General features: G+C 57.5%; 45 protein-coding genes (1 of these 45 running past the window's edge). 20 read left to right on the top strand and 25 right to left on the bottom strand.

Annotation, left to right across the window (positions count from 1 at the left end; genetic code table 11):
- The 8 genes from rfbC to WB650_RS16050 all read left to right on the top strand — a co-directional run.
- Positions 1-534: the 3' portion of a dTDP-4-dehydrorhamnose 3,5-epimerase gene (rfbC, locus tag WB650_RS16085; RefSeq protein ID WP_422304573.1), read on the top strand. It extends 30 nt beyond the left edge of the window; 534 of the gene's 564 nt are visible here — the last part of the coding sequence; the start codon falls outside the window, past its left edge; its stop codon occupies positions 532-534.
- Positions 531-1379 (top strand): dTDP-4-dehydrorhamnose reductase, encoded by an 849-nt coding sequence (rfbD, locus tag WB650_RS16080; protein WP_422304575.1) that lies wholly within the window; start codon positions 531-533, stop codon positions 1377-1379. The genes rfbC and rfbD overlap by 4 nt, the downstream gene beginning before the upstream one ends.
- 19 nt (positions 1380-1398) lie before the next feature.
- Complete coding sequence (locus WB650_RS16075; protein ID WP_423961190.1) at positions 1399-2703, top strand: glycosyltransferase; 1305 nt, start codon at positions 1399-1401, stop codon at positions 2701-2703.
- Positions 2704-3284: 581 nt separating this feature from the next.
- The gene (locus WB650_RS16070) at positions 3285-4916 is read left to right on the top strand and encodes a hypothetical protein (RefSeq protein WP_422303082.1); all 1632 of its coding nucleotides are present in this window, start codon (positions 3285-3287) and stop codon (positions 4914-4916) included.
- Complete coding sequence (locus WB650_RS16065; RefSeq protein ID WP_422303081.1) at positions 4916-6088, top strand: glycosyltransferase family 2 protein; 1173 nt, start codon at positions 4916-4918, stop codon at positions 6086-6088. The genes WB650_RS16070 and WB650_RS16065 overlap by 1 nt, the downstream gene beginning before the upstream one ends.
- Before the next feature lie 172 nt (positions 6089-6260).
- Positions 6261-7382 (top strand): WecB/TagA/CpsF family glycosyltransferase, encoded by a 1122-nt coding sequence (locus tag WB650_RS16060; RefSeq protein ID WP_423961189.1) that lies wholly within the window; start codon positions 6261-6263, stop codon positions 7380-7382.
- 298 nt (positions 7383-7680) lie between these two features.
- A complete protein-coding gene (locus tag WB650_RS16055) occupies positions 7681-9048 on the top strand; it encodes an ANL family adenylate-forming protein (protein WP_423961187.1) in 1368 nt (455 codons plus the stop codon).
- The gene (locus tag WB650_RS16050; RefSeq protein ID WP_422303078.1) at positions 9048-9782 is read left to right on the top strand and encodes an SDR family NAD(P)-dependent oxidoreductase; all 735 of its coding nucleotides are present in this window, start codon (positions 9048-9050) and stop codon (positions 9780-9782) included. The genes WB650_RS16055 and WB650_RS16050 overlap by 1 nt, the downstream gene beginning before the upstream one ends.
- Before the next feature lie 15 nt (positions 9783-9797).
- On the opposite strand, the gene WB650_RS16045 is transcribed toward WB650_RS16050, so the two are convergent.
- Positions 9798-11594 carry a long-chain-acyl-CoA synthetase gene (locus WB650_RS16045; RefSeq protein ID WP_423961185.1) on the bottom strand — a complete coding sequence of 599 codons (1797 nt, stop codon included), beginning with the start codon at positions 11592-11594 and terminating at the stop codon, positions 9798-9800.
- A gap of 648 nt (positions 11595-12242) precedes the next feature.
- Here WB650_RS16045 and WB650_RS16040 point away from each other — a divergent pair.
- Genes WB650_RS16040 through WB650_RS16030 form a run of 3 tightly spaced genes read left to right on the top strand, consistent with a single transcriptional unit; the run spans position 12243 to position 16024 of the window.
- On the top strand, positions 12243-13511 hold the full coding sequence (locus WB650_RS16040; RefSeq protein ID WP_422302846.1) for an O-acetylhomoserine aminocarboxypropyltransferase/cysteine synthase family protein: 1269 nt from the start codon (positions 12243-12245) through the stop codon (positions 13509-13511).
- Positions 13512-13513: 2 nt separating this feature from the next.
- A complete protein-coding gene (gene metA, locus WB650_RS16035; RefSeq protein WP_422302848.1) occupies positions 13514-14518 on the top strand; it encodes a homoserine O-succinyltransferase MetA in 1005 nt (334 codons plus the stop codon).
- A 33-nt stretch (positions 14519-14551) separates the two neighbouring features.
- Positions 14552-16024 (top strand): pyridoxal phosphate-dependent decarboxylase family protein, encoded by a 1473-nt coding sequence (locus WB650_RS16030; protein ID WP_423961183.1) that lies wholly within the window; start codon positions 14552-14554, stop codon positions 16022-16024.
- Between the two features lie 14 nt (positions 16025-16038).
- Here WB650_RS16030 and WB650_RS16025 read toward each other — a convergent pair whose 3' ends face one another.
- From WB650_RS16025 to WB650_RS16015, 3 genes are all read right to left on the bottom strand, one after another.
- Complete coding sequence (locus tag WB650_RS16025; RefSeq protein WP_422302852.1) at positions 16039-17082, bottom strand: class I SAM-dependent methyltransferase; 1044 nt, start codon at positions 17080-17082, stop codon at positions 16039-16041.
- A 54-nt stretch (positions 17083-17136) separates the two neighbouring features.
- Entirely contained in the window at positions 17137-17499 is a 363-nt protein-coding gene (locus WB650_RS16020; protein ID WP_423961181.1) for a nuclear transport factor 2 family protein, read from the bottom strand.
- Between the two features lie 83 nt (positions 17500-17582).
- Entirely contained in the window at positions 17583-17846 is a 264-nt protein-coding gene (locus tag WB650_RS16015) for a phosphopantetheine-binding protein (RefSeq protein ID WP_423961179.1), read from the bottom strand.
- Positions 17847-18320: 474 nt separating this feature from the next.
- On the opposite strand from WB650_RS16015, the gene WB650_RS16010 reads away from it, so the two are divergent.
- The 4 genes from WB650_RS16010 (at position 18321) to WB650_RS15995 (ending at position 22472) form a co-directional block, all read left to right on the top strand.
- Positions 18321-19466 carry an acyl-CoA dehydrogenase family protein gene (locus WB650_RS16010; RefSeq protein WP_422303943.1) on the top strand — a complete coding sequence of 382 codons (1146 nt, stop codon included), beginning with the start codon at positions 18321-18323 and terminating at the stop codon, positions 19464-19466.
- Between the two features lie 35 nt (positions 19467-19501).
- Positions 19502-20401: an amino acid--[acyl-carrier-protein] ligase gene (locus WB650_RS16005; protein WP_423961177.1), complete on the top strand. Its 900-nt coding sequence runs from the start codon at positions 19502-19504 to the stop codon at positions 20399-20401.
- A gap of 50 nt (positions 20402-20451) precedes the next feature.
- Positions 20452-21369 carry a thioesterase domain-containing protein gene (locus WB650_RS16000; protein WP_423961175.1) on the top strand — a complete coding sequence of 306 codons (918 nt, stop codon included), beginning with the start codon at positions 20452-20454 and terminating at the stop codon, positions 21367-21369.
- 371 nt (positions 21370-21740) lie between these two features.
- Positions 21741-22472 carry a hypothetical protein gene (locus WB650_RS15995; RefSeq protein WP_422303946.1) on the top strand — a complete coding sequence of 244 codons (732 nt, stop codon included), beginning with the start codon at positions 21741-21743 and terminating at the stop codon, positions 22470-22472.
- Here WB650_RS15995 and WB650_RS15990 read toward each other — a convergent pair.
- The 3 genes from WB650_RS15990 to WB650_RS15980 all read right to left on the bottom strand — a co-directional run bounded on the left by WB650_RS15990 (position 22433) and on the right by WB650_RS15980 (position 32574).
- Positions 22433-28825 carry an SDR family NAD(P)-dependent oxidoreductase gene (locus tag WB650_RS15990; RefSeq protein ID WP_422303947.1) on the bottom strand — a complete coding sequence of 2131 codons (6393 nt, stop codon included), beginning with the start codon at positions 28823-28825 and terminating at the stop codon, positions 22433-22435. The genes WB650_RS15995 and WB650_RS15990 overlap by 40 nt on opposite strands.
- A complete protein-coding gene (locus tag WB650_RS15985; RefSeq protein WP_422303948.1) occupies positions 28822-30672 on the bottom strand; it encodes a non-ribosomal peptide synthetase in 1851 nt (616 codons plus the stop codon). The genes WB650_RS15990 and WB650_RS15985 overlap by 4 nt, the downstream gene beginning before the upstream one ends.
- A gap of 144 nt (positions 30673-30816) precedes the next feature.
- The gene (locus WB650_RS15980) at positions 30817-32574 is read right to left on the bottom strand and encodes a carbamoyltransferase (RefSeq protein ID WP_422303949.1); all 1758 of its coding nucleotides are present in this window, start codon (positions 32572-32574) and stop codon (positions 30817-30819) included.
- A 246-nt stretch (positions 32575-32820) separates the two neighbouring features.
- Between WB650_RS15980 and WB650_RS15975 the strand changes: the two genes are divergently transcribed.
- Positions 32821-34116 (top strand): hypothetical protein, encoded by a 1296-nt coding sequence (locus tag WB650_RS15975; protein ID WP_422303950.1) that lies wholly within the window; start codon positions 32821-32823, stop codon positions 34114-34116.
- Between the two features lie 346 nt (positions 34117-34462).
- On the opposite strand, the gene WB650_RS15970 is transcribed toward WB650_RS15975, so the two are convergent.
- Together WB650_RS15970 and WB650_RS15965 are read right to left on the bottom strand one after the other, a co-directional pair.
- On the bottom strand, positions 34463-37210 hold the full coding sequence (locus WB650_RS15970; protein WP_423961172.1) for a choice-of-anchor Q domain-containing protein: 2748 nt from the start codon (positions 37208-37210) through the stop codon (positions 34463-34465).
- 590 nt (positions 37211-37800) lie between these two features.
- The gene (locus tag WB650_RS15965; RefSeq protein WP_422303952.1) at positions 37801-38094 is read right to left on the bottom strand and encodes a hypothetical protein; all 294 of its coding nucleotides are present in this window, start codon (positions 38092-38094) and stop codon (positions 37801-37803) included.
- A gap of 13 nt (positions 38095-38107) precedes the next feature.
- Between WB650_RS15965 and WB650_RS15960 the strand changes: the two genes are divergently transcribed.
- A complete protein-coding gene (locus WB650_RS15960; RefSeq protein WP_422303953.1) occupies positions 38108-38992 on the top strand; it encodes a hypothetical protein in 885 nt (294 codons plus the stop codon).
- Between the two features lie 19 nt (positions 38993-39011).
- Here the strand turns inward: WB650_RS15960 and WB650_RS15955 are convergent, their stop codons facing one another.
- The 6 genes from WB650_RS15955 to WB650_RS15930 form a co-directional block, all read right to left on the bottom strand.
- Entirely contained in the window at positions 39012-39389 is a 378-nt protein-coding gene (locus WB650_RS15955; protein WP_422303954.1) for a response regulator, read from the bottom strand.
- A 215-nt stretch (positions 39390-39604) separates the two neighbouring features.
- On the bottom strand, positions 39605-40018 hold the full coding sequence (locus WB650_RS15950) for a hypothetical protein (protein WP_422303955.1): 414 nt from the start codon (positions 40016-40018) through the stop codon (positions 39605-39607).
- Positions 39999-40871 carry a cytochrome b/b6 domain-containing protein gene (locus WB650_RS15945; RefSeq protein WP_422303956.1) on the bottom strand — a complete coding sequence of 291 codons (873 nt, stop codon included), beginning with the start codon at positions 40869-40871 and terminating at the stop codon, positions 39999-40001. The genes WB650_RS15950 and WB650_RS15945 overlap by 20 nt, the downstream gene beginning before the upstream one ends.
- Positions 40868-41875: an FAD binding domain-containing protein gene (locus WB650_RS15940; RefSeq protein ID WP_422303957.1), complete on the bottom strand. Its 1008-nt coding sequence runs from the start codon at positions 41873-41875 to the stop codon at positions 40868-40870. Before WB650_RS15940 ends, WB650_RS15945 begins: the two co-directional genes overlap by 4 nt.
- Positions 41876-41887: 12 nt before the next feature.
- On the bottom strand, positions 41888-44422 hold the full coding sequence (locus WB650_RS15935; RefSeq protein WP_422303958.1) for a xanthine dehydrogenase family protein molybdopterin-binding subunit: 2535 nt from the start codon (positions 44420-44422) through the stop codon (positions 41888-41890).
- Positions 44415-45056: a (2Fe-2S)-binding protein gene (locus WB650_RS15930; RefSeq protein ID WP_423961170.1), complete on the bottom strand. Its 642-nt coding sequence runs from the start codon at positions 45054-45056 to the stop codon at positions 44415-44417. Before WB650_RS15930 ends, WB650_RS15935 begins: the two co-directional genes overlap by 8 nt.
- 322 nt (positions 45057-45378) lie before the next feature.
- On the opposite strand from WB650_RS15930, the gene WB650_RS15925 reads away from it, so the two are divergent.
- Positions 45379-47106 (top strand): N-acyl-D-amino-acid deacylase family protein, encoded by a 1728-nt coding sequence (locus WB650_RS15925; RefSeq protein WP_422305650.1) that lies wholly within the window; start codon positions 45379-45381, stop codon positions 47104-47106.
- A 73-nt stretch (positions 47107-47179) separates the two neighbouring features.
- Positions 47180-48151, top strand: coding sequence for a quinone oxidoreductase family protein (locus WB650_RS15920; RefSeq protein WP_422305652.1), 972 nt, complete (start codon positions 47180-47182; stop codon positions 48149-48151).
- Positions 48152-48163: 12 nt separating this feature from the next.
- Here the strand turns inward: WB650_RS15920 and WB650_RS15915 are convergent, their stop codons facing one another.
- The 4 genes from WB650_RS15915 to WB650_RS15900 all read right to left on the bottom strand — a co-directional run bounded on the left by WB650_RS15915 (position 48164) and on the right by WB650_RS15900 (position 51396).
- Positions 48164-48646, bottom strand: coding sequence for an FAS1-like dehydratase domain-containing protein (locus WB650_RS15915; protein WP_422305654.1), 483 nt, complete (start codon positions 48644-48646; stop codon positions 48164-48166).
- A 2-nt stretch (positions 48647-48648) separates the two neighbouring features.
- Complete coding sequence (locus tag WB650_RS15910; RefSeq protein WP_422305656.1) at positions 48649-49539, bottom strand: alpha/beta hydrolase; 891 nt, start codon at positions 49537-49539, stop codon at positions 48649-48651.
- 85 nt (positions 49540-49624) lie between these two features.
- Positions 49625-50848, bottom strand: a complete 1224-nt coding sequence (locus tag WB650_RS15905) for a CaiB/BaiF CoA transferase family protein (protein WP_422305658.1) — start codon at positions 50846-50848, stop codon at positions 49625-49627.
- A gap of 35 nt (positions 50849-50883) precedes the next feature.
- On the bottom strand, positions 50884-51396 hold the full coding sequence (locus WB650_RS15900) for a nuclear transport factor 2 family protein (protein WP_422305659.1): 513 nt from the start codon (positions 51394-51396) through the stop codon (positions 50884-50886).
- Positions 51397-51577: 181 nt separating this feature from the next.
- On the opposite strand from WB650_RS15900, the gene WB650_RS15895 reads away from it, so the two are divergent.
- Complete coding sequence (locus WB650_RS15895; RefSeq protein ID WP_423961166.1) at positions 51578-52717, top strand: FAS1-like dehydratase domain-containing protein; 1140 nt, start codon at positions 51578-51580, stop codon at positions 52715-52717.
- A gap of 21 nt (positions 52718-52738) precedes the next feature.
- On the opposite strand, the gene WB650_RS15890 is transcribed toward WB650_RS15895, so the two are convergent.
- The 6 genes from WB650_RS15890 to WB650_RS15865 form a co-directional block, all read right to left on the bottom strand.
- A complete protein-coding gene (locus WB650_RS15890; protein WP_423961164.1) occupies positions 52739-53137 on the bottom strand; it encodes a nuclear transport factor 2 family protein in 399 nt (132 codons plus the stop codon).
- Between the two features lie 61 nt (positions 53138-53198).
- Positions 53199-54197 (bottom strand): WD40/YVTN/BNR-like repeat-containing protein, encoded by a 999-nt coding sequence (locus WB650_RS15885; RefSeq protein ID WP_422302805.1) that lies wholly within the window; start codon positions 54195-54197, stop codon positions 53199-53201.
- Positions 54198-54311: 114 nt separating this feature from the next.
- Entirely contained in the window at positions 54312-55319 is a 1008-nt protein-coding gene (locus WB650_RS15880) for a D-2-hydroxyacid dehydrogenase family protein (protein WP_422302804.1), read from the bottom strand.
- Positions 55312-56352 (bottom strand): LLM class flavin-dependent oxidoreductase, encoded by a 1041-nt coding sequence (locus WB650_RS15875; protein ID WP_422302802.1) that lies wholly within the window; start codon positions 56350-56352, stop codon positions 55312-55314. The genes WB650_RS15880 and WB650_RS15875 overlap by 8 nt, the downstream gene beginning before the upstream one ends.
- Before the next feature lie 139 nt (positions 56353-56491).
- Positions 56492-56884 (bottom strand): RidA family protein, encoded by a 393-nt coding sequence (locus tag WB650_RS15870; protein ID WP_422302800.1) that lies wholly within the window; start codon positions 56882-56884, stop codon positions 56492-56494.
- A gap of 99 nt (positions 56885-56983) precedes the next feature.
- Positions 56984-57671 (bottom strand): amidohydrolase family protein (locus WB650_RS15865; RefSeq protein WP_423961161.1); only part of this gene is annotated, 688 nt, incomplete at its 5' end.

The following is a 57671-nucleotide window of genomic DNA, read 5'->3' as shown; positions in this document are numbered from 1 at the left end:
GTGATCGTCGTCGAACCTGACTTGTTCCGGGACGAGCGTGGATTTTTTCTCGAAACATTCAGCCAGGATAAGTATGCACGGGGCGGAATTATGGGTGAGTTCCTCCAGGATAACCAGTCACACTCAACACGCAACACAATTCGCGGGCTGCACGCGCAACGGCACCATTCGCAAGGGAAGCTGGTACGCGTTGTGACCGGTTCAATCGTGGACGTTGTGGTGGATATCAGGCGCGGCTCGCCCGGCTACCTGAAGTGGATTGCAGTCGAGTTGTCAGCGGCGAATTTCCGGCAGATCTATGTCCCACCAGGTTTCGCTCACGGCATCTGTATTACAAGCGAGTTCGCCGACATCGAGTACAAGTGCACTGACTACTACGATCCATCCGACGAGCTTCGCATCGCCTGGAATGACCCTTCCATTGGAGTCCGATGGCCAGTCGAAACTCCTATTCTTTCCCCCAAGGATTGTGAAGCCGGCACGATAGCCGATCAGATAGAGCTATTGCCGCTCTATTTGGAGGGACGGCCTTGAAAATTTTAATCGCGGGCGCAGCCGGACAACTTGGTTCCTGTCTAAGGAGTTCCCTTCAACGTCATCAATTGGTTCCCCTGAACCGGAACGACTTCGACATAACTCGCCTGTGCCAGGTCCAGAAAGTGTTGGCGGACGAGCGGCCTGATCTCGTGATAAACGCCGCTGCCTTCAACGACGTAGATGGTGCAGAATCCCAAATCATCAACGCTTATGCCGTAAATGCTCTGGGTCCCAGAGACCTTGCGGCCGAAACCGCGCGACTGGGGATTCCTTTGCTTCATGTGTCGACCGACTACGTCTTCGACGGGCTGACCGATCGGCCATACAATGAAAATGATCCGACAAATCCTCTGTCCGTGTACGGCGCTAGCAAACTTGCCGGAGAAGAAGTAATTCGGAGGCTTAACCCGCGGCACTTTATAATCCGTACCGCATGGCTTTACTGGGAGGGCGGCAAGGGATTTCTGCTCTCGATGTGTTCGAATGCCTGGCGACCGGAACTGCGCGTGGCGAAAGATCAGTTCGGTTCACCGACCTACGCGCCTCATCTAGCCAACGCGATTGAGAGACTGATCGAGACCGATGCCTTTGGTACGTACCATATAGCCGGCTCTGGTGGAGTCTCACGCTGGGGATTCGTGTCCGAAGCCTTCCGTCTGCTCGACTACTCGACTCACCTCCGACCCGTTTCTCATCGTGAATTCAAAACTAGAGCTCGTCGTCCGCGAAATAGCGTCCTAACCAGCATTCATGACCCACGGATAACATTGCCTCCATGGCAGGAAGGGGCCGCAGAGTTTGCGAGTCGTTTAGTGAAACAACGCGACCGGGCTGTCTCCTAGAAGACTGAAGGACAGATACTTGCAGCAGAATGGTCGAATAAAAGATACTCCTCCCTCGAACAATACTGCTATTCGCGTCGCCTATCTGGTCAGCGAATATCCAGCAGTCTCCCATACCTTCATATTACGCGAGGTCAAAAGGTTACGAAATGCCAATTTCGAGATCCGGACGGTCTCGATAAATTCGCCCGAGTGCTCCGCGACCGGCATGACGGCGGAGGAGCTGGAGGAGGCTGCGGGAACATTTTACGTCAAGAAGGAGAGAGTTCGTGGCGCTGCAGCGGCGCACCTTGCGATTCTGCTGAAGTCCCCGAAGGCCTATTTCAAGGGTCTGTGGTTCGCGCTCAGACTAGCTGGAACTGATTTGCGACAGTTGGTTTTCTCAGTTTTCTATTTTGCCGAAGCCGTTATCCTTGGACGCTGGATGGAATCGCGCGATATTCGTCACTTGCATGTTCATTTCGCAAACGCTGCCGCGACAGTCGGTCTGATCGCTAGTCGAACCTTTCCGATAGAGTTCTCTTTGACTGTTCACGGTCCGGACGAATTCTACGACGCCCCGGGTGTTCGGCTCGCAGAGAAGATCGCCGGGGCTTCTTTTGCATGCTGTATAGGACAGTTTGCACGCAGCCAATTGATGAAATTGTCGCCACATTCTGAATGGGCCAAGTTCGAAATAGGCCCGTTAGGAGTGGACCCCCAACTGTTCGCGCCGCGCCCGTTTCGATCATCACCCAGGACATTTGAGATCCTATGCGTCGGACGGCTAGTCCCCGCCAAAGGGCAGTATGTTCTGGTCGCGGCTGTGAATCGTCTGGCAAAGTCAATTCCAAACCTTCGACTTCGTCTGGTCGGCGATGGGCCCGACAGGGAAGGCCTCGCACGCGCAATTGAAGCGGCTGGCCTCACTCAGCATGTGGTTCTTGAAGGTAGCGTCAACCAGGATCATATCCGCGACCATTATCGCCAAGCCGATATCTTCGTGTTGGCAAGTTTCGCAGAAGGAATCCCGGTTGTCCTGATGGAAGCCATGGCGATGGAAATACCATGCGTCAGCACGTTTGTGGCGGGAATACCCGAGCTAATCCGGAGCGAGATCGACGGCATCCTCGTTCCGCCTTCGGATGATCGGGAGTTAGCCGGTGCGATCAAGCGACTAATCGATGATCCTCTCCTACGCCGTCGTCTCGGCGCGGCAGGCCGCCGGCGGGTGATGGAAAAATATAATCTCGATCGTAATGTGACACGCCTAGCCCAGATATTCACCGATCGGATCGAAAGACCTCGAGAGCAGAGATGCATCGATACCTCACTCTCAGCATAGGTATCTTCAGTCTCTTACTGCTCAGCTGCAGAATTGGGTCGAGTACTCTTGGTGCAGCAACCAACTCCGGACAGTCAGAGCTGGCGTCGACGTCGTCAGTGTTAGTTGTGAATCCCGACGCAACACTTAAGAACATAGCGCGGATCGGTGTGAATCTGGGCACGTGGACGACCTACGGCGCAGAACAGTACTCGTCTAACATAGTTATGAACCCCGGCTTCGAGCCGTTAATAGACCGGGCAATAGTTATTGTACAAGATAGTGATTCGTCAGGCTTTTCTGACAATGCGGCATGGTTGGCCCGAGCCGACGGCTTCTGGAATAAGGCGACGTTTCAAGTCCTGACTGGCAAATCGGCTGGTGCTGCTGGAAATATCGCTACCTCGGTTGCGAAGGGATCTGACGGACTCCCTTGGTTCACCACTTCATCATCGGCGCCCAAGCTGGCGAAAGGCGATGCGATTTCGGTCACTCAGCGGCAGACTGCCGGGGTACCCTGGAATTGGTGGCTACCCGCGACGTCTACTGACTTTGTCGAGATCAATACCACGGACCATCGGCCAAACAGTTCCGGATCTTCGGTGGCTGAGTTGAAACTGCAACAAAACCAGTCGACCGAGATTGATTTCTACTGGGATTCGGAAACAAGCAAAATTCCAGGCGGCCGGTTCCTTCCCGTAAATGGCCATTGGCAGCTATCGTTTTGGGCGCGAGGGACCTCAGGCAGCGCGTCGCTGTTCGTGATCTTTCAGCGCTTGAATGGCTCGCAGGCGTGGGTGAATCAGACGCTGACACTCACTAGCCATTGGCAACAATACACGATGAACTTTGACGCTACCGATACGGGGCCCGCGGGTCCATTAGCCCTGAAATTCGTCGCGAGCGGGCAGTCTGGCAATGCGGTGAGACTCGACGATGTTCAGCTTGGGCGCGCGAGTGATTTCCCGAGCGCATGGCGTGCTGAATTGGTAGGTGCGCTTACGACGATGCGTCCCGGCTATCTACGGGACACCCAAGGCCAGCTCGGTGACACGCTCGCAAACCGAATAGGAGACGCGTTCGCGCGTGGTCCTACACGCTATGTGCCTGATCCTAGCAACGTCTCGATGTCTTACTTGTACGGGTTGACCGACTTTCTAAGTCTTTGTCATGAGGTTGGCGCTCAGCCCTGGATTGTTCTGCCTACCACCTTATATGACTCCGAACTGACGAACTTCGGACAGTACCTGGCGCATGAGCAGAGCACCTACAACTTCAGCGAGATCGTGCTGGAGTGGGGCAACGAGAATTGGAATCCGATGTTCAGGGCGGCCTCGATTCTCCAGCCAGGCGTCATGGGTCAAGCTGCGAATCGGGCCTTTGGACTGATCCGAGAGAGCGCCGGATCCACATTGCCGCTGCATCTCGTGGTGAACGGACAGTTTGTAAATCCGTGGATGGGTTCGACCGCGCTGGCCAATGCGCCGTTGGCGAATGCAACCGACATAGCGCCCTACTTCTTCGAGATACTCAATTCGTCCGACACGACTGAGGCTGCGTTGAGCTCGCTGATGTCGATGAATGATGAGCAGCCGCCGATCGCCAAGCTGCAGCAATCGACTACGCCATCGCACAAGGACATCGACGTTTACGAAGTTAATCTGTCCACGATTTCCGGCGACGCGCCTGATAGCCAGCGCGATCCTCTGGTCGCTGGCATGGCGTCGGGCACCGCGCTCGCCAACCGGATCATTACCGCCATGAACGCGGGCGTCCGCCGCCAGAATGTCTTCGCGCTCGCGCAGTACCAGGTCAAGACGCCGGTGGGCCAGACAAAGCTGTGGGGGATCGTGCGCGATCTCGCTACCAAGCACGATTTCCGGCCGACCGGATTGGCTGTCCAGATGCTTAACCAGGCCATCGCAGGTGACTACCATTCCGTGACTGCCAAAGGCGCCAACGCCAGCACGTTGAACGCTGCCGCGTTTCTCTCTGACGGGAGATGGTCAATGGTTATAGCTTCCGCCAGCCCCACTCCTACCAGTCTTTCGATCAAGTTTCCGGCGGGCGGTACACCGCCGTCGCGAAGCCTTACGTTGTCGGCGCCGTCGATCACCTCGACCAATGAATCAGTGGACGACCAGGTTAAAATCGTCAGCGCTGAAGTTTCCCAATCGCAGATCACCGTACCTGCCTATGGATTGGTCGTCATGCTGTCATCGCCGAGTTCCTGATGTTTCATTGGCAACTCATAGTCCTGAGCTCGATCCTGGTCCTTCTGACCCTGCCGGGAACCATAGAGCTTGCGATGATTACAATTGCGGGAATGTTGCCTTCGCGCGATCCACTGCCGAATGCCATCGCTAGTACGATTGGAAGACTCGCAATCGTGATTCCTGCGCACAATGAAGCGACGTCGATTGTCCGATGCGTTCGCAGCGTTGGTGCGTGCATGCTGCCTGACTCGGTCGAGACAGAAATTGTTGTTGTCGCCGACAATTGTACTGACGCGACCGCTGATCTTGCCCGCGGCGCCAATGCGCGGGTTCTGGTGCGGTCGGATTCCGCGCGTCGAGGAAAAGGATTCGCGCTAAGGTTCGCTTTTGAGACTCTGCTCGATGAGGGATTTGATGCGGTCGTCGTTGTCGATGCTGACAGCGTCGTCGACTCGAATCTCCTGCTCGAGGTGGTCCGGCTTTTCAGAATGGGAGCGGACGGAGTGCAGGTACGATATGTTGTTCTCAACCCTGATGATTCCACCCGCACGCGACTGATGAATGTCGCGTTCATGGCGTTCAACGTGCTGCGTGCCAGAGGACGTGCTCGCATGAATTTGTCGGTGGGGATTTTTGGCAATGGCTTTGGATTGAGCCGGGCGACGCTGAAAGCGGTTCCATACGACTCACAATCGTTGGTCGAGGATCTCGAATATCACCTTCGGCTGGTACAAGCAGGAAAGAAGATCGTTTTCGTCGACCGCGCCCGCGTTCGTGCAGAGATGCCGACCGGCGGCCGCGGCGCCTCTACTCAACGGGCGCGATGGGAAGGTGGCCGGCTAAGGACCGCCCTCGAGAATCTGCCGCGATTGCTCGGCGGAGTGATTTCAGGAAAGTCGCGACTGTTGGAACCGATGCTCGAGCTGCTGCTGCTACCGCTTGCGTTTCACATTACGCTTCTCGGCGTGATTGCGCTGATGCCATTTGTCGTTGCGCGGATTTATGCGCTGCTCGCGCTGGCGCTCGTCGCCTTCCATGTCGTGGTCGGGATTCTTGTTGGGGGTGGCGATTGGCGTGATTTTTCAGCTTTGCTGAGCGCTCCTTTCTACGTCGCCTGGAAGCTCGCGACTCTGCCGAAGACCGTGCAATCGGCCCGGAGTGTGGCGCCTTGGGTCCGCACCGAGCGCTAATTGGCAAACCTCAAAGCTGCCGGGTGCGTTAGGTTTATCCGTCCGGCCCCACCGTCGGGTGCATTTGCGCATACAAAATACCTGCCACGACCTAGCGTGATATACAGCTTGATCGAGGGCGACGGCATTCTTCTCCATGCTAAATCCCACTTCTCCAGACGGTTACGCGGAAATGAACAATACATCAACCACCAAAGAGGTCAGCGAGAATCAACTCGGCGAGCGATCACCGGATCGCGCAATCCTCAATTTTCTACAAGATGGCGAGCGAAATTACTTGACGCAGATGGATCTGACTCAACTGACGCTTCCGTCTTCGACCGAAATTACTGGCGGGCTGACGATGGCTCCAGCGGCTGCCAACCCTAACTATTCAGTTCGCATCGAGAGCGATCGGCCAGCAACTTCCGTTAAGGCGCCGCTCAGGAATTCACGCGGCGAACCCGGCATCGCCAGGTCCGGGGGCGGAAATGCACGGCGGGCGCACAGACCTCTCGGCCTGGTACCGCGGCGATCGGGACCACTAACTCGATTTCTGCGAGCGCCCGCAAAAGTCGAGTTGATGGGAATTGGAATCGATCGCCTGACTGAAAAGCAAGTCATCGCCCGCGTCATCTCGACGATTCGAGATGGGTTCGGTGGCTGGATCGTAACTCCAAACGTCGATCACCTGCGAATCATCAGGCAGCGTCCTGATCTGCTGGCGATGCTAAGTCAGGCAAGCTTGATGGTCGCAGATGGAATGCCGCTGATTTGGGCAAGCCGGCTAAAGGGAACTCCTTTACCTGAGCGAGTTGCGGGTGCGGGACTGATACTTACTCTCACCACCGCGGCTGCCAAGGCTGGAGCTTCGATCTTTCTGTTGGGAGGAGAACCGGGCGACGCAGAAGCTGCCGCTACCAGGCTGAAACAACTGAACCCAGCCTTGAAAATAGCCGGGGTAGCGTGCCCGCCTCCAGGCTTCGAGAGCGACCCGCTACAGATGGCTGAAATTGCGAACGCACTGCATTCATCCAAGCCGGATATCGTTTATGCGTGTTTCGGATTTCCAAAACAGGAATTCGTGATTCATTCGCTGCGCAACCGCTTGCCGTCGGCATGGTTCCTCGGCCTGGGCGGAAGCCTGGCCATTGTTTCCGGAAGGACGCGGCGTGCTCCGCGCTGGATGCAGCGAACCGGGATCGAGTGGGCCTGGCGACTCGGACTGGAACCGCGACGTCTCTTTCAACGCTACATCATCAACGATCTGCCCTTCGCTATTCGATTACTCGTCGGCTCTGCGGTGCGGCGGTAACCCTTGTCAGTTCTCAGCACCGATAGCTCTTCCAGGATCGATAGGATGTCCGTGAGATCCAAAATAATTTCCCAGTTCGAGTCTGTCGCCAAGGAACAAAATCAAATTTTACCAACGCTGTCCGATGACCTGGTGTTGCTCGAGTCAGGTCTCGACTCCCTCTGCTTCGCTGTTATTGTAGCGCGTCTTGAAGACGAGTTGGGTTTCGATCCCTTTACCGTCTCGGAAGACCTTGAATTTCCTGTAACCTTGGGCGATTTCGTAAAGATTTACGAGCAAGGCCCGAGGTAACCGAGGTGTGCTGAGCGCTGAGAAATATCTTTCTGGCTGCTCGCTTAACGGTCCCGATGCGAGCGTGTCATTGGGAGATTTGGCTTGGGGCTCGAGCCTTGGCGATCGACTCGAGGAACTGCGCGGACGTTCAGTACTGGTAGCGACGCGGGATCAGTTGACCGCCGGACTCGCGCTGATCGAACTGGATGGCATCGCCCGCCGGCTGGTCCTATGTCCTAGCGATCTGCCGCTCGAGTTCCTTCCTTCCGTCGCGGCAACCGCCGGCGTGGATGCTATCGTAGCCGATGAAGCGACTTCCAAGCCTTGCATTCCAGGTGTGCGCTCCTCAGTAACATGCAGTCCCAAATTCACGCGCGCCGATTCCGATCGGAACGAAACCGCTAAGACGGAATGGATCCTTCTCACTTCGGGCACCACCGGCGTGCCGAAAATGGCGCTGCACACGATGGCGAGCCTCGCGGGCGCAATCAAGCGCGACAACCCGCCCGGAGATTCCGTCGTCTGGAGCACCTTCTATGACATTCGGCGTTATGGCGGCCTGCAGATTTTTCTGCGCGCGCTTCTAGGCGGCGCGTCGATGGTGCTTTCGAGCGCTGACGAAGCGACCGGGGACTTTTTGACCAGGGCGGGGCAGCATGGTGTTACAAATATCTCCGGGACTCCTTCCCATTGGCGTCGCGCGCTGATGAGTCCCTTCGCCCACAGGATTAGACCGCGCTACGTACGCCTCTCGGGGGAGATAGTGGACCAGGTGATACTCGACAGCTTGCGCGCCTTCTACCCGGACGCGAAGATCGTGCATGCCTTCGCTTCGACTGAAGCAGGAGTGGGCTTTGACGTCAGCGACGGACTCGCAGGATTTCCTGCATCTCTGCTTGGCAAGCGAGGCGCCGAGGTCGAGATGAAGGTTGAGGAGGGCTCACTTCGAATCCGATCGGCTCGGAACGCAGCTAGCTACCTGGGAAGTTCAGCGGAAACCCTAGCCAGTGATGACGGCTTTATCGACACTCATGATATGGTCGAGTTGCGCGGCGACCGCTACTACTTTATTGGCCGAAAAGATGGAATCATCAACGTCGGTGGTCTCAAGGTCCATCCCGAGGAAGTCGAGGCCGTTATCAACCGCCATCCGAGTGTGCAAATGTCGCTGGTCAGAAGACGCAACAACCCGATCACCGGCGCGCTCGTGATTGCCGATGTCGTAGTCAAGTCGGACTCTTGCCCGCGAGTTACAGAGGCCGGGACTCAACGGCTTAAGAGCGAGATTCTTGAAACCTGTCGTCGCACGTTGGCTCCATACAAGGTCCCGGCGATGGTTCGGTTGGTGTCTTCGCTCGAGGTCACAGCCTCCGGAAAGTTGGCTCGTCGCTGATGCGAACCGTCATCGTGACCGGTGGCAGTAGGGGTGTAGGTCTGGGGATAGCGCGCAATCTTGTCACGGCCGGCTACCAGGTCATTGCGGTAGCCCGGCGTGAGAGCGAACAACTCAAATGCGCGATGCGACAAAAGGAGACAAGCCAGCAAGGTTCCCTCTTCTTCAAAGCATTCGACCTTGAGGATACTCCCGCTATTCCCGGTTTCGTCAAACAGTTACGCAAAGAGTTCGGGTCGATACACGGACTCGTCAACAACGCGGGACTCGGCACCAGCGGCATCCTTGCTACCATGCACGACGCTCAAATCGAGCGGCTGGTGCGCCTCAACACGGTGTCACCGATCATTGTGACGAAGTACGTAGTACGATCTATGATGGCCGATGGCGGCGGACGGATTGTGAATGTTGCTTCGATCGTCAGTTTCACCGGCTACAGCGGCCTTTCGGTCTACAGCGCCACCAAGGCGTCGATTGTCGGATTTACTCGATCGCTTGCAAGGGAAGTTGGACCTTTGGGCATCAACGTCAATGCGGTCGCGCCCGGCTTTCTGGACACTGATATGACAGAGAATCTTAGCGGACAGAAACGCGATCAAATCAAGCGGCGCAGCGCACTTCAACGGCTTGCCGAAGTGAACGATGTCGGCAACGCCGTCGAATTTCTTCTGAGCGATAAGGCGAGGAATATTACCGGCACTGTGTTGACTGTCGATGCAGGCAACACTGCCTAGAACTGTCGCGCGTGACTACAAGCGCATCTTACCGGATTGAATCCTTTCAAAAAGAGCTGAGTCCACCTTCACAAAGCTCTGTCGGATCGGATCGTTGAAATAAATCGGGTCCGCGGTCACTTTAGGGTTATAGGATTCGCGGATAAGGTCCTGCTTTTTCAGCTTGAACGTAGCTGTCGTTTCCAGCTTGCCGAGGATGCGCAGAAACACGGGACGAGCGTATGCCGGGAGGCGTTCACCTAGATGCTGGTGGAACGCAACCAGATCGAATGTAGGACGCACGACTGCGGCTACCATCCCGGCGCGGCCTTCCGCGCCTGGAACCGTCACTCCGTAGACTACCGCTTCGATCGCGTCGGGCGACGCGCAGACTGATGCAGCAACTTCAGTGGTTGAAACATTCTCGCCCTTCCATCGAAATGTATCGCCGACCCGATCGACAAAATAGAAAAATCCGCTCGCATCAGTACTCATCAGGTCGCCGGTCCGAAACCACGCGTCTCCTTTCGCGAACACGTCACGCAGGATCTTCTTTTCAGTTGCGCTCTGATCCGCATAGCCTTCGAACCGGCCCGCCCCACTTGTCCCGTCGATCAGGCCAATGGCCTCGCCCGCTTCGTTGTGCGAACAGCGGACACAGAATCCATCTTCATTGCGTATTGGCTCTCCCAGCTCGTGATCGAACTTGACCAGTGCGATAGATAAGCGGTGCCGAAGGAACGAAGGTATCCTGCCTATCGAACCGATCCGGCCTTCGGTGTTGTAAAGCGAGAAACTGCCTTCGGTCGCCGCATAGAACTCGAGAATTTGTGGGATATTAAAGCGGCGCTGGAATTCCTCCCATACATCGGCGCCGAGCCCATTGCCGCAAGCCAATCTAAGCTGATGCTGCCATTCGCCCGGATGTGTTGGATTGTTCACGAGATAGCGGCACAGCTCGCCGATGTACTGGAAGATCGTGCACTTCGATTCGACGATGTCATCCCAGAAGCGGCTTGCAGAAAATCGCTCACGCAACACGACCGACGCGCCGTTTACCAGCGCCGCTCCTATAGCCGCGACACCTCCGACACTGTGGTACATCGGCAAGCAATTGTAGACGCGGTCGTCAGGGCGGGTATCCATCATGCCGGCAAACCAGTGGCTCCATTGCATCAGTCGGAAGTGGCTGACATTGACAGCCTTGGGCAGTCCTGTGGTCCCAGAAGTATAAATGTATAGGGCACGGTCAGCGATAGTCGCTGCCCTATACTCTGTGCCGGCGATATCTACCGTGTCAGATTGCTCGAGTTCATCGTCGATTCGCAGAAACTCATGACTGTTCTCGCCATGCACCCATCGCTGAATCTCAGGAGATGTTTTCGTCACTACACTATCGAAGGCATCGGCTAGCGTCGCACTTACGATGATATGTTTAGGAGTTACAATATTGATGGCATGCGCGAGGGAGTCACCGACAAGGTTGGTATTAAGCAACGACACTATGGCGCCGACACGCGTTATCCCGAGCCAGATAGCCACATATTCCGGACAATTGGGCATGAGGAGGCACACGACATCGCCAAACGATAAGCCTCGCCTAAGAGCCCATTGCGTATATCGGTTGGATCGATCCGCAAGAGCGCGATAGTTCAAGCTTTCACTGCGGGAAAGAAGAGCGGGCGCGTTACCAAAGCGTTCAGCCAACGAATCGATCAGCACCGGCAATGTACGCGCAGGATTCTGAGCGATGGGCGCGGTCATTTCGAGGGCGCGCACCCACGCCTTCAGTGAAGATTTGCGGCCATCCTCTTGACCGATTCCTGATTTCATCTTGCTAGTCAGATGCTTTGAGCTCTGGATTCATGATGAAATCATGTTTGCTGCGCAAATTCACGCCAACATCCAGCTCTATCGGATAACAGTTCGACGCGTTTGATAGCGTGGCCCTTAACGTAGTTTCTGCTATTTTCATGAAGCACGTGTTGATCATGTTGGGGGTTCCGGGTCGCGTACACGCTGATCCCATAGATGGCAGCCTTGTAGGTATCGCCGTAGCGCAGGAACTGCTCACCCATCCAGCCCAGAAGATTCTGAGTCGTACTGAACTGCTCGGCAGGTCCCGGCGGGATTCGCCCGCATAATGTTGTCATTCGTGGCCGCCGGCAGCTAGTCTCGGATTGGCCCCTCGTAGATGGTAGTTCCGGCGACCTCGAGGCACAGTCGTCTTGTAGCGTGGCGCGCCCGTATCTTGGTTAAACCTACCCAGCCTGCACGTATTCTCCTTCGATTTCCTCGCGCCAAACATCGTGCCATCATCAGGTTTAACCTAATACGAGACGTCTCAGGTGCAGATTATCCGACATTTTTCACCCTCAGCGGACAATGGTCACGTCCATCCTCTAGCAGGTAAGCGCCTGGCGAACCGGTTGGATGGCTGTCGCGCAGAGATGTCCTGCGACCGCCGAGGAGATTGTAAGGGTGCGGAACGAAACGATCGCTGTCCACGGCGGCTATGAAGTTGATCCGACTACCAGGTCGGTCGCCGTGCCCATCTACCAGACCGTGGCCTACGCGTTCGACAGCGCCGAGCATGGCGCGGCTCTATTCAATCTCGAAGTTGAAGGGAATCGCTACAGCCGGATCAGCAACCCGACCTGCGACGTGCTCGAACGGCGTGTCACCGCACTCGAAGGCGGCGTGGGAGCGCTGAGCGTCAGCAGCGGGCAGGCCGCATTGCACTACTCTGTGTTGAACGTAGCCGGAAACGGCAAGAACATTGTCTCCGTCCCGCAGCTCTATGGAACGACGCATACGCTTTTTGCTCATGTCCTGCCGCAGCTAGGGGTCACCACTCGCTTTGCCGAGAGCGATCATCCCACCGCGATGGAGAAGCTGATCGATCAAAACACCCGAGCTCTGTTTTGCGAAAGCGTCGGCAACCCGGCCGGGAATATTTGCGACCTCGCGGAGCTCGCCAATGTATCGCACAAGCATGGAATTCCATTGATCGTCGACAACACTGTCGCCACGCCCATTCTGCTGCGGCCGTTCGACTATGGCGCCGATATCGTGATCCACTCGCTGACGAAATTTATGGGCGGTCACGGTACCACGATGGGCGGTATCGTCGTGGATAGCGGCAAGTTTCCCTGGCGAGAGCATTCCGATCGCTTCCCGATGTTCAGCGAGCCGGACGCATCCTACCACGGCCTCGTGTACACCGATCATTTTGGCCCCTCGGCTTATATCGCGCGCTGTCGGACCGTCTATCAACGCACGATGGGATCGGTCCTGTCTCCACTGAGCGCTTTCCTATTGCTCCAGGGAATCGAGACGGTCGCATTGCGAATCGATCGTCATGTTGAAAACGGGCGACGCGTGGCAGAGTTCCTTCGCGACAACAAGCAGGTTGAATGGGTCAACTACGTTGGTTTCGAAGATAGCCCATATCACGCGCTTGCCCGGAAATATCTCGGAGGACGCGCTTGCTCTCTGATGACCTTCGGAGTTCGAGGCGGATACAGAGCCGCGGCTGAATTTTACGACTCGCTGAAGCTGATCAAGCGGTTGGTCAACCTTGGCGACGCGAAATCGTTGGCGTGTCATCCCGCCTCGACCACGCATCGGCAGATGTCCGCCGACGAGCAGCGCAAGGCGGGCGTCACGCCCGAGATGATCAGGCTGAGTGTAGGAATCGAGCACATCGACGATATCACCGCAGACCTCGATCAGGCACTGGGCGGTTAATCATGATCAGGATATTGCCGGCGGCAGGTAGTGTATCGCGCGGACCGAACTTCGGATCTGACGTCCCGGTCATCGGGATCGTCAACAACATGCCCGACGCGGCGCTGCTCGCCACCGAGCATCAGTTTTGCGATTTGCTTACCGAGGTGTCGCAGAATTTTTTGATCTGCCTGAGGTTCTTCTCGATGCCGCAACTGCCGCGCTCAGAGGCGGGCCGAGCCTTTGTTAAACGTTATGAGGAAATTGGTGAACTATTGGCGGCGGATCGGCTGGACGCCCTGATCGTGACCGGCACGGAAGTGCATGCGCCATTGCTGCAGGATGAACCTTACTGGACGACCCTTACGAAAGTCGTGGACTGGGCGAAGGATCACACAACTTCGACGATCTGGTCGTGCCTTGGCGCGCACGCGGCCGTTCTTCATTTGGACGGAATACAACGGCGGCCGTTTCGCGAGAAGCTTTCCGGTGTGTTTGAGTGCCACAAGGTCGCGGATCACGCAATCGTGTCCGACGCGCCAGCTCGATGGTGCGTGCCGCATTCGCGATACAACAGCCTGCCTGAGGAAGAACTCGTGTCCAGAGGCTATCGCGTCCTATCGAGGTCTCCCGAGGTCGGCGCCGATCTCTTCCTCCGGCAGGGGCGAAGTCTCTTTGTATTCCTCCAAGGGCATCCCGAATATGATTCGCCAGCGTTGTTTCGAGAGTATCGCAGAGACATCCGCGAGTTTGTTGCCGGCGCGAGGAATAGCTACCCTACCATGCCGTGTGGCTATTTCGATGAAAAGACGGCTGCCGAATTTGACGAGTTGCGGGATAGAATTCTACGAGACCGTAGCGCCGACACGGTGCTGAAATTTCCGGACTGCGAAACAACGTTGCCGCATAGCTGGCATGAGCAGGCGGTGCGTCTTTACACCAATTGGTTGTCCTACGTGGTAGAGCATAAGCAGTCGGGCAACGGTTTGAAGGAGTCGCACTCCGCGAACGCGTCGCATGCCGGGTAAACCTCGCGAGTGGATAAGTCCGCGATAGATACGATGGCGCATCAAAGAAAAGTTTCGCAGCAAACCAGAAAATGTCGAAAGGCATCTGGGCGCGGATCGCGTCTCTTTCCGGAGCCTGCAGAGCGCGTGCGATTCGACGACCTCCTCACGCGCAAATTAGTTCGGGCGAATGAGCGTGTCGCTGAAGGCCCCGTCAGACCCACGCTGAACTTCGACTCCTTCCGGAGCGAGCTGCTCGATTTTGATTTTGAAACGCCCCGCCCGCTCGACGAACTGCTCTCGTGGACCATCGATCAAATGGAGCGTGGTCTGGTTCACATCACGCATCCACGTTATTTCGGTTTATTTAATCCGGCTCCTACCTTCCCCGCTCGATGCGCCGATCGTATCGCCGGTGCATTCAATCCTCAGCTCGCGACCTCGGCGACCTCTCCAGTCGCGGTTGAGATAGAAGCTCACGTCATCCGTTCGGTCGCCCGTCGCGCGGGATTTCCACCCGAAGCCGCGGGCCATTTTACATCCGGTGGATCTGAGGCGAATTACACCGCGCTGGTTTGTGCTCTGACCCGGGCTAATCCGGAATTTGCAACGGAGGGAGCGCGAGCCTTTGATGGTCCGCCGATGTTCTACGTCTCACGCGAGAGCCATCTTGCGTGGTTGAAAATCGCGCATCAAGCGGGAATCGGCCGCTCCTCAGTGCGCCTGGTTGCAACTGACGGCTTCGGACGCATGGACCAGAACGCATTGACGGATGCAGTAGGCGACGACCTGGCGATCGGACGCGTTCCCATCATGATCGCAGCTACAGCAGGTACGACCAATGCAGGAATGATCGATCCACTATGGGCATGCGCCGAAGTGGCGCGATCGAACAACCTCTGGTACCACGTAGACGCGGCCTGGGGCGGTGCGCTGATCGCCTCTGACCGCTTGCGACACGTTCTCGCCGGTATCGAGCGTGCGGATTCCGTTACGATCGACGCTCATAAGTGGTTTGCGACGACGATGGGCTGCGGGATGTTCATCACACGCCATCCGCATGTTCTATCGTCCGCGTTCCAGGTATCGACCAGCTTCATGCCTTCGAATATCCCCAGCCTTGACCCGTATGTCACCTCAGTTCAGTGGTCGCGGCGATTCCTCGGGCTCCGTATGTTTCTGTCACTCGCAGCGGCCGGATGGAACGGCTACGCCGAGCACATCGAGCGATCTATAAGACTCACAGAGTTACTCGAGGCCGAGCTAGTCGAGCGCGGATGGACGATTGCCAACTCGTCGTCGCTAGGCGTCTTGTGTATCAAGCCTCCGCCGGGTTTTGGCGACGTCCGATCGATCGTACGCCGAGTACTAGCTTCAGGCCGTGCATGGGTCGCGGCCGCATCCTTCGAAGGCAACGATATAATCAGGGCCTGCGTGACGAATGGCGAGACGACTGAAGACGACGTCCTGGAACTTGTGGATACCCTACATGTTCCGGATGAGATGGAAGTCTGCCTACATCCCTGAGCGCGAACTCGTTGCTACTGTCTTCGTCGCGGGAGTTGCCGAGCCGGCTTCTTCATGAACTCCGGGGTCGTATCCGGCGGCAGTAATCGAGCAAACCGTAAAAGCGGCTTGATCCAATCTTTAACCGACTGTCCTAGCGCGCCCTTCATAAATCTAAACAATCGGCCGCGTTCCAACTGTATCGCGTTCGGGGGCGCATCATTACGCTCAGGTCGATGGGATGCCACAAGGTCGTTGGTGACGTGCGATGAGAGAATCTTCGCAGGATGATTCTTAACTGCCACGTAAGTCTGCCGATCCACGGCCATCCCGGGCGTGTCGGGGTTCTCGACCCGAAGCATTGAAGTGAACCCTACGTCAGCGATGAGGTTGCAGAGCGACGGATGCGTAAACCAGAAACTCTTGACGTTATCGAGCGACGCCCACAGGTCCTGGTACTTCTTCGCCGAATCCGCCCGCTCGTCATGCTCCTTGTACTGCAGCCCGTAGTAGGTCCGACCGCCGTGGCTAATACTAACCGGCGTGCTTAGCGCAATCTGGGTATCTATGACGACTAGGCGGTCGCAAATCTCGTACGTGCGTCGCACAAAATCGAACACGTCAGGAGCATCGAGGTGATACAGGATGCCGGAACAGATCACGATGTCGAATCCGCCCAGCTCGGCTCGACTGATATTCCGCACGTCATCCTGAACAAAGGTGATGTTCTTGAGTCCAAGTTCCTGTTGTGCGTAGCGAGCCTTGATGATGTTCGACTCGCGGATCTCTATTCCTACAACCGTAGCCCCATGCATCGCGAACTCGATTCCGTAGTGTCCTTCAAGACATGCCAGGTCGAGTACTCTGGCCTCTGAGAGCGGCTTGCCGAGCAAGTCTGAGGCAACCTGCACGATACGACGCAGTCGCCAATCCGGCGCGGGCGGTCGCGTAGAACGCCCTTGGCCCAGATCGATTGCCATTGCGGTCCATTCCCCGTGTTCTGCGACGATGCTCTCGTAATCCAAGGCGTCTTCTTGCGGCTGGGCAGAATTGCTGATCGCATGTGCCAGGTCATTCATCGTTGCCCCTCCTCGTGACATTCTTGGAATCTGTTCCAATTGGATTAGACAGTTTCAGGCATTAGCGCGCCGTACGAAGACTTCATTGAAGTTCACGATATAGCCGTCGCGAATTTCCACGAGGTCGACCAACTCTGTAGGTACCGTCGCTCCCGTAATGCTCGAACGAACGTCAGCCTGCCAATGCACCGTGGCCTGAGAGCCGTCGACCGTCATCGCGGATATCATCAAATCGCCAAGCTTAAATGTCTTGATCAAAAGCGCCAGCAAAGGCCGAAATTCGCCGACCCCGCTGGCCTTGATTGCGACCGGGCTGGCCTCATTCGCGCTCGCGATTTGGAACCTCGCGTCTGGAGAGAAGGATCGGCAAACGGCATCAAGGTCGCCGCGTTTTCTAGCGGCATAAAACTCTCGCATCAGGCGGTCAATCTCGATGCGACTCATCATCTGATAGCTGGCAAGAAATTGATTTGCGACTATTGTGTGAGCGGACCAAGCACTCATCCACTCTGATTTACCAGTCTGTTGACCAATCGGCTTATCGTGGAAATGGATCGAAAATTGACGAGCGTCAACTCGCCGATAGGTATCTCAATGTTGAACTCGTCCTCAACCAGCAGCACCAGTCGGACCGCGTCCAACGAAGTCAAACCAGCCTCTGTGAGGGTGTCATCCAAAGAGACTGGCCGCGTAATAGATCTCTCGCTGATTAACCGCTGAACCACCGCGATTACTCGCTCTCCGGAAATGTTGATGTCGTCCATAACTCCTGCGATCACTCGGCTTCTATTACCCCGATCCAGGCACGATCTTCGTGCGAACCCTTCCGCAGCACTGTTCATTCTCACCGCCGATGCCAAAATCGTGGTGAATATGGCCCGATGCGCCCGCGCAGGTCGCTAGTGTTGGAAACCCGTATTCACAGGGGTTTATGCTCAATTCGGCCTGCTGGTCGCGGCTCACTGCGCGTTTAGCGGCGAAACTCGCGAATAACGTTAATATTTACTTTGTGTGACGCCTGGCCTCTGCGTAGATAGATTCGCGAGGATTGTCACTTGAATTTGCCAGAACGATCTATAACCAACGAGAACGGAACGGGCGAGCTGCGGTCTGCCTCGCGCCCTCGAAATTCAGCGACTTCGGCAGCGGAAAAGCCTGAAAACCTCATACGAGGTTACGCCGAGTCCTCTGAATTCGACGACGGTAAAGGGAGGCTCGCGCGTCCGGCCAAGGGTGATTTGAATTCGCGAGCCGAGGCCACTGCGGCCGTTGCGCTGGCCAATGCCGACGCTGTTGATCGAGAAGCGCGTTTCCCGGCCGAGGCGTTCACGTCCGCACGAACCCAACGGCTGCTCGGCGTCATGGTCCCAACCGGACTCGGCGGAGAGGGAGCCAGCCTCTCCGATGTGGCCGACATCTCCTACATCCTGGCGCGAGCTTGCGCGTCAACCGCCATGATATTTGCGATGCACCAGATAATGGTCGCAATCCTGGTGCGCCATGCCCGAAACAGCCCGTGGCATAATCGCTTGCTGCGCCGGCTTGCAAAGGATCAAATGCTGCTGGCCTCGTCCACGACCGAGGGCCGAGGAGGCGGCGATCTGCGCAAGAGTGTCTGCGCCGTAGAACGTACGGGCTCACGCATAACACTCACCAAGAGCGCGACCGTGATGTCATACGGGGCGCAGGCAGACGCTATCCTGACAACTGCCCGTAGTTCTACTGATGCCGCTCCCACCAACCAGGTCCTGGTGGCCTTCGTCAGGGAAGACTACCAGCTCGATCCGATCATGAACTGGGACACTCTCGGGATGCGCGGCACCTGCAGCGCCGGCTTCGCGCTCAATGGGAATGGAGGCATAGATCAGGTCCTGCCGGATCCTTACGAGAAGATTCAGTCGCATACTATGATGCCCGTCGCACACCTGACTTGGGCTTCAGTATGGTGCGGACTTGCAGCGGCCGCTGTTGAGCGAGCACGACGTTGTATTCGCGCGGCAGCTCGCAGCGGAGACCCGTCGCCGGTTGGTATCGGTCACCTCACGCGGGCGACTCTGTCGCTTCGCAGCCTGAGGGGAACGTTAGCCTCGGCGCTTCAGAATTTCGAAAAGGTTGAACACGAGGACACCGCACTTGAATCACTCGAATTCCAAACGGCGATGAGTCTACTAAAGGTTACTGCTTCGGAAATGGCCACTTCGACCGTGATGAGCGCTATGCAGGCTTGTGGACTGTCAGGCTATCGAAATGATGGCGAGTTCTCGGTCTCGCGTCACCTGCGCGACGTACTGTCATCTTCGATCATGATCAACAACGAGCGGATCCTTGGCAGTGTCGCCACCGCGTCATTACTCGTCGAAGTACCACACTCACTGCGGAGCTAGTGTCCGGCGTGCCTATTAGTCAAAGAGGGATTCCGGTGCCGATAAATCCAGTTGTCGAAGATGAGTTGGACTCTTTAACGCGCTCGCTGCTCTTACCCAGCCCCGGCGCCGGCGTTTACGCTCGAACCGGACTGTTCGAGCAAGTTGTTGAAGGACTGTCTTCCTTTATCACGCGGCATCGCGAACCGGAGACTCAGATTCTGAGATTCCCGCCGGTGATGAGCCGGAGCCAGTTGGAGAAATCGGGCTACCTGCACAGCTTCCCGCATTTGCTCGGCAACGTCAGTTGCCTCCAGGGAAATGAGGCGGAGATTCACGCCCTGGTGGAACGAAAGGAGTGGATGAGCGAACTGTCATCGACGGAGTTGGTTCTCTCGCCCGCCGCTTGCTACCCCCTCTATCCCATGGTCGCGGACTCCGGGCCCGTACCGGCGAAGGGCCTTATGTTTGACGTCGCTTCCGATTGCTTTCGTCGCGAGTCCACGCACGAAGTGGGTCGATTCCAATCCTTTCGGATGCGCGAGTTCGTTTGCGTGGGAACGCCCGAACAGGTCCTGGCTTTCCGAACTCGATGGGTGTTCCTGGCGCAACGGCTGGCTAAACTCCTCGGACTACCCCATCAGATCGCTCCCGCCAGCGATCCCTTCTTCGGAAGAGCCGGCAGGCTCGCGGCAATGAGTCAACTGGAACAATCGTTGAAGTTCGAACTATTGGTTCCCTTCCGTGCAGAGGAACCGCCGACCGCTTGCATGAGCTTCAACTGTCATCGCGACCACTTCAGTACGGTCTGGAAACTCTTCAACGAAAATGGCGACCAGGCTCATACAGGATGCGTCGCTTTTGGACTGGATCGGCTCGCGCTAGGGCTCTTCAAAACACATGGCCTCGATCTGCAGAAGTGGCCGGTGGTAGTTCGCGAAAATTTATCCTTTTGAAAGCGGCAACGACTTGAGTTCTATAGACGTTCGTCGAAGGTATTACATCAATGCGTCGAAAGTTCTATACGATTTTGAAGGAGAACCGCAAATCCCTCGAAGTCGTGCCGGACAACGCACAAGTAGTCGCCCTCCAGGCGAAGGGAACCCGGCCTCCTTTCTTCATGATCGACTCCTATCCCTATTTTATCGACGTCGTGAAGCTTACCGGGAGCGATCAGCCAGTGTTGAGTATCATCGGACAGGAAGACACTCAGCTCTCCGACGACTACAGCATCTACGATGAAGCGAATGCGCACCTGAAGACGATTCTCAGTCATCAGCCTCACGGACCATACATGCTAGGCGGTTGCAGCGCCTCGGGCATCGTAGCCTACGAGATTGCGCAACGTTTGAGGGCGCTGGGAAATGAAGTAGGCCTTTTGGTACTATTCGATACTCCGAACCCCCATTTCATGCGAGAATACTCCGATTTCTGGATGACTGTTACATCGTACCGATCCGACCTGAGCAAACTGCAATGGAACGAAATTCCCGGCTGGGTAATGGATAAATTCAGAAGGCTCAAAGAAGGGAAATCCGGCTGGCTCCCGTGGAAATGGAATATTGTGAATCCTACCCGGCGCTTGATCGATGAATACGGACCGTTGTCAGCCCGGGTCACCGCAGCGCGAAAATACCGTCCCGCACCTTACTCAGGTAAATGCTTGCTCATTAAACGAGATCGGGAACTCATAGGACGATATCGCGATCCACATTTTGGTTGGGGCGAAGTGATCAAGGGCGAAATCGAGATTTGCAAGGTTAGCGCAGCTGATCACCTGGAGATCTTCAAGTCTGAGCGTGACCGCATGCTGGTCGCGCAAACGCTTCGAAGGAGTATCGATAAGGTTGTCCTGGCATCCTTGGAAAGTGTCGTCGCGGAGCGTGATGCAGCGATTGGTCATGCCGTTTTGAGTCATTCGTGAGCACTCTGCACGCTAAGTCTCGCCACTTTGCAGCTATTACGTTAAGGTAGAATATGAAAGACAGGGTCCAAGTCGTTTACACAGATCCAGGAATACCCGGCTATAACCCCGTCTATAGTATGGCGCGCCTGGCCGCCAACCTGCTTGATGGCGACCTGGTAGTATTGCGCTCGAAGCCTTTCACAACGCTTGAGAAGTTGGCTGCCTTGGTTCCGCGGAAAAGGACCGGGATACCTTGCTTACTCATTTGTCCGGCGCCTTCGGATCTCGCCTCGCTATTTCTGGTTGAGAACTGGCGAGAAAGATATGGCCGAGTGGTAGCATGGGTCTTTGACTCATTCTGGACCAATTACGTCCCCCGATTTGCGCGCATGGCACGGGTCTTCGACCACCTGTTCGTGACCGAGCAGGAGGACATGGATACCTGGAGGAACATGTTGCGCGCTCCGGTCGAATGGCTTCCGTGGGGATCTGACGCGCTGCGCCTTGGATCTGCAAATCCCAGGCGTCGTCACGATCTGATTCGGACAGGCCGCCAGCCATCAGACTGGGAAGACGATTTGTCGAGCGCGCTTGCGTGTCGGTCGAGACAACTGAGCTTTCAAGGTAGGCCGCCATTCTTCGACGATGCGACCGAGAACGAGCGCGCTCTGATGGGATACTTGAGCGACGCCAAGTTCTCATTGTCCTTCTCCAACCTCGTGAGTCCCAGCGTCCAGACGCATCCTACCCGCGAGTATCTAACCGGACGCTGGACCGATGCACTCGCGGCAGGAGCTGTCGTCGCCGGAATTCCGCCTTGCAGCAAATCTGTGCGGGCGCTACTCTGGCCGGAAGCGCTGCTTGATCTCGGGACGGTTAATCGATCTGAAGGTCTGGAAGTGATTGCGCGTGCAGTTCGTGAGTGGACGCCCGCTCTCGCACGCCTCAACTACTTAAGGTCGCTGGAACACCTCGATTGGCGTTGGCGTTTCAAGAAGATCGCGGATGCTTTGGGCATAAGACCGCGTCCTCTGAATACAGATCTGATAGAACTAAGCCAGGCAATCGATTCTCTGCAGAGCTACGACACAGTTTCGCCGGCAGCGATAGCAACTACATAGGACGATGAGTCTTCTGACTCATCCGTTTGAGCCGTCTGGACAATAGTCGAGTCTCCAGGGTGTCGCGCGTGCGCTGCCGCCAGGCACTTGCTAACCTCGTGCGCGAGAACGCTCACGTTTGGCTCTCGCATTATCTCGCGGTGCGTTCCGGGAATTTCGTGAACTTCGACACCACCTTGCGCCAACGGACCCCATCCAAGTTCCCGATCGGTCGGCATGTCGATAAAACTCAACGGCGTGATCGCGCGAAATAGCGTGACGCGCCCGGCATAGGGCAGTGCCTCATATCTAAGAGCTGCAAACCAGTTCACATCCTTGGCGCGATGGAGGAACTTCGGAATTGAAAGGCCGCGAGCTCTCAGGATGCCGTAGATGAATTGCCGACCCTGACCAACAATCGCGTCGAGACGCTCTGCAAGATCCTCTTTCAGATACTCACGACGCTGCGGACCGAAGACCAGGCGCCCCACATGCCGACCGAGTGACGCAGTTCTCCTCTTCATTGACTCAAGCAAACTCCGCCTCTGTGACGACGCTCGAACACCATTCATTAGGAACGTATCCAGCATCCCCAGCAGAGCGACTTCCTGTCCCACCGCGCGCAATTGTTGAGACATCTCGAACGCGAGCAATCCGCCAAATGAATAGCCAAGAAAATAGTATGGACCATTGGGCTGAAGTTGGCGGATTTGCGCCAGGTAATGCGCGGCCAGATCTTCCATCCGCAGATAAGGCGCTGAAGATTCACCCGGCGAATACTCGACGCCCCAAATCGGCTGATCACGATCGAGATGCTTTATCAGTTCGCGAAAAACAAGCACGCTTCCCTCGATCTCGTGAATGATAAACAACGGCCGTTTGTCCCCGTTGGGTTGAATCTGAATCAGCGAATGCGATGCAGGCGTGGCGGTCTGGTTGCGAATCAGCGCGCAGAGTTTCTCGATGGTAGGAGCCGAGAACAGTGTCGCGAGCTTTAGATCGACGCCATACGTTTTCCTGACTTTCGTAAGCAGTCTTACCCCGGTCAGAGACTGCCCTCCCAGCTCAAAGAAATTATCTCGAAGTCTCACGGACTCTACGCCTAGCAATTCCTTCCACCAACGTATCAGAGCCGCCTCTAGCTCTTCGGTCGAATCACCTGAAGGCGCGACAACAGGTGTTTGTAACTCGACTAAAGTATGCTGCGCGGTCCTGCTATCGATGTAAGCGGCGAAATCGGTGGGAAAAATGACAACGCCCGAACTACGCGGGTTGCGGAGAACGTGTTCGAACGCGCGAGCGCCTTCCTCTGACGAGATCGCATCCGAAGGTTGCTCCATCTCGTGTTGATTGATTGCTTCAAACTTGTGTGTATCCTCGAGCTCGGTGCCAACACCCTCTTGCTCACTCTCCAAAATTGAGACGTCACGTATCTGACGCACCGAGAAATCGCGGATCTCAACGATGGTATTGCCTTCCATATCAAGAATGCTGACGTCGAATGTGGCTATCGAACTCTCAATCGACACTCCCGTTTTGCTGCGCACATACGCATAGCAGGTGGCCGGAAGCAGCCCCGAAATCGAAACACTTCCATAAGACATCGGCACATATAAATAGCCGGTCTTTTCGTTACCTTGGATAAGAAGCATCGCACTGCCGCTTGCCATATCGAGCAACGCCGGATGCAGGCGATAGGTGTCTACTTCGCTCTCGAATTCGGTGGGGAGCTTAAGCAAGCTCAAAGCTTCATCGCGACCGATCCAGACTGTTTTGAGGTTTCTCCATCGCGGCCCAAACGCTATCCAGCGTTCCTGCGCCTCATTTCGTGGCGAATTATCGAGCCCCAGCTTGCCAAAGCTGCATCGCTTACGGAGTTCGTCGAGATCATGATGAGGTAGCTGACGCGGTATAACAGCGACTTTAACTCGGCCCGATGCGCATTCGAGCCATCGATGGGAGAGATCCGAGTAGGTTCGCGCGGAGAATTTGTAACCGTCGACTTGTTTATGCACCAGAAGTTGCACAGCTCGCGCAGACTGGGACTTCACTCGAAGAGGCTGGTTGACGTAAAAGTCGCTGATCGACAATGCTGACGAACCCGTCAGATCCATCACGGCTGCACGCACCATTTCGAGGTAGCCAGTAGCAGGAAAGAGTCCTGCGCTGCCCCTTAGGCGGTGTTCCTTAACTATCCAATCGTCTTCCAGACTCAAAGTCATGGAATACGTAGTTCGTCCTTGACCTTCAAGCTTGACCCGACCTAGCAATGGGTGAGCGGGGTCTGGTGATCTACTTACTTCCGCGGCCATACCTACATCGGTCCATCGAGGCCATTGGATCGATACGAAGCGCGTTCCCTGGAGTGACCGAGACCTTGCAAAGGCATCCAGAAAGGCGTTGGCGGCTGTGTAATCCACCTGGCCCGCCGGCGCGAGGTGCGAACTGACGGACGACATCAGGAAAAAAAATTCGACGGGATCCTGTTGAAAGACCGACTCCAATACGAGGGTGCCGCGGACCTTCGACGCGAGTACGCGTGCTGCGCTCGCCCGATCTTTCTCCAACATTGGAGCATCGTCCAATACGCCGGCCGCATGAATAATTCCGTTGATAGGACCGAATTGAGCGTGCGCCTGGTCCGCGATTTGCCGCATCGCATCCGGATCGCAAACATCTCCGGCAAGAACCATTACCTCTGTACCGATATTCTCGATTGCCCGAATCTTTTTGATCTGTACAGCGGCCATATCGCGGTCGCCATGAGAAGCCAACCATTCGTCCCACGACTCCCTGGGCGGAAGCACGCTGCGTCCCACCAGTACGAGCCTGGCCCCAACGGACTTTGCTATCGATTCCGCCAGGACCAGGCCCATCCCTCCCAGTCCCCCGGTGATCAGATACACGCCCCGGTCTCGAAGAGCGATCGCCGGCTGTTTTGCCAGATCGCGCGATCTCGCAAAGGTCTGCACCCAGCGCCGGTTCCCGCGATATGCGACTGGCGATTCGATTTCATCCGACTGAAGTTCCGCGACGAGCTGCCTCGTCGCCTCTCTCAGACTATCGTCGGTTGCAGTACTAGCTGCACCGAACTCGACGTCGATATTGCGGCAGCGAACGTTACTCAGCTCCCTGGGAATAACGCCGCACGGACCTGTCAGTAACGCCCGAACAGGATTCAAAATTGTTTCTTCCGCGACTCGATGGAGGTTGTTGGAAATAACGGCAATCTGTACCGGACTCTCAACCTCGACGGCTCCCAGAGCCTGACCGAGAAACATGAGACTATAGAAGCTCATCGTCTCAGTCTTAGGCAGATCGCCTAACAAGTCGTGACCGGAATCCAGCCCGCACACCGACCATAGATGCACTATCGTGTGTGGGAATTTGCCTGGTGCGGCGATCTCTGTAAGTAACCTCTGATAGTCATCAGGGTCGTCGGGATCGATTTCGAACCTGTCTGAAGCGACTCGTGCAAAGCAGCGCCCCGGCCGCACTGTTATGTATTGTTCACCGCTGCGTTTAAGCACTAGAACTAGCTGGTCGCCAAGGCCTTGTAGGTCCTCGAAGATGAGCCATGGTCCAGCCTTCTGTCCACGCTCTTTCCCAATTAGGTCTGCACGCTTCCATATCGAGGAAAAATATCCGATCTCGCGGACTTCCTTCACCGACCTGGTGGAAGAGGTACCGACCGACTCGACTTTTCGGTCTGGTTCGATCCAGAAGCGCTCCCGTTCGAACGGATAGGTTGGCAACGGCAGCCGCCGGCGGCGTTCGTGAGCATGGAAGCCCTTCCAATCAATCTGCTTTCCGGCCGCCCACAATTGCCCGACCGCGCGAACAATGAATTCATCGTCGCTGGTTGCATCGCTTCGGGCGCGGAGCGAGGAAATAATTTCGTGCGTATCAGAGAATGTAGGACTCTGCTCGCACAACGCGCTCAGTGTATTGCCCGGACCAATTTCAAGGAGAATGGCGCCCGGGGTCTTAAGCGCCTTCTCGATACCTTTCGAGAAGCGAACGGTTCGCCGAAGCTGACCCGCCCAATATTCAGGATCGGTCGCCTCGGCATCGGTAATCCAGGTCGCCGTCGCACTCGAGATGTAGGGAATCGTGGGCGGCGCCAGCTCGAACCTCCGGACAAAGTCCGCAAACTCGCGTAGGATAGGATCCATCATGCTCGAATGAAATGCATGCGAGACGCGCAACCGGTGATAGTCCAACTGCTTGTCCGCCAGCAATTTTTCGAGGGCCCCGATCGCATGGTCAGGACCTGAAACCACACATTGCTCGTCGCCATTCACGCTAGCCAGTGAGAGCTTCCCATTAAGGAAAGGAATGACCTCATTTTCCGGAAGCGGGACGGCCGTCATCGATCCAGAAGGCATACTTTGAATCAGGCGCCCGCGCTCCGCGATGATCTGCAGGCCCGCTTCAAGCGAGAAGACCCCGGCTATGCATGCGGCGGCAAACTCGCCGACGCTGTGACCTATCATGGCTGTGGGCTCGATGCCCCACGATGCCCAAAGCTTTGCGACCGCGTATTCGACTACGAATAGCGCCGGTTGCGTGAGCCGCGTCTGGTTGAGCAATTCGGCAGCAGCGCCGGATTCCGCCCCGGATGTAAATAGGACCGAGCGGAGATCGACGCCGATAAACTGGCGCAGATAGTCGGCACAGAAATCGATCGTAGACCTGATCACCGGCTCGGATTCGTATAGCCCGCGGCTCATCGATAGGTACTGCGAACCTTGTCCAGGACAAAGGAAAATCAAAGGCCTATCATTCTCGGATGCTGAATTGGAAAAAACTCGTCTCGGAGCGCCTTGCCGCATCACCTCAACCGCATCGATAGAGTCCTTGCAGATGATCGCCCGTCGAAACCGAAAAGGCTTGCGGCCGAGATGCCCTGTGAAAGCTACGTCCGCGAGGTTCGGCGAATACTCCTCGAGATGCTCCGCCAAATGCCTCGACATCGCGTCCAAAGCCACCGGCGTTTTCGCGGATAGAGTCAGCACCTGCCACGGACGCGAAGGGCCTGAGGGCACAGCTATCGGTGCCTCTTCCAGAATCGCGTGCGCGTTAGTACCGCCGATTCCGAGCGAAGTAACTCCAGCGCGGCGCGGTTGGCCGTCGCTCCCCCAGTCGCGCAGTTTGCTGTTCACGTAAAAAGGACTGTGATCAAAATCGATCAGTGGATTCGGCTTGGAAAAGTTAAGACTCGGCGGGATCTGCTGATGTTCGAGAGCAAGCACAGTCTTAATGAACCCAGCCACACCGGCGGCGGCATCGAGGTGCCCGATGTTCGTCTTCAGTGCGCCGATCGCGCAAAATCCGTTGCGGTCGGTGATCGTGCGAAATGCGTGCGTAAGAGCTGCTATCTCGATCGGATCGCCGACGGTGGTCCCGGTCCCATGAGTCTCGATGTATGAGATCGAGTCGGCATCAGCGTCTGCAACTGCCAGCGCCTCGACAATGGCGTCAGCCTGACCCGCGACGCTCGGCGCGAGGTAGCTCACTTTCCGTGCGCCGTCATTGTTGATGGCCGTTCCACGAACTACCGCGTGGATAAAATCGCCATCTCTGACCGCATCCTCGAGACGCCGCAAAACTACAATGCCAAGCCCGCTCCCAAACACAGTGCCGCTGGAAGCCGCGTCAAATGATCGGCAGTGACCGTCGCGCGAAAGAATTTCACCTTCGCGATAGAGATAACCAAGCCCATGAGGTATCTCGATAGTAACTCCACCCGCCAATGCCATATCGCACTCATGATTCAGCAGGCTCTGGCAGGCGAGGTGGATTGCCACCAGCGAAGTCGAGCACGCAGTCTGCACCGCAAGACTGGGGCCCGTGAGATTCAGCTGATAGGACACGCGCGACGCTAGCACGTCCTTGTCGTTGCCGGTTTGTTTTAAGAGAAACAGGCCTGCATTCGCGACAAGCTTTGAATTGGCCAGTAGATTGTGTATGAGATAGCTGTTCATGCCGGAACCGGCATACACGCCGACCCGCCCCGCGAACTCATCGACCGACCAACCCGCATTTTCGAGAGCTTCCCACGCACACTCCAGAAAATGCCGGTGTTGCGGATCCATGATTGCAGCATCACGCGGGCTCAAGCCGAAGAACGCAGCGTCAAAGCGATCGACGTCCTCCAGAATCGCCGCAGCCCTGACGTAATCCGGATCTTCAAGCTCGGCAGCGGTGGCGCCGGCCGCGATCAGTTGCTCATCGCGAAGTATGCTGATCGATTCCACGCCGTCGCGAAGATTGCGCCAGAACTCGGTCAGATTGCGTGCGCCAGGGAATCGACCAGCCATGCCGACTATCGCAATCGACGGTCCCGCGCTAATGTTCTCTGGCGCCTTCATTCGGTTGGATCGGCGCTCGAATCTGCTGCTGCCCGCGAACGTGCGATCAGTGCCTGTCGCCGCGCCGCGCCCCGATCAGAAAGGTCAGTCGCGTCTCCACGCCGACGACTATGTCCGCTCAGATGTGCGGCTAGCGCAGTAATCGTTGGGTAGGCGAAGAAGTCGGTAAGAGGTATCTCCAGCTTTAATTTCTGCCTAAGACTGGTGGCAACCTCAGCCACACTCAGAGAAGTAGCACCCAGATCGAAGAAATTGACCTGTAAGCCAACAGAATCGAGACCTAGTGAGTCTTGCCACAGCGCTGCGATAATCCCTTCCAGCTCCGTGCCCGCCCGGTTACCAGTCGCACTTTCCGTAGTTCCACTCACCCTCGGCGCGGGTAACGCCTTGCGATCGATCTTTCCATTGGGAGTGAGAGGCAGCGCGCTCAGAAATTTGATGGACGCTGGAATCATGTATTCCGGCAACTTCTTCCGCGCATGAATCTTCAGTTCCTGTTGGCTGACCGCTAGACCATGCTTGAGAACCACGTGTGCAGCCAGCTGCTGCTGATCCGCTTGATCTCGATACGAAACAACCACCGCTTCCTGCACCGCGGGATGCGCCCCCAGTACCGTCTCGATCTCGCCGAGCTCGATCCGAAAGCCTCGGATCTTTACCTGCTGATCGCTGCGGCCGATGAACTCGATCTCGCCGTCATCCCGATACCTCGCTAGATCGCCCGTCCGATACATCATCTCACTGCGTTCAGTTTCAAATGGATTAACGATAAATCTCTCGGCCGTCAGATCGGGTCGTCGCCAGTAGCCGCGGGTAACACCTGCCCCACCAATATATAACTCGCCCACGGCGCCAATCGGTGCGCGCATGCCCTGTTCATCGAGGATATAGATGCGAGTGTTCGCGATCGGTCTGCCAATCGGAACTGAAGCACCCGATCTTTCCAGTCTGTAGGTGGTCGACCATACCGTCGTCTCGGTCGGCCCGTACATATTGAAAGTCTCGGCGCTTAACTGTTCGCCAAGCTGATTTGCCAACGATAGCGGTAATGCTTCACCACCTATAAACAATTTTTTGAGGAGCTTCATCGCCGATAGCGTTTCAGGGAATCGCATGAGCGCTCTGGCGAGAGTTGGAGTGCTCTGAAAGTGCGTTACGCGATGCCGGGCAATCTGCGACTGGATCGAGTAGTCGCCCGTCGCAGCCAGGCCATTCTTTCCCGTCTGTAACACGATTGTGAAACCGCGGCTAAGTGTCCATAGGAGTTCGAGCACGGAAATGTCGAAAGAAATACTTGTCACCGCTAGCCAGACACCGCTCTCAGAGCCGATTATGCGGTCCATCCCGGCAAATAGATTGACGACATTTCGATGCTCGACCATCACACCCTTTGGCGTTCCGGTGGAACCCGAGGTGTACATCAGGTAGGCGAGTGACGACGCCGGCGTATCGGATGTGAAGCTCTCTGTTGGTTCCGGTACGTCTTCATTGGCCGCCGCTTCTTCAAGGTTGACGACGATTGCGCCAGAATCGCCGGGATCGGGATAGTCCTTAAGGCGTCCCTTCATAAGAATGACGCGCGCTTCGCTGTCCTTCATCATGAACGCGACGCGCTCCCGCGGAAACGAAGGATCCAGCGGAAGATAGGCGCCGCCCGCTTTCAGGACCCCTAGCAGCGCCACCATCATTTCGATCGATCGTTCCATCGAAACTGCCACTATTGTTTCGGGACCGACGCCGAGTTTGCGCAGACGGTTCGCGAGTCGATCAGCTCTTGCGCGGAGTCCCGCGTAGGTCAAAACTTGATCGCGGCATATGATCGCGGTCTTTTCTGGAAGACGAGCCACCTGCTCATCGAAAAAGTCGTGAACGCGCTTCTTAGAATCTAACTCCACCTCGGTCCGGTTCCATTCGGCGAGCCGGATTTGGTCCGAGGCCGTGAGCGGATCGGCTGTCCTGCCATTGAAAGGAGTAGTCATTTAGCGATGCACTTATGCTCGGCTCACCAGGTTGTTTTCGATGAATAGGCAATCGATTCCGGTGCCGAGAAAGGTCTCAATCGCTTCACGCGGCGTGTTGACGATCGGTTGCCCCTTTACGTTGAAGCTCGTGTTCAGCACGATCTCGCGGCCACTGACCTGCCCTAGCGCCTTCAGCAGCGCGTGGAATGCCGGGTTGTCGCGCGCCTCTACGGTCTGCACTCGCGCAGTTCCATCGACGTGGGTTATTGCGGGTAGCATCGCGCGATATTCCTCGCGGACATTTACCGTGGCTATCATATAGGGTAACGACCTCATCGGTGGAACGTCGAACCATCGGTGGATTTCTTCGATCGTGACTGCGGGCGCGAAAGGTCGAAAGGCCTCGCGCTTTTTGACCATCGCGTTCACTCGGTCGCGCATTTCCGGGTTCGAAGGATCGGCCAAGATGCTGCGATTGCCAAGTGCACGTGGTCCAAATTCCATTGGACCCCTATACCACGCAACCACCTTTCCTTCATGGATCATTCTCGCCGCCCGGACACAGGTCTCTTCGGTACTTCCGAGACTAGTAACTCTTATTGCATCGCCGAAGTCCTTTAGCGCCGCGTCGACCTCAGAAGCGGGATGGCTCGGCCCCAGGAATGGGACTGGAAACCTCTGGTTGATGACCTCGCCATTCAATGACGCGCGGTGCAGCGCCGCGCCGAGCGCCGCCCCGTCGTCACCGGCTGCAGGTTGCACATAGACTTCATCGAATAGACCTGAACGCGTCAGCTTTCCGTTGGCACTGCAATTCAGAGCTACTCCGCCCGCCATCGCGATTTTGCGAAGTCCCATAGTCGCGCCAAAATGACCGCAGATGTGGAGAATCGCGCGATTCAGCGCCGCCTGAAGCGCCGCTGCTACGTCGCGATGCGCTTGCGTTATTTCGGCGTCCGGCTCACGCCGTGGTAGAAGGTTTCGCGATAGCCAGTCGCGCGTCTGCAGGTAGTTCTCACGTTCGTCCCGCGTGCGGTTCAAACGAAGTATGGGAATTCTTACGGTGCCGTCGGGACGGCATTCGATCATCTGCTGAAAAGCGCCTTCAAACTGCCGCGGGTCGCCATAGGGCGCGAGTCCCATGATCTTGTATTCGTCGGAATTGAAATCGAACCCCAGATGATAGGTCACCAGCGAATAAAGAATCCCAAGTGAGTCGTTAGCGGAGATTTCACGAAGCTTTTCCAGATTTCCACCGGTCCCGCGAAAGATCGATCCGCTTTGGGTTTCTCCCATCGCGTCCAGTACGACCACGAGACACTCATCCCAGCCCGAAGTGAAGTAGGCGCTCGCCGCATGGCTCAAATGGTGGCTGACTGAATGAACGCGCTCGGGATTGAACTTCGGAAAGTGTCGCCGGACCTGCGCGACCAGCGCTTCCCGGGAAAACACCTCTTCATAAAGCTTTGCGCTGGTGGAATCGAGGCTGAAAATTTCCCCGAACGGAGCGTAGTCGAAGCAGTGAGCTATCTCGTCGACGTCCGCCATCGACAGACCTGCCTGCCCGATGCAGTACTCGATAGCTTCCACCGGAAAATCCCCCGACTGCTTGCGCCGATTGAAACGCTCCTCGGCCGCCGCCGCTACCACGACTCCGTCCACCACCAGCGCCGCTGCAGCATCGAATCCCTGTGAAATCCGGTAGTCTCGTTCCTCAAGCCCAGGCCAGTGTTCCCGTTTGAATCGAACCGACTCGGCCAGCCCGCTCACGCCCAGAATTGCGCTCATCGATGGTCCTTATGGCTCCGAGGGTTGATGTCGCCCACGCGGCGACCCGGCGCCTCGGATTCCTCCCATTTCGCTTTGGAATCTTGCTCCCGTTCACCTCGAAATAGAGGCAGGATTCACCAAAATCATTCTTCCACGGGCTGAAAAGCACTGGCCGAAAGTGCCCGTCGGTCGCGCCTCACCTCCGAACCACCCGCCCGGTTAGAAATAGCTACATGCAGGGTCAGTCCGGGCGAGGCTGATCGGATGCTGGCCGCCCCCGCCTCGAGATTAGCCGAACCAATTGATTCTCCGGTTGAAGCCATAGCGGTTCCCGTATCCCCCGTTTCATCGCCTCGATTCGCCGGACGAACTCAGCGCTTGCTGATCTTGATTGCGATTCTCGCGGCCGTGGCCTATTCCTTAACACTCAAAAGCAACTTCACTTATGTAGACGAGGCTGACTACTACTTCATTGCCTCGAATCTTCTGCACCATGGAACGTTTTCCCGTGACGGCTTGCATCCGACCGCTTACCGGCCGCCCGGCTACCCCGCTTCGATGGTCCCGGTCCTGGCGTTGGATAGCAGTGTAAGGTTCGCAAAAACAGTCAACCTTCTTTGGTGGGTCGGCGCCGCCCTTCTGACGTCCTACATCGCTGGCGAGCTCTACGGCTCCGCGGCCGAGACTTTGGCGCTACTGTTCGTATTGCTCTATCCGGTCACCTTGTACACCGCTGGAACCTTATATCCCCAGGCTATCACGTCTTTTCTATTTCTCGTCTCGATCGCTGTTCATTTTCGCCCCGATGCTCGCCCTTCATTCAAGGAGGCGTTCTGTCAGGGCCTTATCTTTGCCGGCTTGATTCTTAGTGTTCCGCTCTACATGGCTAATCTTCTTGTCTTCATGGCCTTTCAATGTTTGCGCGAAAGACGCGGCGTCATCAAAGCCCTTGTGACCGGTGCCGTAGTCGCGATGGCAATTGGCCTGTGGAGCCTTAGAAACTATTCGGTCTTTGGCCGGTTTCTGTTCGCTTCAAACTCAGGAGTCAATTTGATCCTGGGTAACTCGCCGCTCACTGGTCCAAACTCCGGCACCAATATCGATGTAGCCGCCGTCGCTCCGGAAGCCGTAAATTTTCCCGAAATTCAGATGGATGCAGCTCTCAAAAAACACGCAATCGCATGGATTAAAGGCCATCCGCGTGAGTCGGCGTGGCTGTTCATCCGAAAATTGGCGAACTGGTTCAATTACCGCAATGAGCTACGTACCTCGGTTGAATCAAGCCGGATTCGCGATCTTTTGATGGCTCTAACTTACTATCCATTGCTGACCTTGGCTTTCCTCCTGCCCTTGATCCTAAGACGGCGCATTTCCCAACTCGAGACCTATCTCTACCTCAGTTACGGAAGCGCGGCTCTCGCGTACGCTGTGTTCTTCACTCGAATTCGATTTCGAGTTCCCTTCGACTTCCTGCTGATCATCCTGGCAAGTGGCGCAGCCAGCGCATTGCTTCACGCGTTAAGTACTCGCCCCTCACGCTCTGACCGCACAGCTATCTAACGTCCCTCGCGAGATTGAGTCCTATCTCTATCTCAGTTATTGAAGCGCGGCTCTCGCTTACTCTGTGTTTTTCACTCGAATTCGATTTCGAGTTCCCTTCGACTTGTTGTTGGCCGTCCTGACAAGTGGCGCATCCTGCGCATTGCTTCGCGCCTTAACTACCCGTCTCACACGCTCCGACCGCACAGCTATCTGACCTCCTTCGCTGATTCAGTTCCCCTCCCGACTCCTTGAGAGCACCGCTATCCTGACCGACATTTGCTTACTGCCCAAACGAGGAAGCCGGCACCACCATGGGGCGGCGCCGGCTTTCTTCTTCACTCAGGTGCAGCTTGTCGGGCCGCGCCTACTTTCCGTTGCCTTCGTCCTTGCCTTTGCCCTTGAGCTCCACCGACTGCGGCTCGCGTTGCGCATTGTCGAGGATCATCAGGCTAGTGCTTTGCTTTCCACTAGTAGTCGGCGCGAACGTCACTGCGATTGTGCAGTGTGCGCCCGGTGCCAGCGGTGCCGTACAGCCATTCGTCACGTTGAACGCAGTACCTGCTACTCCGCTGACCCCTTCCATCAGCACAGGAGCACCCGAATGCTTCGGATTGCTCACGGTGATGTCCCTGGGTCCTTTCTGACTACCGACCTTCACCGTACCGAATTCCAGCAATGAGGGATTGATATGCAGCCCGACCGGCACCGGCGTCGGCGTCGCGGTAGCTGTCGCCGTGGAGGTTGCCGTAGCAGTCGGCGTCGCAGTTGCCGTAGCAGTCGACGTTGACGTAGCAGTCGGTGTCGCAGTTGGTGTCGCCGTCCGCGTCGCCGTAGCTGTGGATGTTGACGTCGCAGTCGAGGTTGCCGTCGCAGTTGACGTTGCCGTCGCGGTTGACGTTGCCGTCGCGGTTGACGTTGGCGTCGCGGTCGACGTTGCCGTCGCGGTTGACGTTGGCGTCGCGGTTGACGTTGCCGTCGCAGTCGAGGTTGACGTCGCAGTCGAGGTTGACGTCGCAGTCGAGGTTGCCGTCGCGGTTGAGGTTGCCGTCGCAGTCGAGGTTGCCGTCGCGGTCGACGTTGCCGTCGCAGTCGAGGTTGACGTTGGCGTCGCGGTCGACGTTGCCGTCGCTGTAGACGTCGCCGTCCTGGTTGCGGTCGCAGTCGCGGTCGACGTTGGAGTGGCCGTCGCCGTGCTGGTCGCTGTAGCCGTCGATGTCGCAGTCGGAGTCGCGCCAATCCCAGAACCAGGAGCGATTGCTACCAAGAACGCCAAGCCTGGATAGCCCGACGGGAATTTGCCGAATCCCGACATGTCGACGCTCAGATTCCCGGTACTCCCGATTGCCGATTGGCTGTTGTATCCACCGCAGGTGAGCGAGAATGAGTTGTCCTGCAGGCCCCACGCGAAGTCGTATCCGCCGGGCAGCGTGCAAGCCCAGGTCGGCTCGCGATTCCCGGCGAAATACATCGGCACCAGCATCTCATTAGCGACCGTGGTCGTCAGAGCGTCCGCAACCACCGAACAACTGGTTGCGTAGGTGCAAGCAGTAACATTCTCAGTCGCGCTCTGAACCGGAGTCGCCGCTACATTCGACCACACCGTGATCCCGTAGTCGGTAGTTACTTGTGATCCGCTCGCACACGGATTCGTGCTGGTGAACGTATAGGAAGCTGGTTCGCTCGCGCCTGCCGTCTTCTGAAATACCTCAGCTACGCCGCCGCTGGTATCCCAGTTGAAGATCGGGTTGGTCCCCGACGCCATAGTTACCGGCGTGAAGCCCGTCGGCGGAGTGATCGTATAGGCCGATCCCGGCACGCAACTCTGATAGGTAAATAGCCCGACTAACACCAGGTCGCCTTCTGCCACGCCCGGGGTCGAGCTGACCGTTATACTCTCAGTAGCACCTAGCGTACTCACAAAGGTACTTTTGAAAAAGTTACTGCCGACGTAGACCTCAACCGGCGCGCCGCCCGAGGGCGCCACCGCGCCGAGCTCGAACGCTCCGATATCGCATGCACTCTGACCCGCTGCCGGCCGCGTCCCGCCGCGCTGATCGGTCGCCGGACACTTAGCTGACGTAATCGCGGCTATTGCAGGGCTGCCCGATTGCAAAGCGATCGTCTGAGTCGGTCCACCATAGTACTGAAGGAACTGGAGATTGTTCGACGCAACCAACGGATTGGGCACGAGCAGCGGGTTGACGCTATCTCCTATCGTCTGGCCGCTGGCGCCGGTGCTGCTGCCAAACGCACAGGTGGCATCGTCTGCTATGTTCAAGCCGCCGTTCGTGACGGAGCTTCCCGCGCAATTTCCATTGGTGTTGCTCGAGAGAATCGAGTTCGTGATAGTCACGCTCCCGCCGGCGGCGCCGTTGTCAACTCCTCCGCCGGAGGAAGTATCGCTGTTGCCCGAGATGGTGCTGTTGCTGATCGCGATCGTGCCGCTGTTATGGAAAATCGCGCCACCGCCGGAGGCCGAAGTGTTGCCTGAAAAAGTGCTGTTGCCAATCGTCGTCCCGCTGCCACTGTTGTAGATGCCGCCGCCGCTGCTGCCCGCGCTGTTGGACGAGAAGGTGCTGTTGGTTACCATCAGCGTGCCGGCATTGTTGAAGATACCGCCGCCATCCGTGCCGGCGCTGTTATCGAAGAATGCGCTGTTAGTCACCGTCAAGCTACCGAGGTTGGAAATCCCGCCGCCGGCCATGCCGCTGGGCGCGCTATTCTCCGCGATATTACAGTTGGTGACCGTGACCGTCCCGCTATTCGTAATCGCGCCGCCGGCGCCACTGCCGCGCGAGATCTTCAGGTTTTTCAAATTGAGGACCGCTAACGATTTCACCGAGAAAATCTGAAACGAGTTGGCGCCGTCGATACCTACGCCCTGCCCCGCCCCATCAATCGTCAAACTGCCCGGTGAGTTGTTGATTGCCGGCAGCGCACTGGCCAGCGTGATTTCGCCCGTGACGGTGAAAACAATCGTGTCGCTGCCTGTACCCACCGCGCAGTCACCGCCCGTCGTATCGACTCCCGGACTGGCGGCGTTGTCGATTGCTTCGTGCAAGGTGCAGAAGCCGTTGCCGGTGGTACTCACCGGGTCCGTGAGGTTGTTCACCGTTATGGTATTGCCGCTCGCATTCAGCCCCGATTGGCTTACCAAAAGACAAACAGGTGCGAGGACCATTAGAAGGACGACTAGCAATCCCGGCCTTACCTTCGCTGTCGAACTGTCGAGTCCCGATCCAATCGCGCGCGATAGTCTCCGCGCCAAATGTTTAGAAACCCCCGTCCCCCATCCGGTCCAAAGTCTCACCCGTTGCATCATCTGTTCTTCAGCTCCCTTAAAAATGGACGGCTCTGTACTGCAAGTGATTTTCGCCTCTAATTTCAACAACGTTCTGACTTGGCACAGCGTACATATGCCTACGCGCTCAGATCTGACGTCCGAATCATTCTCATCGCGCGCCTTGAGTTTTGTTGGCAGGATTCACCTAAAGCATTTCGCCGTAGGCTAAAAGGCTGTCGAAAAAGAAGTCCCTACCGCGAAAATTTTCAGAGGGGCTATACTTCGGTGTAGCTTAAGAACCAGCGGGTTTTCGCGTCATGGCGTCTAAACCGGTTTCATAAGATGCCAGCCGAAACCGCCTGGCGAGCGCGCGTCTTCTTAATATTGGGTGCAGGCCTTGCCCTGCTTGGACGTACGGATCAACTCTGCCGGATTCGATTTTCAATCAATTTGTGACGGACTTCGATGTCGAGAGGCAGCGGTGCCCCCGGACACATCTCAGCCAGCCATTGCCGATTGATCTGCTCGGGCAGCATGCGAAAGCTGAATACCGAGACAAAAACGGCGCGTCTTTCACCGCTCGATGGATCCTCGACGAAATCCCGCCTGCATCTGATGCAATGTCGCTGAACTAGCGGATTGCCCGACTCGATTTCTACCTGACGGCCGTGGGCGCTGGCCCACTGATGGCTATTCCATACGTCGCGATCCATAGATGGCCTCCTGATGCCGAAGCATGCGACGCGTCTACGTAAAAATAGTGGTTATCTTTTGATTTTGAGGCAAATTTATTCAGCAGTTGTTCGCGCGATCCGCGCAACAGAAATCTTTCCCCTCGAGTCATCGATGAGACTGGACATGAAGACCCAAACCTCAGGCCAAACCACCAAAGCTGCGATTCGTGCACATCACTTACGGACCGCCAGGGCCGAAGCCGACAAAAACAAGGTCCTGCAATCGAGCGGCGCTCTTCGTTGTCGTCGGAAATTCCTTAGATACTTCCCGAACGGGTTCATGGACGACAACTACTTGGCCTGGGAGCGCGATTATAAGGTCGCAGCACATCGCAGTTGGAACGAGATGCTCAACCATCAGGGGTTCATGTTGCTGTTGCGCGCGAATAAGTTCGAAGAAATTGCGCTGCGCGCGGTTCGAATAGAATCGCGCACCAACCTTATTTTTTCATTCGAAAAAATGGCCCTGCGCGATGCTGTCAGAACGAAGGCGGCTGCAGCCGCGTTTGCCCACGGCTTGCGCGATCTCGTCTATGGCCACGATCGCGACGAAGACAAGTTTGAACGTTGGTGCGACGTGGTTGCTTCGCTGCCGCGGGTCAAGACGCGCGTGCTCACCTGGCCGATTGTCACCGTCTTTGGATTTATCGCTCTCCCCCGCGTCCATTTTTTCTATAAGCCTACCGTTACGCGCGTCGCCGCCCGCATGTATGGATACCCGCTACATTATGTTTCGCGACCTTCGTGGCAGAGCTATAGACATGTACTGGATTTTGCCGCGCTGGTCCGACGGGATCTCTCGGACCTGAAGCCGAGAGACATGATTGATATCCAATCATTTCTATGGGTGCAGGGGTCGGCGGAGTATCCCGACTAAACCGTATATGAGAGCGACTTCAGCAGTGCTGATCGATCACTTCGATCAGGCGCTCGACATCAACCGGCTTCCGAAAGTAGGCGTCGATTCCCTGAAGTGGCGCTCCCTTTTGTGAGTTTCCGGAAACTACCACTACTGGGATGTTGCGCAGGTCAGGGTCGTGAGCACGCCGTTTGAGGAATCCGCGCCCATCCATGATTGGCATCGCCATATCCAGCACGACCAAACAGGGGTGCTGCGGATTTTTTTTCAATATATCCAGCGCCCGTTGACCGTTCTCTGCCTGCAGAACCGAATAACCTTTATTATCGAGCAGTTCGGACATGGTTTCCCGGTTACCAGAATCGTCATCGACCACAAGCACCAGTCTTTCATCGACGGCTTTAGCGTTCACCATCTCACCCTCCAAGCGGGACTAACCATAGAGGTGCAAATTTTGAGCCGTGAAAAAGAACCTAATTTACGTTAGTTTCGCGCGCCGTCGCATCTGCTTTCTCCGAAAATCCCGGAACTTACCGAAATAAATCGAACTCGGTCCTCGCGTCGATAAGCGAGCTTCCCCGGTCCCCGGCGAAGCCAGATCATCCCAGGCTCGGGCCACTCTCCCGGGTCTCAACGAATTTGCCGAGACGCGACTTGCGACCTCAGGATGTCGCTCAGCAGGAACATATCCGTGAGCAACGCGCGGAGGTGGACGGAAGCGTTCAGATTGTCGACCAGTTGGGAACTGATGGAGGACTGGGCGAGCACCAGATCGATAGCTGCCAGCGAGTCTCGCGCGTCGCGGTCCAGGACAGCGAAGAATGCGTGATATTTATCGGCCGGCTCGAGGCGCTCGTCTTTCACAACCTTCGGACATGCTTCGGCCAGCGCCGCTATAGCAGTTGCAGCGCGCTGCAGAAATTCACGAATCTGTGCGCCTGACTTGCTGCCCTGATCGCTCGGATGTCCTTGCGCAGCGTATGCCAGCATGAATTCGTAGCACTCTTCGACGGTGTTGCAGTGCTCAAGGATTTCCGCGGGCATCGCTTAGTCCTCGCTCTTCGGTTCGGTTAGCCGCGTTCGGCGGGCTGACAACCCATCGCTCGGGATCGTGCTCTTCCAGGTAAAACTCGCGACTCATCCAGCCGTATATCATCGATTTTGTGATCGGGCGCTTCTCCGGCCGAATCCCGAAGTAGATATGCACCATGATCAATGCGATCAGCCCTACCCCCGCCAGACCGTGTAGCACATAGATCATGCCCCAGGTCATATCGCTGAACAGGTATGGGTTACGGGGAAAAAAGATCGTGCGCACGCGAAACATCATGAACACGCCGGTGCCTATCGCGCACAGGCCGGCCACAATGATTGCGCCATGGTAGAGCTTGTTCTCGAGTGGATACTTGGCGAACTTCCTGGGCGGCGGCGCCGGACGTCCTATAGCCCGCAATACTCGGTGGTAAGCGTCGGTCATGTCGATTCTGTCTGGCCATATAGACCAGAAGTCCAGCCAGAACGAGGCATGGAAGATATGAAAGAGAATCGACGCGGTCAGCACAGTTCCCGCGATCCAATGATAGATCACCCAATTAAATTGGACACCTACCCTGGGAAGGAAAGCAGTGAACAGTAGCGTCAGCATCGATACTGCCATGACCCAGTGGAATGCGCGCGCCACCTGCGAATGCCGAGGTACGCGTGCTGGTATTTCGGATGGAACAGGCGGCGGAGTTTCCGGCGCGAACTGCCTCGGCTTGGCGAAGTATCGCACGTAGGTGGCGTGAACTATGAAGAACGCGAATCCCGCAATCGCTGCCACCCATATCAGGAACCATGCGATGTGAATCGGCACTGTTAGTCCCCACGGGTCGATAGCCCATTGAATGAAACTCATGTCGCTTGCTCCACGCCGCTGATAGCGCGCTTCACCAGATTTCTCATCAGCGGAATCTTGTAGGCATTGAACTGGAGCGGGACCGCGCCTCGCACTGCCTGCTCACCGGCCATCTCACCGGTGGCAGCGTTCGGCGGCATGCCACGCACAGCCCTTTCGACATCCTTGAGGCGTAGCGGACGAGCAGCAGCAGCGTTCACTGCGATGCGGATGTCGTGGATCCTGCCGCCGGATATTGTCATGGCAGAGGCAACATTCAGCAGCGGAAAATCCCATACGTTCCGGTCGCGTACTTTTTCAAAATAGAACTTGGCACCGGCCCACGTGGACGGAATTCGAATAGCCGTCAGCAAATCGCCGGGCTGCAGGATATGCAGCCGCGTGATGTCGATGTCGGGACCGATGAAATATTCCTCTGCATCCACGACGCGCTGCCCTTTTGGCGTGCTGATTACGAATTTCGAGTCGAGCGCGATCAGTGCCGGAGCGGTGTCGGAAGGATTTACTGCGACGCATCGATCCGCGTGCAGAATCGCGTGCTCACGATTGCGGCCCTCAGGTGTGTCGGCATAGCAGATGTTTCCGCCGGCACGATAGCAGGGCCAGCCTGCGCGGTAGTACCAGCATCGCGCATCCTGCGAAACGTTACCGCCGATAGTGCCCTGGTTCCGGATCTGCGGCGACGCTACCAGCTCTGCGGCCTGCGCCAGCAGTGAGTACTTCTCCCTTATTTCGGGATGCTGCGCGACTTCGGTCAGTGTGGTCATCGCGCCGATTTCGATACCGTCGCTGGTGGTGCGGATTCCGCGAAGTTCCTCGACCCCGCTTAGATCGATCACGGTCTTCGGGCGCTTGATGCGGTCCTTGAGCCAGTCGAAGCTGTCGAGGCCTCCGGCCAGCGCCCAGCCGTCGCTTCCGTTCTGTTCGAGCAGTCTCTGCGCCTCGGCAATCGAATCTGGCTGAAGCAGTTCGAACGCCGGCATCACGTCTCGAATTACCGCCATAACTGTCTCCTGTTAGATGTAAGCCATCAGCGGATGTTGCATCGGACGCCCGGCTTCGAGCGAAGTCAGGATGGTGTCGAGGTTGACCGGCGCGCGCCGAAAAATTTCGTCGCCGAGCGCATCCGACAGCGCATTCAAGATGGAGGCGCATCCTCCCCCAACCGGAGGCTCGCCGACACCTCGCGCGCCCACTGGAGTTTCCGGATCGGGAATATCCAGCGCGCCCCACTGCATGTTCACCGGCACGTCGAGGATGGTTGGCGGCTTGTTCTGATAGAACCGCGTCGAAAGCATCGCGCCGTAGTGAGGGTCGTACACCCACTTCTGGCCTATCGCATGGCCCATCCCCAGAACTGATCGGCCGAGAACCTGGCCGCCGAGCGATCGCGGATGTATCACCGAGCCGACGTCGGCGTAGGCGAGGAAATCCACGATGTCGTATTTGCCGGTCTCGACGTCGACTTCGACTTCAGCGAAGCTCGCTACATACGAGAAAGTTTGGCCGTCGCGCCCGTAGTTATCTTTGGCGGCAGCGACCAGGCCTTGGCCCGCGAATGCTGCAATGGAATCCTTGGTCAATTTGTGCAAGTCAGGCGCCGATTCGTGGCCGTCATAGATACCGCCAAGTTGAATCGCGTGTTGCGCCGCCTGCGCTAACGTCATGCCGCGGCCGTCGCCCTTGCGGAAGACGCGCTCGCCCGCGACCTCGTAATCCTCGGGTCCGCCGCCAAGACTCCTCGCCGCGATCTCCTGCAGCTTCTTCCTCGCGTCCATCGCGGTCGCGTACGCGGCGCGAGTCATCGCATGAGTCGTCTGGCTGCCGCCCGACACGCAGGTGAACGGAAGATTGTTGGCAGTGTTGCCCCAGACGACGTCGCACTTTTCCCATGGCACTCCCAGAACTTCCGCACCCGCGCGATGGACGTCGATTACAGATTCAGTTCCCAGGTTGCCGATGCCGGACTGGAAGGTGACGCGGCCGTCCGGCTTTATAATGAGAAGTCCGTCGAAGCCGATCGTGCCGCCCACGAAACAACTGAGCGAGACGCCGACGCCGCGCACCTTCGAGCCGATCCGTTTCGGACTCCGTGCTACCCTGTCCTGCCATTTGAACTGCTCCGCGCCGCGATCGAGGGCCTCTTTGAGAAATGCGCTGGTTGCATGCTGCCGCGTTCCATTTACCGGGCCGCCGAATGGCGCCTTGCCCTCGGGACAGTTGATACGCCTGATCGCCACCTGGTCCAGCCCGAGCTTGCGCGCAGCCTTCGCGATGATCGGTTCGATGATCATGATGCCCTGCAGGCCGCCCGGCGAACTCTGCGCGCTGCGGGGCGGAGTGTTAGTCAGGATCGTGGCCCCGCGCCATCGCATCGCTTGGGGCTGATAGAGCAGCGAAACGATACGGCCTGAGGTTGGGACATCGCCCTGCGCGTCGTAGGGGCCGTTGTTCGAAATAACGAACATATCGAGCGCGACTATCCGTCCCTCTCGCGAGAAGCCGACCTTCATGCGGCCCATAAGACTGGGACGCGCGCGGCCGATGAAGGTCTCTTCCTCGCGGCTGATGCGCATCATCACCGGCGCGTTCGCTTTCTTCGATAGAAGCGCGGGGATTACCAGCGACACGCCGGCCGTGACTTTGCTGCCGAAGCCGCCCCCGGTGTATTCGCTAATCAGCACGACTTTGCTTTTGTCGATATGCAGCCATCTTGCGATCGCCGGCACGGTCTGCGCGGTGCTCTGCGTGCCCGTGTACATGTAGACCTTGCCATTCTGCCAGTAGGCCATCGCGCTGCGCGTTTCGAGTGTCTGATGACTCGTGTCCGGAGTGACAAAGGTTTCGTCAAGCACCAGCGCCGCACTTTGGAAGCCCGCGTCGAGATCGCCGAACGTCCATTGGTCCGGAGTCTTGCCCATCGGCAACTGACCGTCCTTGGCGTTTGCGAAATCCTCCTCGGTCCACTTGAGCTCGCCCATAGTTGGCGGCTTAGTTGCTGGCGCTCCCGGCGAGGACCCTGCAGGCATGACCCAGATGTTCCCATCCAGTCTTGGATTCGGGCCACCCGGGCGCAGCGTTTCGAGCGGATCGAGCACGAACGGCAGCGGCTCGAGCTCAACCTGAATCTTCTCGATCGCGTCAGCCGCCGTGAGTTCGTCAACCGCGGCGACGGCGAGGATCGGCTCGCCCTGGTAAACCGGCTCCTTTGTGAGTGCGCGTTCGCTCTTCGGGTTAGCTTTGATCACCGTGCCGTTGTCGGTGAGGCTGTCGGCCGGCGGTGGTACATCATCCGCCGTAAGAATTGCGCGCACACCAGGCATCGCAAGCGCTTCGCGCGCGTCGATGCTCTTTACGCGTGCATGCGGCATCGGGCTGAGCAACAACTTGCAGAACAGCATGCCATCGGCATGGTAGTCCTCGGCATACTTTGCTTGTCCCGTGACCTTCGCGTACAAGTCCGGGGTTTCGTAATTTTTGCCGATCAGCTTGCGCCCGACGCCGTACTCGCGCGCGGGCTGGTCGGGATTCGGACCATTGTTTTCAGACATGGCTGGTCTTCCTCAAATTTTCAGCCCCGCGCATCAGCGCCGTGAGGATCTTGTCGTAGTCCTGACATCGGCACAGGTTGCCCGAGATGCCGTTGGCCAACTCTGCCCGCGTTGGATTCGGATTCGACTTCAAAAATGCGACGGATGCCATGATGAAGCCGGGCATGCAGAACGCGCACTGGAATCCTTGTTCCTCGACGACGCCCTGCTGTATCGGGTGCAGCGTTCCATCGGCGTTCGCCAGACCTTCGATCGTTAGAACTTTCCGACTGCGCACCGTGTGCGTGAGCACCGAGCATGCGTAATGAGGCACGTCGTCAATCAGCACGGTGCACGATCCGCATTCGGCCCGGTCGCAACCTAATTTTGTACCGGTCAGGCCCAGTTTATGGCGCAGCGTCCATGCGAGCGTCTCCTGCTTCATTACGTCCGCGCGCCGATTCTGCCCATTGACATTGATCGTAAGCAGCCGTGCGCCAGCGACACCGGATTGAGCCAGCAGTGTGGAGGCACGGAATAGATAGCCCGCCGACGAGACGGCCGCGCCGCCAACAATGACCCCTTTGATAAAGTCGCGTCGGGAGATCACAGGCATCAGGCTTCCAATAGTTTTTCGCTCGGGACTTTCGCTCATCGGGGAGATACCTCCTGCGGCGTCGAAGAAGGCATAGTTCGCAGCTATCTCGTATTATAAAAGCATCGGCAATTTGGGTCTCGTCGAATAAGGCGTGAGAACTGACGGCACAAAAGTGCGTGGCCTTTTATTGCCCCACAAAGACTGGACATTTTTCGCGCGCTGTCGATGTTCCGACTACTTGAGGCAATCGTCGGCGACTTTGAGTTTGAATTTCCACCTGCACTTGCATAAGAATCTGTCTTGTTTGGGATAAGCCGCGCTGCCGGCGCGAGACCGCAACAACAGTTCGAATTGCCCTAACCCGCACGAGGAGGGAACAATGGCGGAATTCGATCTACACATCAAAGGCGGCACCGTAGTTGATGGAACACGAGTGCCACGTTTTCGCGGCGACGTCTGGATCAAGGATGGCAGAATCGCGCAGATCGGCGGCCGCGCCCCCGGCTTTGCGAAGAAAGTCATCGACGCTGATGGTCTGATCGTCGCTCCCGGATTCATCGACCTGCACACGCACTATGACGCGCAGATCAGGTGGGATCCCTGGTGCACTATTTCCGGATGGCACGGCGTGACATCCGTGGTGCTCGGCAACTGCGGCTTCGGCTTCGCTCCGGTGAAGCCCGACTTCCGCGATCGCTCGATGCTCACAATGACGCGCACCGAGGCGATTCCCTACGAATCGATGAAAGCCGGCATGAGCTGGGATTGGGAAACGATTCCCCAATACCTCGATTCGCTCGATCGCACACCCAAGGGCGTCAATTGCATTCAGTACATGCCGACCGCGTCGTTAATGACCTACGTCATGGGTCTGGACGCCGCGAAAACTCGTCCGGCCACCGAAGCGGAACGGGCCGAGATGAGACGGCTCCTCAACGAAGGCATGGATGCCGGCCTCTGCGGCTTCTCGATACAGCGCCTCGGCAAGCATTCTGCGCAGGCGGACTTCGACGGATCGCCGATGGTGACCGACACGATGTGCGACCAGGACATCCTGAATCTGGCCGGCGTTTTGCGCGCGCGCGACGAGGGTTTCATCGAGATCACGCAGGCCACCGGTCATATCAAGGAAGACTTGGCGTTTGTCGAGAAACTCGCCGGCGAGGCGCAACGTCCGATCTTGTTCCAGGCGATCACCGCAAGTACGCGCAACGCCGATATCCATCGCAAGAGCCTCAATTGGCTGCGTAACGCGCGCGCCAAGGGTCTGCCGATCTTCGGCCAGGCCGGCACCGTCCGCAGCGGCTTTGCGTTTACGCTCGAGCATTGGAATCTCTACGACATGGCGCCCCCGTGGCGTGATATGACGACCGGTTCCAGGGAAGAGAAGATAGCCAAGATGAAGTATCCCGCGATCCGCGAGGCAGTTAAGAGCGACCGCTCGATGGCTGCGCTAGATAAGAATGCCCCGGGCATCGGCGGCCGGCTGGTGAAGCTGGTAGTCTCATGGGTCGAGAACAAGCCCGAGCTCGAAAAGTACGTCGGCAAATCACTCGGGCAAATCGGCCAGGAAGAAGGGCGACATCCAGTTGATGTGATGATCGATCTGTCGCTCGCCACCGATTTGAAGGCTGAATTCCTCCAGGCCGAGCCACAGTTCAACGCGGAGTTCAATGCCGAGATCATTAACGGATCGATGTACACCTTCCCCGGCGTTTCCGACGGCGGCGCGCATACGAAGTTCTTCACCGGTGGCTCCTTCACTACCGACTTTCTCCGCTGGATGGTTCGCGACGAGCAGCGCGTGACGCTAGAAGAGGCGCACTATCGCCTCTCTGCCCTGCCTGCACACGCGGCCGGTTTCCGCGATCGAGGAGTGCTGCGCGAAGGCGCATGGGCTGATGTCGTCGTCTACGATCTGGATGGCCTGGACATCGAGCCGGATTGGATTGGTGAAGTAACCGAGGATCTGCCGGGCGGCGAATGGCGCCGCGTGCAGCATGCGAAGGGCTATCGTTCAATTATCGTGAACGGGGTCGAGACCTTCGCCGACGACAAATGCACCGGGGAAACCTCCGGCAAGCTGCTGCGTCACGGACGCGCCTGAGACTGGACTGATCGTCGAACCCAACGCGGGAGCGGCGAATCCGCTCCCGCTTTCAATTTCGGCGGCGCTGCTGATGAAAGCCATCCAATTTGACCGCCTCGGCGGACCCGAGGTGTTGGAACTGCGCGAAGTGCCAAAGCCGGAATTACGACCCGGCACGGTCGTCGTCGAGAATCGCGTGATCGCGCTGAACTACGGCGACGTCTTCTTCATCCAGGGCCAGTACCTGGTGAAGCCGGTTTTCCCCGACATTCCCGGGATGGAAGCGGCGGGGGTCATCGAGGCCGTGGCGCCGGATGTCACCGGCCTGGCGCCGGGAATGCGCGTCGCCTACATCGGCATGGGCGCGTATGCGGAGTTCACACGGATACGCGCCTCGCGGGTCATTCCAATTCCCGACGCGACGACCTTCGAGCAGGCCGCGGCGTTTCCAATCGCGGTGCTGACCGCATGGCACCTGATTCATTCGTGTCACAACACCAACGCGAATCAGATCGTCCTGGTGCATTCTGCCGCGGGTGGCGTAGGAATCGCGGCGGTTCAGATCGCGTACGCGGCGGGCGCGCACGTGATCGGAACCGTCTCGAGCAATGACAAAGCCGACCTCGTCCTGAAGTTCGGCGCGCAGGAAGTCATCAACTACGCGACGCATGATTTCGCCGTCGAGACGATGCGTATCACCAACGGCCGCGGGGTCGATCTGATCCTCGACGCGGTCGGGAAGCCGACCTTCGAGAAGGGTCTCGCCTGCCTCGCTCCCTTCGGCCATCTGATACTTTACGGAAGCGCGGGCGGAGCGCCGGATCCACTCGATATTCGCCGCCATCTGTTGGCGAAGTCGCTCAAGGTCAGCGGCTTCGTCGTCCCGATGGTGTATGCGATGCGCGAGATACATCGGCGTGGCCTCAATGCGGTTTTCCAGCTCGCGCGCGAGGGTCGCCTTACGATTCCGATTGGCAAAACCTTCGCACTCGCGGAGGCGGCCGAAGCGGTGCGCTTCCTGCAATCGCGCCGCTCCACCGGCAAGCTCCTGCTGATTCCGTAAACGCGCGCCGGGTCAGCGCCGACTAGCGGCCGAAGTTTTTCGGTTTTTCGGGCGGTTCATCATGCGATGATCGACGTGTGCGACGACTTCGCCCTTCTGATTGGTGAGCGTCGAACGTACCACCGCAAAGATCATCGTTCCGGTACGACCGGTTTTTTCGTAGGTCTCCTTCAGTACGGAGGAAACGTGAATTGAGTCGCCCGCACGAATCGGCGCGTGCAGTTCGATGTCGATACCGGCCATGAGTCCGCCTCGAGCAAAAGCCGGCAGACTCTCGAAAACATCGTCCGCGTAACGGAACGCAGCCACGAAAGCGGGTGGAGCGATGATCCCGAGGTGAGGACCCGCCGCTGCCGCCGCAGGATCGACATAGAGAGGATTGGTCTCGCCGACTGCGATGCAAAAGTTCGCGATTCGTTCGGCGGTTACCACCAAGGGCTCGCGCACCTTCAAGCTGCTGCCCGTTATGTTCGACTTGCCAGTCGTATCCGCCATAACTAAACGTGACGCCGCAGGAAGTCGAACATAAGCCGCAGTCCGTCGCGACACCCCGCGAGCTCCGTCATTTGCATGAACGCGTGCGGCATGTCGTCGAGTATCTGCAATTCGTTCTCGATTCCCGCTCGACTGATTGCGTCGGCAACAGTGCGCGATTCTCCCACGATGCCATCTGCGGTGCCTGCGATGATGAAGGTCGGCGGTAACGCGCCCGGCTTGATTGCGCGAATCGGACTCACCCGCGGATCGTCCAGGGCCTCGGGATAGTTGGCACCGAGATAGGCCTTGGCCAACGGTTCGACCGCTCCCTTTGCCATTGCCATAAGGCCCACAAAATCGAACGCGCCATAAATCAGGATCGCCGCTTTGAATTTTGGCCCCCGCTGAGAGGAAGCGATCGCCGGCAATACTGCCGCGGTCAGATTGCCACCGGCCGAATCGCCGCCCATCGCCATCCGCGTCGCATCGCCGCCAAAGCGGCCAGCGTTCTCCGCCGCCCAGTGCGACGTGAACACGCAATCGTCGAACCCGGCCGGAAATGGGTTCTCCGGCGCGAGTCGGTAGTTAGGCGCGATGGTTAAATACCCCGCCTCGGCGAACTGCTTCACGAGCTTGCGATGCGTGGTGGAACTGCCACGCGTCCACGCGCCGCCATGAATGTAGATTACGACCGGAAAAGGTGCGCTGCCTTTCGGCACTGCAATATCGGCGTAGAGCTCGGCCTTGAGCTGCACCCCTTCGTGATACGCACCGATCACGGGCGGATTGGCATTGAACTCCTCGAAATAGTCGGCGAGCCTCTTTCTCTGCTCGAGAAGAGATCCCTGGTCCGGCTTCAAATAGAATTCATTCCAGCGCCGAATTATGTCCTGCTCGTGTGGTGTTAACATCGCGCACCTCCCAGCAATGTGTTCCCACCACACGGATTCATTTGCAACCTTCCTCCTCTCTCCAGAATCAATTTCCGCGACCTTCCTATTTCGCAGCGGCTGCACCGGATTGAATCAGGCGGTCGATCTCGGCCGCGCTATACCCCACCTCCTTGAGGACCTCGCGTGTATGTGCGCCGTAGTCGGGTGGTGTGCGTGGCTTCTGTTTTTCGCTGTCGGCGACGAAGATTGGACTGCTCACGGTTTCGATCACGCCATGGCCGGGATATTCGAAATTTGTGATCGCGCCGCAATCGCGCATCTGCGGATCGCGAACCGCTTCGTCGAGCGTAGGAAGCGGCGACCACTTGATATCGTAAGTACGAAATTTCTCGCGCCAATGACTCAGCGGTTTCGATTCGAATTGCGAGAGCAAGATCGCATGCAGCTCGGCGGCGTTCTCCACTCGTGCTTCATGCGTCGCGAAGAGCGGGCTGGTCGCAAGCTCGGGTTCATCCAATGCCTGGCACAGGCGCACAAACTCGCGCTCCGGGTCGAGCAGCGCGATGATCATGGCGTGTTGATCGCTGCTAGGATATGCGGCGATCAGAGGATTCAGCGGGCGCGCTCCGGGCTTGCGCTGCGGAAACTGCGCCGCGCATAGCTTGGCCTGGATATCGACGCTGTTCGCATAGGCTCCCGCTGCCATCAGCGAGGTGCTCACCTTGGATCCCTTTCCCGTACGTTCGCGGCGATACAGTCCGAGCATGATCGCGCCGAACAATGTTGCCGCAGTCGGATGATCACCCATCGCGGGACGAGCGCCGGCCGGAGTACCGTCGGCACCGGTAACGCTCGTCATCAGGCCCGAACGCGCCCAGTATGCGAGCCCATCGAAGGCCGGCGCATCCGCATCCGCGCCCTTCTCGCCGTAGCCGGTGATCAGCGCATAGACCAGCCGCGGATTGACGCGACTAAGGTCGTCCCACGTCAGTTGAAATTTTGCGAGCAACGAAAGTTGGAAGTTAGTGACGAACACGTCGGCGCCTGCGACCAGCTTGAGCAGCGCGTCGCGCCCGGCCGGCTTGATCAGATCGAGCACGATGCTTCGCTTGTTACGACTGGTCAGCAGCCAGGTGTAGTGGAAATCCGTACTTGGATAACCGGGAACTGAGGAGAACGTACGCCAGAGATCGCCGTCTGGTGGCCGTTCGACTTTGATTACGTCGGCGCCGAAGTCGGACAGGATAGTGGCAGCCGCCGGCCCGGCTACATAAGTCGCACAGTCGATCACTTTCAGTCCGGTCAGAACGCCGCCATCTGTTTTCATAACACTCCCTCGTAGCCGCCAATATTTCTTTGCTGCTAGCGACCCATCTTCAGGAGGTCGTCGCCGGCCCATCCTTCTTTCAGCGGGACCATGAAGAATGGAGTCAGACTCATTTTGCTGAAGCGCCAGCGTCCGTCGCGCTTTACGTACTCGTCGTTGTAGCGAGCCGCGACGACGTAGCTCTCGCCGTTGTAAACCGGCTTGGCTTCCAGGTAGGCGTAGCCACTGGCGCGATCACCGTTGACCTTCAGGACGTGGTTATGGATGAACTGGCGGACGCGATAAAGACCGCGGCGGTTGTCAGGTGCGGATCGATCGCGGCCGAGGCCCGAGAAAAATGCCTTGATTTGTTCGCGGCCTTTGGCCTTGCCCAGATGCGCGAAATCAAGTTCGCCGTCCTCGGTGAAGAGGTCGGGAATCTCCGCCGTTTGAGCTTCGTTGATACATTCGTGGTAGCGATAGCGCAGATCGCGGAGCGCCTCGCGATCGTAGAGGTCGGCGACCTTCGCTTCGAGCTCTTTCACCTTGTCTTCGAGATTTATAGCCATCGTTGTGATCCTCGTAACTACCGTCCGACGCCATTTTTCAATCCTTGGCTCCGCAGCTTGATGATTGCAAATGGACAATTATTAAACGGCGTTGGTATATTGGTGCACCGCGCTTAACCTAGGCGGACTGTATCCACCGCCCAGATGGAACTGGTACCGCCTGGCTCACAAGGAGTGCTTCATGGCCACCACTCAGCAGCGCTTTTCGGTCATCGGCGATAAGAATCTGAACGACCTTCGTAAGCTGATCAACGTTCCCATCGAGGACTCGCTTGAGCCTTGGTGCCACGAGGCCAGCCGCGACAATATCCGCCATTGGGCCCACGGTATCGGCGACGACAATCCTCTATGGTGTGACCCGGCCTACGCTGCCAAGGGCCCGCATGGGCGCTTGGTAGCGCCGCCCTCGTTCATCTTCCCTCTCAACCGTTCATTTAGTGGCTATGTAGGCGGCCTCGCTGGGGTCCATGCGATGTTCGCCGGTATCGACGTGGTCTGGCATCGCCCGATGCTTCTCGGTGACGAATTTACCACCAAAGTCTGGCTCAAGGATTTGGTCGAGCACGACACGCGCTTCGCTGGCCGGTCGATTCAGCAGATTTACCGTTGCGAGTTCCTCAATCAGCGCGGCGAATTGGTGGCCGAGGGCGATAGCTGGTGTTTCCGCACCGAGCGCGATACCGCGCGCGAGCGCGGCACCAAGTACGCTGAGACCAAGCAGAGGCCTCCGGTTAAATATTCCCGCGAGGACCTCGCGAAAATCTTTGCTCTCTACGAAGGTGAGGAAGTCCGCGGCGCAACTCCGCGTTATATCGAAGACGTCAAGGTCGGCGACAAGCTCAACACCATGGTCAAAGGCCCGATGACCATCACCGGCTTCATCGCGTTCGCGCAAGGCTGGGGCGGTCTTTATATTCGCGCCAACAAACTTGCCTGGAAGCAGCTGCAGAAGCATCCCGGCCTCGGGATCGTCAACAAATTTGGCATCCCCGACGTTCCCGAGCGAGTCCATTGGGAAGACGATCTCGCAACTCTCGTCGGTACCCCCGCCGCTTACGACTACGGTCCGGAGCGCTGCTCCTGGATGACCCATCATCTCACGAACTGGGCCGGCGACAGCAGCTTCCTGCGCCATATCGAAGTAAAAATCCGCCGCCACAATCCGGTTGGGGATACCCTTTATATCGACGGCGAGGTCATGCGGACTTACACCGAGGATGGTGCGCATTACGCCACCATCACGCAAAAGGCGGTGCAACAGGACGGCGAACTCTCCGTTCTTGCGACCGGCACCGTCCGCCTCCCTTCGCGCGCCGCTTAACCGCCAACCGACGACCGATGGCTAGATCGGGTTTTCTTCGAAGAGACGCAAGACCATCACTGAGTCGAGATAGGCCCTCACTCGGTCGATGGTGTCACCATCGAAGTGGACGACCCAGCAGTATCTGTTGTCGAATCTCAGTCCGTTCTTCGCCGTGGCCAGGGAGTGAAGTTCCACCACAGCCTGGTCATCCTTCACGAGCAGATGCTCGACGACGAGTTGAGCGCCGTTGGGCAGAACCTTGCCGAGCTTCGCGAAGGTCCCGGCCAGGAAATCAGATTTCGACTTGTAGTGACCGGCCAGCGGATGCGTGCCTTCGACGATCCAGTCGACCTTGTCGTCTACATGCTCGAAAAAGCCCGCGCCATCGCCCCGCTCAAGTCCCTTGAAAATCTTTCTGACGTAGTCTTCGCTGATCATGAGATTCTCCTGTGACTACGAGCAATTGCTCGCACGACGTAGGGCGGACTGTCCTGCTGGTCTAGTTCGGGACCCAGGTGACAGCGCGAATCTCGCCAAACTCGCGGCGCACCTTGGTCCACGAATCGCCGGAATCGGTGCTCAAATACAGGTAACCGTGGAGACTGTTGGCGACGACGACGTCGGGGTTCGCTTGATTTGTTCCGAACCAGTAAATCGTGGAATTGGGCTCGACCGGCAGCTTGCATGCTTCCCAACTGGCGCCGCCGTCCCGCGACCTTTGGATCGCGCCGCGCTTGCCTGGGATGAAGTCGCCGTTGCCCACGAAGATCGTGTCGGGATCTCCGGGCTTGATCGCCACTCCGCGGCAATAGGAGATCGTGTCCCGTTCTGCGAACTTGGGGAACCCGTGCAGCGACCATGACTCGCCCTCGTCAAGGCTGCTCCAGATTCCGTCGGGCGTCGTAACCAACAGCTTGGTCCGCGGTCCCGTCGCGAGCGCAACGCCATGGACGTCGCGGTTGAGTTCCTTGTCACCGATTTTTGAATGTTTCCACGTTTGGCCGTCATCGCGGCTGCAATAGACCCCGTCGATTTCGACACCCACCCAAATCGTGCGCTTGTCACGCGGATCGATCAGGATATTGGTAACCTTTGGCGCGCCAGCCAGGCATCGCTCGGCCATCGGCACCGCCAATCGATGCCAGCTCTGGCCGCGATCGTTCGTTCGGTAGACTCCGGGCTCCTTGGTGCCCGCGAGCATCGTGTCAGGATCGGCGGGATGGAAGGTTGCCGACCAGATCTGTTTGCCTTCCATCGGCGAGTCGATCCAGTCCCAGCTCGCGCCGTTGTCTTCGCTTCGATAGAGTCCCGCTTCGGAGCCAGCGAGCAGGTGATGAGGATTGTGGGGTGAAACGGCGAGTGTGCGAACTTGTATTTCGCCGGGCTCGGCATAGAACGGCAGCTTCATCCTGCTGCGCCGCCAATGGTCACCGCCGTCAGGACTGAACCATACGCCAGCGCCCACGGTTCCCACGCAGATTGTAAAGTCGTTCGCCATTGGCTTGGACCTCCATGCGCTTCAGTGAAGTTCGACAAATCGGTGTAGTCCGACGCTAGCGACCGCATCGGCGAAAAGTCAAATCACAAACTAATCGTACGCTTCGCTGTTTGGTCATCGCGCGCTTCGCTGTTTGGGATGCTCCAGTACCGCCGGATTCGCCACCCGGATCGGCGCGCCATTGGCGAAGGCGACCACGGCGTCCAGCGTGTCGGTGTAAAATGCGGTCATCGTCTCGTGCGTGACGTAGCCGAGATGCGGCGTGACGACGACATTGTCCATCGTGCGGAAAGGATGGTCCGCCGCGGGCGGCTCGTCGTCGAACACGTCGATTCCCGCGCCCGCGATGCGGCCCGATCGCAGCGCATCGAGTAGATCCGCTTCGACCACAATCGGCCCGCGCGAGGTATTGATCAGGTAAGCGTCGGGCTTCATCAGCGCGAGTTCACGCCCCGTCACCAGCCCGCGCGTGCGATCGCTCAATACCAGGTGAATCGAGAGAACGTCGGCCTGCCGGAACAGATCATCTTTCTCGACGCGCCTCGCACCGACCGACGCCGCAGTTTCCTCGGTGAGATTCTGACTCCACGCGATCACATTCATCCCGAAAGCGCGTCCATACGCGGCCATCCGCTTGCCGATACGCCCGAGCCCCAGCAGTCCGAGCGTGCGGCCCGCCAGGATGCTACCGACCGTGCTCTGCCATCCGCCTTCGCGCATCAGGCGCATCTCGACGCCCAGATGGCGAACGGTTGCGATCATCAGCCCCCACGTAAGTTCCGGCGTTGCGCTGGCGATGTTGGCGAAGATCGGGTTGGCGAAATTGGAATGCGCCACGATCACGCCGTGCTCGGTCGCCGCCGCCAGGTCGAGGTTGGGCAGCGACATCCCGATGATCGTCACGAGCTTCAGATTGGGCAGGTGCTGGAACAGGCTCCGCGGGATACTCATTCGCTCGCGGATAGTGCATAGCACGTCGAAAGGTCGGAGTAGCGCGGCGGCTTCATCCTCGGACAGATGCCGATCGAAGACGGTAATTTCCGCCTTACCCTTGAGCACTGACCAGTCGGCCGATTTAAGTGCGACCCTGGCGTAGTCATCAAGCAGCGCGAGCTTAAGCATTCGGTCGCTTCACAAATTGCGGTAGCACTTCTGACACAAATAAATCGAGCGAATGGCGTGACTGCTCGTAGCTCAGGCCGCCCCACGCAAAGGACAGCACCAGGTAGTTGGTCCCGCTTTCCTCAAAATAGGCTGCGATCTTTTCGCGGGCCGATTTCGGGGAGCCGACTATTGCTGCATCGGCTGAACGCGCACGCAGGAGATCGTCGGTAAACAGCGTTGGGACGGTGCCAAAATCGCGCCACAGCTTGACTATGTTGTTGTAGTAGACCCGATACGCGGGTATCGCGACTTGCTCGGCTTCTTTGTCCGAATCGGCAGCGAAGAAGTGTCGGACGGCGCCGATCTTTGGCTCCTTGACGTGAGGATTTAGATTGTCGGGGTGGTCGCGAAATGTTTCCAGCAAGTCGCGATACGCTCGGGCGGTTCCCTTAACGATCGCGTTGGGACCACCGGTCACGATCTGCATTCGATGGCGTGCGGCAAAAGCCAAACCCTCCGGAGTCGAGGCGCCATACCAGAACGGTGGATTCGGCTTCTGCTTGGTCCCGACCTCGATCGGCACTCCGGCGAATCTGTAGCGCTCGCCGCGATGCGAAATCTTACCCTCGCGCAGACCCTGAACGATCACCTTGAGCGACTCCTCGAAAATCTCGCGCGACTCGAGGAACTGCACATTAAGGTACGCGAGTTCGTAAGGTGAGATGCCGCGCCCGACGCCTACCTCAAGTCGTCCGCCGCTTAGCTGATCGAGCATGCAAATCTCTTCGACCAGCCGAATCGGGTGATAGAGCGGCAGCAGATACACCAACGGTCCCAGGTGAATCCTGCGAGTGCGCATCGTGACCGCGGTGAGAAACACACTCGGACAAGGGCTCATCCCCAGTGGCGTCGCGTGATGCTCGGCGAGGTGGTAGCAGAAGATTCCAGCCCGATCCGCGGCCTCAATCAGTTGCAGACGTTCCTCGTATAGCTGCTCGAGAGGAACATCGCGGCGCTCCAGGTGATCGAAGATTCCGAATGCAACTTCCACAGTGTGGTTCCTCGTTCAGTTGCGGTTTCATTCAATACTTTCGAACCGCCGACGCATCGCTCGAACGGACGCATCTGGTCCAAGCCGCCGATTTATACGACACCCTCCTCTTCCGGCGGCTATGACGGTGCAGCTTGCCTCAGACCGTCGCCACGCAATCCACCTCGATGTCGAAGCCGCCGTACCAGGCTGGGACATTGATGAAGATCCGTGCAGGAGGGTCTTTGGGGAAGAAGCGCCGATAGACCTCGTTGACGGCGGGGAACATGTCGACGGAAGTGACATACACATTCACCTTGAGCACGTTGTCGAGGGATGCGCCGGCCGTCTCGACGCAGAGCTTCATCTGCTCCAGCACGAGTTCGGTCTGGCGCTCGATGGCTCCTTTGAAGATCTCGCCCGTCTCAGGGTCGAAAGGAGGCGCGCCCGACACGTAAATCGTGTTGCCGTGCTTCGTCACCATTGAGGCCGGCGCCTTATACTTGTCGAGGAACGTCGCCAGGGGCTCAACGCGGATTATCTCTCGTTTCATAGCGGTCCCTCCATCATGCGTATTGCCAAACTCTCGTCAGGCGATTGTCACGCTTAGGCCCGGCCACTGTTGTGCAACTGCACTCATTTAAATGTCCCGCTAATTCAGATCGATATTATAGAGCTTGGCCGCGTTGTCGCACACGATTTTCCGCGTTACCGGCTCCGGCACGCCCTCGAAATCCTGCTTGATCACTTTCAGTGAATTGGGCCAGGTCGAGTCGGTATGCGGGAAGTCCGACGCCCACATGTAATTGTCTTCGCCAAAGAATTTGTAGGTCATCGGACCGATCGCGTCGTCCTGGAACGTTGCCCAGATATTCCGCCGCACGTACTCTGACGGCTTCATCTTGAGTTTCGTATCCTCGCGCATCGTCCCGAACTTCTCGTACATATGATCGCTGCGGTACATGAAATGCGCGATCCAGCCGGTGTCGTTCTCGGCCGATACTACCCGAAGCTCCGGGAAGCGCTCGAACACCTTGCCGAAGATGAAGCTCGAGAGCGTCCGCTGCACCTGGTAAACCGGCTGCATCGTGCCGAGCAGCATCCTGATGCCGCCGCTCAAGACCTGGTTGTTTTCCTCCCGCTGATTTTCCCCGGGCTCGCCGGTCTTGTCGCGACGCCGTCCCTTCTGGTCGCGCTGCGTGATGACGTGCAGTGACAGCGGCATCTTCATTTCCTGCGCCGCCGCCCAGAACGGATCGTAGAGCTCGCTGTAGTAAGGCTTGTCCTCCGGCGGCACTCCCCAGATCATCGCGCCTTTGAGTCCCAGCTTTGCGCATCGC

The organism is Binatus sp. (SeqCode) (assembly GCF_049584895.1).
Taxonomy (GTDB): Bacteria; Desulfobacterota; Binatia; order Binatales; family Binataceae; genus Binatus.
The sequence above is the reverse complement of the archived record's forward strand: the minus strand, read 5'-3'. Positions and strand labels throughout refer to the sequence as shown.

Bases quoted from the DNA above. Each gene is read 5' to 3' on its own strand.
- WB650_RS15995 (WP_422303946.1), top strand. From the start codon at position 21,741: ATGGCACGGGTCTTCGACCACCTGTTCGTGACCGAGCAGGAGGACATG.
- WB650_RS15945 (WP_422303956.1), bottom strand. From the start codon at position 40,871: ATGAGTTTCATTCAATGGGCTATCGACCCGTGGGGACTAACAGTGCCG.
- WB650_RS15895 (WP_423961166.1), top strand. From the start codon at position 51,578: ATGGCCACCACTCAGCAGCGCTTTTCGGTCATCGGCGATAAGAATCTG.
- WB650_RS15880 (WP_422302804.1), bottom strand. From the start codon at position 55,319: ATGCTTAAGCTCGCGCTGCTTGATGACTACGCCAGGGTCGCACTTAAA.
- WB650_RS15975 (WP_422303950.1), top strand. From the start codon at position 32,821: ATGCTGGCCGCCCCCGCCTCGAGATTAGCCGAACCAATTGATTCTCCG.
- WB650_RS16000 (WP_423961175.1), top strand. From the start codon at position 20,452: ATGCGTCGAAAGTTCTATACGATTTTGAAGGAGAACCGCAAATCCCTC.
- WB650_RS15930 (WP_423961170.1), bottom strand. From the start codon at position 45,056: ATGAGCGAAAGTCCCGAGCGAAAAACTATTGGAAGCCTGATGCCTGTG.
- WB650_RS15890 (WP_423961164.1), bottom strand. From the start codon at position 53,137: ATGATCAGCGAAGACTACGTCAGAAAGATTTTCAAGGGACTTGAGCGG.
- WB650_RS16030 (WP_423961183.1), top strand. From the start codon at position 14,552: ATGGCGCATCAAAGAAAAGTTTCGCAGCAAACCAGAAAATGTCGAAAG.
- WB650_RS15885 (WP_422302805.1), bottom strand. From the start codon at position 54,197: ATGGCGAACGACTTTACAATCTGCGTGGGAACCGTGGGCGCTGGCGTA.
- WB650_RS15980 (WP_422303949.1), bottom strand. From the start codon at position 32,574: ATGAGCGCAATTCTGGGCGTGAGCGGGCTGGCCGAGTCGGTTCGATTC.
- WB650_RS15990 (WP_422303947.1), bottom strand. From the start codon at position 28,825: ATGAAGGCGCCAGAGAACATTAGCGCGGGACCGTCGATTGCGATAGTC.
- WB650_RS16065 (WP_422303081.1), top strand. From the start codon at position 4,916: ATGTTTCATTGGCAACTCATAGTCCTGAGCTCGATCCTGGTCCTTCTG.
- WB650_RS15870 (WP_422302800.1), bottom strand. From the start codon at position 56,884: ATGAAACGAGAGATAATCCGCGTTGAGCCCCTGGCGACGTTCCTCGAC.
- WB650_RS15965 (WP_422303952.1), bottom strand. From the start codon at position 38,094: ATGGATCGCGACGTATGGAATAGCCATCAGTGGGCCAGCGCCCACGGC.
- metA (WP_422302848.1), top strand. From the start codon at position 13,514: ATGATCAGGATATTGCCGGCGGCAGGTAGTGTATCGCGCGGACCGAAC.
- WB650_RS15960 (WP_422303953.1), top strand. From the start codon at position 38,108: ATGCCGAAGCATGCGACGCGTCTACGTAAAAATAGTGGTTATCTTTTG.
- WB650_RS16015 (WP_423961179.1), bottom strand. From the start codon at position 17,846: ATGGACGACATCAACATTTCCGGAGAGCGAGTAATCGCGGTGGTTCAG.
- WB650_RS15940 (WP_422303957.1), bottom strand. From the start codon at position 41,875: ATGGCGGTAATTCGAGACGTGATGCCGGCGTTCGAACTGCTTCAGCCA.
- WB650_RS16020 (WP_423961181.1), bottom strand. From the start codon at position 17,499: ATGCGAGAGTTTTATGCCGCTAGAAAACGCGGCGACCTTGATGCCGTT.
- WB650_RS15900 (WP_422305659.1), bottom strand. From the start codon at position 51,396: ATGGCTATAAATCTCGAAGACAAGGTGAAAGAGCTCGAAGCGAAGGTC.
- WB650_RS15950 (WP_422303955.1), bottom strand. From the start codon at position 40,018: ATGCCCGCGGAAATCCTTGAGCACTGCAACACCGTCGAAGAGTGCTAC.
- WB650_RS15915 (WP_422305654.1), bottom strand. From the start codon at position 48,646: ATGGCGGATACGACTGGCAAGTCGAACATAACGGGCAGCAGCTTGAAG.
- WB650_RS15935 (WP_422303958.1), bottom strand. From the start codon at position 44,422: ATGTCTGAAAACAATGGTCCGAATCCCGACCAGCCCGCGCGCGAGTAC.
- WB650_RS16060 (WP_423961189.1), top strand. From the start codon at position 6,261: ATGAACAATACATCAACCACCAAAGAGGTCAGCGAGAATCAACTCGGC.
- WB650_RS15955 (WP_422303954.1), bottom strand. From the start codon at position 39,389: ATGGTGAACGCTAAAGCCGTCGATGAAAGACTGGTGCTTGTGGTCGAT.
- WB650_RS15910 (WP_422305656.1), bottom strand. From the start codon at position 49,539: ATGTTAACACCACACGAGCAGGACATAATTCGGCGCTGGAATGAATTC.
- WB650_RS16050 (WP_422303078.1), top strand. From the start codon at position 9,048: ATGCGAACCGTCATCGTGACCGGTGGCAGTAGGGGTGTAGGTCTGGGG.
- WB650_RS16045 (WP_423961185.1), bottom strand. From the start codon at position 11,594: ATGAAATCAGGAATCGGTCAAGAGGATGGCCGCAAATCTTCACTGAAG.
- WB650_RS16025 (WP_422302852.1), bottom strand. From the start codon at position 17,082: ATGAATGACCTGGCACATGCGATCAGCAATTCTGCCCAGCCGCAAGAA.
- WB650_RS15920 (WP_422305652.1), top strand. From the start codon at position 47,180: ATGAAAGCCATCCAATTTGACCGCCTCGGCGGACCCGAGGTGTTGGAA.
- WB650_RS15905 (WP_422305658.1), bottom strand. From the start codon at position 50,848: ATGAAAACAGATGGCGGCGTTCTGACCGGACTGAAAGTGATCGACTGT.
- WB650_RS15925 (WP_422305650.1), top strand. From the start codon at position 45,379: ATGGCGGAATTCGATCTACACATCAAAGGCGGCACCGTAGTTGATGGA.